The sequence below is a fragment of the Nocardioides sp. genome, assembly GCF_024509035.1.
In the GTDB taxonomy this organism is placed as follows: Bacteria; Actinomycetota; Actinomycetes; order Propionibacteriales; family Nocardioidaceae; genus Nocardioides.
On sequence record NZ_JANINT010000014.1, the window covers coordinates 1 to 57,671 of the forward strand.

General features: G+C 70.9%; 52 protein-coding genes and 1 pseudogene (1 of these 53 running past the window's edge). 3 read left to right on the forward strand and 50 right to left on the reverse strand.

Translation table 11 applies throughout. From position 1 onward, the window contains the following. From carB to Q0L15_RS01575, 38 genes and pseudogenes are all read right to left on the reverse strand, one after another. Positions 1–654 (reverse strand): annotated as a pseudogene (carB, locus tag Q0L15_RS01390) (carbamoyl phosphate synthase large subunit); the annotation flags it as partial. Then, entirely contained in the window at positions 654–1,796 is a 1,143-nt protein-coding gene (carA, locus tag Q0L15_RS01395) for a glutamine-hydrolyzing carbamoyl-phosphate synthase small subunit (RefSeq protein WP_296601710.1), read from the reverse strand. The gene carA and the pseudogene carB, both read right to left, overlap by 1 nt. Next, positions 1,793–3,091 (reverse strand): dihydroorotase, encoded by a 1,299-nt coding sequence (locus Q0L15_RS01400; RefSeq protein WP_296601712.1) that lies wholly within the window; start codon positions 3,089–3,091, stop codon positions 1,793–1,795. Before Q0L15_RS01400 ends, carA begins: the two co-directional genes overlap by 4 nt. Then, complete coding sequence (locus tag Q0L15_RS01405) at positions 3,088–4,047, reverse strand: aspartate carbamoyltransferase catalytic subunit (protein ID WP_296601713.1); 960 nt, start codon at positions 4,045–4,047, stop codon at positions 3,088–3,090. The genes Q0L15_RS01400 and Q0L15_RS01405 overlap by 4 nt, the downstream gene beginning before the upstream one ends. Next, a complete protein-coding gene (pyrR, locus tag Q0L15_RS01410) occupies positions 4,044–4,595 on the reverse strand; it encodes a bifunctional pyr operon transcriptional regulator/uracil phosphoribosyltransferase PyrR (protein WP_366939523.1) in 552 nt (183 codons plus the stop codon). The genes Q0L15_RS01405 and pyrR overlap by 4 nt, the downstream gene beginning before the upstream one ends. Before the next feature lie 619 nt (positions 4,596–5,214). Further along, on the reverse strand, positions 5,215–6,171 hold the full coding sequence (gene arcC / locus Q0L15_RS01415) for a carbamate kinase (protein WP_296601716.1): 957 nt from the start codon (positions 6,169–6,171) through the stop codon (positions 5,215–5,217). 14 nt (positions 6,172–6,185) lie between these two features. Further along, positions 6,186–7,190 carry an ornithine carbamoyltransferase gene (locus Q0L15_RS01420; RefSeq protein WP_296601717.1) on the reverse strand — a complete coding sequence of 335 codons (1,005 nt, stop codon included), beginning with the start codon at positions 7,188–7,190 and terminating at the stop codon, positions 6,186–6,188. A gap of 44 nt (positions 7,191–7,234) precedes the next feature. Further along, positions 7,235–8,530: an arginine deiminase gene (arcA, locus tag Q0L15_RS01425; RefSeq protein ID WP_296601719.1), complete on the reverse strand. Its 1,296-nt coding sequence runs from the start codon at positions 8,528–8,530 to the stop codon at positions 7,235–7,237. Positions 8,531–8,670: 140 nt separating this feature from the next. Next, positions 8,671–10,137 carry an arginine-ornithine antiporter gene (gene arcD, locus Q0L15_RS01430; RefSeq protein ID WP_296601721.1) on the reverse strand — a complete coding sequence of 489 codons (1,467 nt, stop codon included), beginning with the start codon at positions 10,135–10,137 and terminating at the stop codon, positions 8,671–8,673. 345 nt (positions 10,138–10,482) lie between these two features. Continuing rightward, a complete protein-coding gene (locus Q0L15_RS01435; protein ID WP_296601722.1) occupies positions 10,483–11,496 on the reverse strand; it encodes an NADPH:quinone reductase in 1,014 nt (337 codons plus the stop codon). Between the two features lie 37 nt (positions 11,497–11,533). Next, a complete protein-coding gene (locus Q0L15_RS01440) occupies positions 11,534–12,760 on the reverse strand; it encodes a hypothetical protein (RefSeq protein ID WP_296601723.1) in 1,227 nt (408 codons plus the stop codon). An 86-nt stretch (positions 12,761–12,846) separates the two neighbouring features. Next, on the reverse strand, positions 12,847–14,184 hold the full coding sequence (locus Q0L15_RS01445) for an NAD(P)/FAD-dependent oxidoreductase (protein ID WP_296601724.1): 1,338 nt from the start codon (positions 14,182–14,184) through the stop codon (positions 12,847–12,849). Next, positions 14,181–15,017 carry a DUF1206 domain-containing protein gene (locus Q0L15_RS01450; protein ID WP_296601725.1) on the reverse strand — a complete coding sequence of 279 codons (837 nt, stop codon included), beginning with the start codon at positions 15,015–15,017 and terminating at the stop codon, positions 14,181–14,183. Before Q0L15_RS01450 ends, Q0L15_RS01445 begins: the two co-directional genes overlap by 4 nt. After that, entirely contained in the window at positions 15,014–16,390 is a 1,377-nt protein-coding gene (locus tag Q0L15_RS01455) for an NAD(P)/FAD-dependent oxidoreductase (protein WP_296601727.1), read from the reverse strand. Before Q0L15_RS01455 ends, Q0L15_RS01450 begins: the two co-directional genes overlap by 4 nt. A 132-nt stretch (positions 16,391–16,522) precedes the next feature. After that, a complete protein-coding gene (nusB, locus tag Q0L15_RS01460) occupies positions 16,523–16,930 on the reverse strand; it encodes a transcription antitermination factor NusB (RefSeq protein ID WP_296601729.1) in 408 nt (135 codons plus the stop codon). Positions 16,931–16,939: 9 nt separating this feature from the next. Further along, on the reverse strand, positions 16,940–17,503 hold the full coding sequence (gene efp, locus Q0L15_RS01465; RefSeq protein WP_296601731.1) for an elongation factor P: 564 nt from the start codon (positions 17,501–17,503) through the stop codon (positions 16,940–16,942). 118 nt (positions 17,504–17,621) lie between these two features. Further along, on the reverse strand, positions 17,622–18,416 hold the full coding sequence (locus Q0L15_RS01470) for an SIMPL domain-containing protein (protein ID WP_296601732.1): 795 nt from the start codon (positions 18,414–18,416) through the stop codon (positions 17,622–17,624). Positions 18,417–18,726: 310 nt separating this feature from the next. Further along, positions 18,727–19,167, reverse strand: coding sequence for a type II 3-dehydroquinate dehydratase (locus Q0L15_RS01475; protein WP_296601734.1), 441 nt, complete (start codon positions 19,165–19,167; stop codon positions 18,727–18,729). Continuing rightward, positions 19,164–20,261, reverse strand: coding sequence for a 3-dehydroquinate synthase (aroB, locus tag Q0L15_RS01480; RefSeq protein WP_296601735.1), 1,098 nt, complete (start codon positions 20,259–20,261; stop codon positions 19,164–19,166). Before aroB ends, Q0L15_RS01475 begins: the two co-directional genes overlap by 4 nt. Beyond that, positions 20,258–20,794 carry a shikimate kinase gene (locus Q0L15_RS01485; RefSeq protein ID WP_296601736.1) on the reverse strand — a complete coding sequence of 179 codons (537 nt, stop codon included), beginning with the start codon at positions 20,792–20,794 and terminating at the stop codon, positions 20,258–20,260. The genes aroB and Q0L15_RS01485 overlap by 4 nt, the downstream gene beginning before the upstream one ends. Next, complete coding sequence (aroC, locus tag Q0L15_RS01490; protein ID WP_296601738.1) at positions 20,791–21,969, reverse strand: chorismate synthase; 1,179 nt, start codon at positions 21,967–21,969, stop codon at positions 20,791–20,793. The genes Q0L15_RS01485 and aroC overlap by 4 nt, the downstream gene beginning before the upstream one ends. A gap of 40 nt (positions 21,970–22,009) precedes the next feature. After that, on the reverse strand, positions 22,010–22,729 hold the full coding sequence (locus Q0L15_RS01495) for an A24 family peptidase (RefSeq protein ID WP_296601739.1): 720 nt from the start codon (positions 22,727–22,729) through the stop codon (positions 22,010–22,012). Next, positions 22,726–23,547, reverse strand: coding sequence for a shikimate dehydrogenase (locus tag Q0L15_RS01500; protein WP_296601741.1), 822 nt, complete (start codon positions 23,545–23,547; stop codon positions 22,726–22,728). The genes Q0L15_RS01495 and Q0L15_RS01500 overlap by 4 nt, the downstream gene beginning before the upstream one ends. Before the next feature lie 18 nt (positions 23,548–23,565). Continuing rightward, positions 23,566–24,768 carry an endolytic transglycosylase MltG gene (gene mltG / locus Q0L15_RS01505; RefSeq protein WP_296601742.1) on the reverse strand — a complete coding sequence of 401 codons (1,203 nt, stop codon included), beginning with the start codon at positions 24,766–24,768 and terminating at the stop codon, positions 23,566–23,568. Further along, the gene (gene ruvX / locus Q0L15_RS01510) at positions 24,769–25,236 is read right to left on the reverse strand and encodes a Holliday junction resolvase RuvX (protein WP_296601743.1); all 468 of its coding nucleotides are present in this window, start codon (positions 25,234–25,236) and stop codon (positions 24,769–24,771) included. Positions 25,237–25,248: 12 nt separating this feature from the next. Then, on the reverse strand, positions 25,249–27,960 hold the full coding sequence (gene alaS, locus Q0L15_RS01515) for an alanine--tRNA ligase (RefSeq protein ID WP_296601744.1): 2,712 nt from the start codon (positions 27,958–27,960) through the stop codon (positions 25,249–25,251). Further along, positions 27,960–28,268, reverse strand: a complete 309-nt coding sequence (locus tag Q0L15_RS01520) for a DUF6167 family protein (RefSeq protein ID WP_296601745.1) — start codon at positions 28,266–28,268, stop codon at positions 27,960–27,962. Before Q0L15_RS01520 ends, alaS begins: the two co-directional genes overlap by 1 nt. Next, positions 28,265–28,831 carry a hypothetical protein gene (locus Q0L15_RS01525; protein ID WP_296601747.1) on the reverse strand — a complete coding sequence of 189 codons (567 nt, stop codon included), beginning with the start codon at positions 28,829–28,831 and terminating at the stop codon, positions 28,265–28,267. The genes Q0L15_RS01520 and Q0L15_RS01525 overlap by 4 nt, the downstream gene beginning before the upstream one ends. 71 nt (positions 28,832–28,902) lie before the next feature. After that, positions 28,903–30,264 carry a replication-associated recombination protein A gene (locus Q0L15_RS01530; RefSeq protein ID WP_296601748.1) on the reverse strand — a complete coding sequence of 454 codons (1,362 nt, stop codon included), beginning with the start codon at positions 30,262–30,264 and terminating at the stop codon, positions 28,903–28,905. A 99-nt stretch (positions 30,265–30,363) separates the two neighbouring features. After that, a complete protein-coding gene (locus Q0L15_RS01535) occupies positions 30,364–31,644 on the reverse strand; it encodes an ABC transporter ATP-binding protein (protein WP_296601749.1) in 1,281 nt (426 codons plus the stop codon). Next, positions 31,641–32,684 carry an ABC transporter ATP-binding protein gene (locus Q0L15_RS01540; RefSeq protein ID WP_296601750.1) on the reverse strand — a complete coding sequence of 348 codons (1,044 nt, stop codon included), beginning with the start codon at positions 32,682–32,684 and terminating at the stop codon, positions 31,641–31,643. The genes Q0L15_RS01535 and Q0L15_RS01540 overlap by 4 nt, the downstream gene beginning before the upstream one ends. A gap of 15 nt (positions 32,685–32,699) precedes the next feature. Then, on the reverse strand, positions 32,700–33,716 hold the full coding sequence (locus tag Q0L15_RS01545) for an ABC transporter permease (RefSeq protein ID WP_296601751.1): 1,017 nt from the start codon (positions 33,714–33,716) through the stop codon (positions 32,700–32,702). A gap of 176 nt (positions 33,717–33,892) precedes the next feature. Beyond that, positions 33,893–35,650 carry an ABC transporter substrate-binding protein gene (locus tag Q0L15_RS01550; RefSeq protein ID WP_296601753.1) on the reverse strand — a complete coding sequence of 586 codons (1,758 nt, stop codon included), beginning with the start codon at positions 35,648–35,650 and terminating at the stop codon, positions 33,893–33,895. A 90-nt stretch (positions 35,651–35,740) separates the two neighbouring features. Beyond that, on the reverse strand, positions 35,741–36,763 hold the full coding sequence (locus tag Q0L15_RS01555) for an ABC transporter permease (protein WP_296601754.1): 1,023 nt from the start codon (positions 36,761–36,763) through the stop codon (positions 35,741–35,743). A 162-nt stretch (positions 36,764–36,925) separates the two neighbouring features. Continuing rightward, the gene (aspS, locus tag Q0L15_RS01560; RefSeq protein ID WP_296601755.1) at positions 36,926–38,698 is read right to left on the reverse strand and encodes an aspartate--tRNA ligase; all 1,773 of its coding nucleotides are present in this window, start codon (positions 38,696–38,698) and stop codon (positions 36,926–36,928) included. Beyond that, a complete protein-coding gene (gene hisS / locus Q0L15_RS01565) occupies positions 38,695–40,062 on the reverse strand; it encodes a histidine--tRNA ligase (RefSeq protein WP_296601756.1) in 1,368 nt (455 codons plus the stop codon). Before hisS ends, aspS begins: the two co-directional genes overlap by 4 nt. A 14-nt stretch (positions 40,063–40,076) precedes the next feature. Further along, complete coding sequence (locus Q0L15_RS01570; protein ID WP_296601757.1) at positions 40,077–40,748, reverse strand: MBL fold metallo-hydrolase; 672 nt, start codon at positions 40,746–40,748, stop codon at positions 40,077–40,079. Between the two features lie 88 nt (positions 40,749–40,836). Further along, positions 40,837–42,342 carry a trypsin-like peptidase domain-containing protein gene (locus tag Q0L15_RS01575; protein WP_296601759.1) on the reverse strand — a complete coding sequence of 502 codons (1,506 nt, stop codon included), beginning with the start codon at positions 42,340–42,342 and terminating at the stop codon, positions 40,837–40,839. Between the two features lie 177 nt (positions 42,343–42,519). Here Q0L15_RS01575 and Q0L15_RS01580 point away from each other — a divergent pair, with 177 nt between their 5' ends. Then, positions 42,520–43,749 (forward strand): DUF349 domain-containing protein, encoded by a 1,230-nt coding sequence (locus tag Q0L15_RS01580; RefSeq protein WP_296601760.1) that lies wholly within the window; start codon positions 42,520–42,522, stop codon positions 43,747–43,749. A 118-nt stretch (positions 43,750–43,867) separates the two neighbouring features. Here Q0L15_RS01580 and Q0L15_RS01585 read toward each other — a convergent pair whose 3' ends face one another. From Q0L15_RS01585 to ruvC, 8 genes are all read right to left on the reverse strand, one after another. Further along, positions 43,868–46,099 (reverse strand): bifunctional (p)ppGpp synthetase/guanosine-3',5'-bis(diphosphate) 3'-pyrophosphohydrolase, encoded by a 2,232-nt coding sequence (locus Q0L15_RS01585; RefSeq protein WP_296601790.1) that lies wholly within the window; start codon positions 46,097–46,099, stop codon positions 43,868–43,870. Positions 46,100–46,191: 92 nt separating this feature from the next. After that, on the reverse strand, positions 46,192–46,749 hold the full coding sequence (locus Q0L15_RS01590; protein ID WP_296601761.1) for an adenine phosphoribosyltransferase: 558 nt from the start codon (positions 46,747–46,749) through the stop codon (positions 46,192–46,194). After that, complete coding sequence (gene secF, locus Q0L15_RS01595; RefSeq protein WP_296601763.1) at positions 46,746–48,002, reverse strand: protein translocase subunit SecF; 1,257 nt, start codon at positions 48,000–48,002, stop codon at positions 46,746–46,748. The genes Q0L15_RS01590 and secF overlap by 4 nt, the downstream gene beginning before the upstream one ends. Continuing rightward, positions 48,002–49,798, reverse strand: coding sequence for a protein translocase subunit SecD (gene secD / locus Q0L15_RS01600; RefSeq protein WP_296601764.1), 1,797 nt, complete (start codon positions 49,796–49,798; stop codon positions 48,002–48,004). Before secD ends, secF begins: the two co-directional genes overlap by 1 nt. 1 nt (position 49,799) lies before the next feature. Next, on the reverse strand, positions 49,800–50,123 hold the full coding sequence (gene yajC, locus Q0L15_RS01605) for a preprotein translocase subunit YajC (protein ID WP_296601765.1): 324 nt from the start codon (positions 50,121–50,123) through the stop codon (positions 49,800–49,802). 179 nt (positions 50,124–50,302) lie between these two features. Further along, positions 50,303–51,385 (reverse strand): Holliday junction branch migration DNA helicase RuvB, encoded by a 1,083-nt coding sequence (gene ruvB, locus Q0L15_RS01610; RefSeq protein WP_296601767.1) that lies wholly within the window; start codon positions 51,383–51,385, stop codon positions 50,303–50,305. 4 nt (positions 51,386–51,389) lie between these two features. Beyond that, entirely contained in the window at positions 51,390–51,989 is a 600-nt protein-coding gene (gene ruvA / locus Q0L15_RS01615) for a Holliday junction branch migration protein RuvA (RefSeq protein WP_296601769.1), read from the reverse strand. Next, positions 51,986–52,519, reverse strand: coding sequence for a crossover junction endodeoxyribonuclease RuvC (gene ruvC, locus Q0L15_RS01620; protein WP_296601770.1), 534 nt, complete (start codon positions 52,517–52,519; stop codon positions 51,986–51,988). Before ruvC ends, ruvA begins: the two co-directional genes overlap by 4 nt. Before the next feature lie 383 nt (positions 52,520–52,902). On the opposite strand from ruvC, the gene Q0L15_RS01625 reads away from it, so the two are divergent. Beyond that, complete coding sequence (locus tag Q0L15_RS01625) at positions 52,903–53,907, forward strand: type IV toxin-antitoxin system AbiEi family antitoxin domain-containing protein (protein WP_296601771.1); 1,005 nt, start codon at positions 52,903–52,905, stop codon at positions 53,905–53,907. 130 nt (positions 53,908–54,037) lie between these two features. On the opposite strand, the gene Q0L15_RS01630 is transcribed toward Q0L15_RS01625, so the two are convergent. Continuing rightward, positions 54,038–54,817 carry a YebC/PmpR family DNA-binding transcriptional regulator gene (locus Q0L15_RS01630; RefSeq protein ID WP_296601773.1) on the reverse strand — a complete coding sequence of 260 codons (780 nt, stop codon included), beginning with the start codon at positions 54,815–54,817 and terminating at the stop codon, positions 54,038–54,040. 7 nt (positions 54,818–54,824) lie between these two features. Next, positions 54,825–55,445 carry a pyridoxal 5'-phosphate synthase glutaminase subunit PdxT gene (gene pdxT / locus Q0L15_RS01635; protein WP_296601774.1) on the reverse strand — a complete coding sequence of 207 codons (621 nt, stop codon included), beginning with the start codon at positions 55,443–55,445 and terminating at the stop codon, positions 54,825–54,827. Positions 55,446–55,488: 43 nt separating this feature from the next. Between pdxT and Q0L15_RS01640 the strand changes: the two genes are divergently transcribed. Continuing rightward, a complete protein-coding gene (locus Q0L15_RS01640; protein WP_296601776.1) occupies positions 55,489–56,655 on the forward strand; it encodes a serine hydrolase in 1,167 nt (388 codons plus the stop codon). On the opposite strand, the gene pdxS is transcribed toward Q0L15_RS01640, so the two are convergent. Further along, a complete protein-coding gene (gene pdxS, locus Q0L15_RS01645; RefSeq protein WP_296601777.1) occupies positions 56,603–57,523 on the reverse strand; it encodes a pyridoxal 5'-phosphate synthase lyase subunit PdxS in 921 nt (306 codons plus the stop codon). The genes Q0L15_RS01640 and pdxS overlap by 53 nt on opposite strands. A gap of 3 nt (positions 57,524–57,526) precedes the next feature. After that, positions 57,527–57,671, reverse strand: partial view of a phosphatidylinositol phosphate synthase gene (gene pgsA / locus Q0L15_RS01650; RefSeq protein WP_296601778.1) — the final stretch only. Its footprint extends 476 nt past the window's final position; only the last 145 of its 621 coding nucleotides appear in the window; its start codon lies beyond the right edge, outside the window; the stop codon is at positions 57,527–57,529.

The following is a 57,671-nucleotide window of genomic DNA, read 5'->3' on the forward strand; positions in this document are numbered from 1 at the left end:
CAGCTCGTACTCCTTCCACCCGATGATCGACTCCTCGATCAGCACCTCGGTGGTGGGGCTGGCGGCGAGGCCGGCGCCGGCGATACGGGCCAGGTCACCCTCGTCGTAGGCGATGCCCGAGCCGGTGCCGCCCATCGTGAACGACGGCCGGATCACGACCGGGTAACCGAGCTCTCCGACGGCCTTCTCGCAGTCCTCGAGGGTGTGGCAGACGAAGCTCGTGGCGACCTCTCCCCCGACCTTGTCCACGATCGCGTTGAACAGCTCGCGGTTCTCACCGCGGTGGATGGCCTCGAAGCTGGCGCCGATCATCTCGACGCCGTACTTCTCCAGCACACCGCGCTCGTGCAGGGCGGTCGCGGCGTTGAGTGCGGTCTGGCCACCCAACGTCGGGAGCAGCGCGTCGGGCCGCTCCTTGGCGATCACCTTCTCGACGAACTCCGGGGTGATCGGCTCGACGTACGTCGCGTCGGCGAACTCGGGGTCGGTCATGATCGTGGCCGGGTTGGAGTTGACCAGGATGACCCGCAGGCCCTCGGCCTTGAGCACGCGGCAGGCCTGGGTGCCGGAGTAGTCGAACTCGCAGGCCTGCCCGATGATGATCGGCCCGGAGCCGATCACCAGCACGCTCTTGATGTCATCGCGCTTCGGCATCAGGCGTCGCCCTTCCTCTCGGACATCAGGTCCACGAACCGGTCGAAGAGGTACGCCGCGTCGTGCGGGCCGGCGGCGGCCTCGGGGTGGTATTGGACGGAGAAGCCCTTCAGCGTCCCGTCGGCATCGCGCAGCTCGAGGCCCTCGACCACGTCGTCGTTGAGGCAGACGTGGCTCACGCTCGCCTCGCCGTACGGCGTGGACGTGGTGCCCTCCAGCGGCGCGTCGACCGCGAAGCCGTGGTTGTGCGCGGTCACCTCGACCTTGCCCGTGGTGCGGTCCATCACGGGCTGGTTGATGCCGCGGTGGCCGTACTTCAGCTTGTAGGTGCCGAAGCCGAGCGCGCGGCCGAACAGCTGGTTGCCGAAGCAGATGCCGAAGTACGGCACTCCCTCGGCGAGCGCGCCCTGGAGCACCTCGATCTGGTGCGTGGTGGCGGCGGGGTCACCGGGGCCGTTGGAGTAGAAGAGGCCGTCCGCACCGACCGCGCGGATGTCCTCCAGGCTCGCCGTCGCGGGCAGCACGTGCACCTCGACGCCCCGCTCGGCCATCCGGTGCGGCGTCATCGTCTTGATGCCGAGGTCGAGCGCGGCCACGGTGAACCGCTTCTCACCGATGGCGGGGACGACGTACGGCTCCGTGGTCGAGACCTCCGAGGCGAGCTCGGCGCCGGACATCTCGCCCGAGGCACGCACCCGTTCGAGCAGCGCGGCGGCGTCGGTCTCGGTGCTGGAGATCCCGACCCGCATCGCGCCCCGCTCGCGCAGGTGGCGGGTCAGCGCACGGGTGTCGATGCCGGAGATGCCGACGACGCCCTGCTCGCGCAGCTCGTCGTCGAGCGTGCGGCTCGCGCGCCAGCTCGATGACCGGCGGGCGGGGTCGCGCACGACGAAGCCCGCCACCCAGATGCGGCGACTCTCGGGGTCCTCGTCGTTGACGCCGGTGTTGCCGATGTGGGGAGCCGTCATGACGACCACCTGGCGGTGGTACGACGGGTCGGTCAGCGTCTCCTGGTAGCCGGTCATGCCGGTGTTGAAGACCGCCTCGCCGAAGATCTCCCCCTCGGCGCCGAACGACTCGCCGTGGAAGGTCCGGCCGTCCTCGAGCACGAGGATCGCCCCCGTGCTCGTCGGGGCGCTCACTGGATCTTCCCGTCGAGCACGGTCGCCTTGCCCCGCAGGAACGTCGCGACCACCCGGCCCGGCAGCTCCATGCCGCGGTAGGGGGTGTTGCGGCTCAGGCTCTGGCTCTCGGCGGGATCGACCACGCGGGTCGCGCGAGGGTCGTAGAGCACGACGTTGGCCGGCTCGCCGGCCACGATCGGCCGGCCCTGGACGTCGGAGACCCGGCCGATGCGCGCGGGTGCGTACGACATCCGTTCGGCGACGCCAGCCCAGTCGAGGAGACCGGTGTCGACCATCGTCTGCTGCACGATCGACAGCGCGGTCTCGAGCCCGAGCATGCCGAAGGCGGCCGCCGCCCACTCGCAGTCCTTGTCCTCGAGGGGGTGCGGCGCGTGGTCGGTGGCGACGATGTCGATCGTGCCGTCCGCGAGCCCGGCGCGCAGCGCCTCGGCGTCGGCCGTCGAGCGCAGGGGCGGGTTGACCTTGTAGATCGGGTCGTACGTCGCGGCGAGGTCGTCGGTCAGCAGCAGGTGGTGCGGGCAGGCCTCTGCGGTGACCTGGACGCCCTTGCCCTTGGCCCAGCGGATCAGCTCGACCGAACCGGCGGTGGAGACGTGGCAGACGTGCAGGCGCGACCCGACGTGCTCGGCGAGCAGCACGTCGCGGGCGATGATCGCCTCCTCGGCGACCGCCGGCCAGCCGGCCAGCCCGAGCCGGCCGGAGAGCTCGCCCTCGTTCATCTGCGCGCCCTCGGTGAGGCGCGGCTCCTGGGCGTGCTGGGCGACGACGCCGTCGAACGCCTTGACGTACTCCAGGGCCCGGCGCATGAGGACCGCGTCGCTGACGCACTTGCCGTCGTCGGAGAACACCCGCACCCGGGCGGCCGAGTCGGCCATGGCGCCGAGCTCGGCGAGCTGCTGGCCGGCGAGGCCGACCGTGACTGCGCCGACGGGGTAGACGTCGCAGTAGCCGGCCTCGCGGCCCAGCCGCCAGACCTGCTCGACGACGCCGGCCGTGTCGGCGACCGGCTCGGTGTTGGCCATCGCGTGCACGGCGGTGAAGCCGCCCATGGCCGCGGCGCGGGTGCCGGACTCGACGGTCTCGGCGTCCTCGCGGCCCGGCTCGCGCAGGTGGGTGTGCAGGTCGACCAGGCCCGGCAGCGCGATGAGGCCCGTGCCGTCGATCTCCTCGACGCCGTCGTCCGAGGACACGCCACGCAGGTCGCCGATGTGACCGATCCTGCCCTCGTTGAGGACGAGGTTGGTCGGCTGCCCGCCCAGGATGCTGACGTTCTTGATCCAGTACGTGGTCACTCTTCTCCTCCGACGGCGGGCTCGGAGCCGCCCAGCAGCAGGTACAGGACGGCCATCCGCACGGCGACGCCGTTGGTGACCTGCTCGACGATCACGGACCGGTCGCTGTCGGCGACGTCCGCGGTGATCTCCATGCCGCGGACCATCGGCCCGGGGTGCATGACGATCGTGTGGTCCTGCAGGGTCGCCATCCGCCGGCCGTCGAGGCCGTAGCGGCGCGAGTACTCCCGCGCGGTGGGGAAGAACCCGCCGCTCATCCGCTCGCGCTGGACGCGCAGCATCATCACCGCGTCGGCCTTCGGGATCACGGCGTCCAGGTCGTACGACGTCTCGACCGGCCAGCTCTCGACGCCGACCGGCAGCAGGGTCGGCGGCGCGACCAGCGTGACCTCGGCGCCGAGCGTGTTGAGCAGCAGCGCGTTGGACCGGGCCACCCGGCTGTGCAGGACGTCGCCGACGATCACGACGCGGCGCCCGTCGAGGCTGGGCTTGGCGCCCGAGCCGCCGAGGTGGCGCACCATGGTGAACGCGTCGAGCAGCGCCTGGGTGGGGTGCTCGTGGGTGCCGTCGCCGGCGTTGACGACGTTGGAGCGCACCCAGCCGGAGTGGGCGAGCCGGTGCGGCGCGCCGCTGGCGCCGTGACGGACGACGACCGCGTCGGCGCCCATCGCCTCGAGCGTCAGCGCGGTGTCCTTGAGGCTCTCGCCCTTGCTCAGCGAGGAGCCCTTGGCCGCGAAGTTGATGACGTCGGCCGAGAGCCGCTTGGCGGCCGCCTCGAACGAGATGCGGGTGCGGGTGGAGTCCTCGAAGAAGAGGTTGACCACGGTGCGGCCGCGCAGGGCGGGCAGCTTCTTGATCGGCCGGTCCGCGAGCTCGCGCAGCTCCGCGGCGGTCGCGAGGATCAGCTCGGCGTCGTCGCGGCTGAGGTCGGCGGTGCTCAGGAGGTGGCGCTTCATGCCGTCACCTCCCCGGTGGCCGGTCCCTGGATCGTCACGGCGTCGACCTCGTCGATGCCGCCGAGGCTCACCTTGACCCGCTCGAGCAGCGAGGTCGGCAGGTTCTTGCCGACGAAGTCGGCGCGGATCGGCAGCTCGCGGTGTCCGCGGTCGACCAGGACGGCGAGCTGCACCGCCCGCGGGCGGCCGATGTCGTTGAGCGCGTCGAGCGCGGCGCGGATGGTCCGGCCGGAGAACAGGACGTCGTCGACGAGGACGACCGTGCGTCCGTCGATGCCGGATGCCGGGATCTGCGTCGGGAGCAGCGCCCGGGCCGGCTTCATCCGCAGGTCGTCCCGGTACATCGTGACGTCGAGCGAGCCGACGGGCACGTCCTGGCCCTCGACGGCTGCGATCCGGGCCGCGATCCGCTCGGCGAGCGGCACGCCCCGCGTCGGGATGCCGAGGAGGACGAGATCGGCGGCGCCCTTGTTGCGCTCGAGGATCTCGTGGGCGATGCGGGTCAGGGCCCGCGTGATGTCGCTGTCGTCGAGGACGACGCGAGAGATGTCCGCGCTGGCCTGGGGGCCGCTGGTCGGACTGTCAGTCGTAGGACTGGGGGGCACGTGCTGAGGGTGCGCAGGCAAGAGCCTCGGACCTCCTTCTCCGCCTCTCGGGACGGCTCGTTAAAGGATGTCGATCGTGGTGGACCCTACTCCCCCGAGCAGGCCTCGTGCGCGCCGGGGCTGTGCTGTCTCGGATGCCGGAGATCTCCAGCAGCGCCGAACGCGGCCGCGAGAGAACGGTCTGGTCACCGGGACGTCATACGACGTGGGCATCCCGGCGACCAGAACGTATGACGCCCGGCGGGCGGCCCGGGGACGTCATACGACGTGGGCATCCCAGCGACCAGAACGTATGACGCCCCGGGGTGACCACAGGTCGGCGCCCTCCCGATAGGCGCCAACTCGGCTCCCCCACGACCCCGTCGGACGACGTTCCGAGGCCCCGTAGCCAGCGCGCCCACCGCCACCACACCGTCGGAGCACCATCCCAGGAGCGATCTCGCGGCCCGCGCGGCGACGAAGTCGACGCGAGACGCGTGCACGTTGACCCGCCCGAAAGTTTCGGGCGGGTCAACGTGGTGGTGGACCGGGGCCGGATGCGACGACCCCGGTCCGATGGGAGTCAGCCGGAGACGGCGAGCTCCCGGTCCTGGCCCGGCGTCGTGGCCTGGCCGTCGGGAACGATGCGGGTCCCGGCGATCCCGGCCACGATGTCGGCGATGTCGGCCAGCGAGCCGATGGCCGCGGTGCGGCCGGTCTGCTCGACGAACCGGCAGACCGCCTCGACCTTCGGACCCATCGAGCCGGCCGCGAAGTCGAACGCCCGCAGCTCCGACGGCGTCGTCTCGGTCAGGCGCCGCTGGTCGGGGGTGCCCCAGTCGACGTACACGCCGTCGACGTCGGTGGCGATCACCAGCATGTCGGCGTCGATCTCCCGCGCCAGCAGCGAGGACGCGAGGTCCTTGTCGATGACGGCCTCGACCCCGCGCAGGATGCGCCCGGGCTCGAGGACGGTCGGGATGCCGCCGCCACCGGCGCACACCACGACGGTGCCGTTCTCCACGAGGGACCGGATCGAGGGCACCTCGTAGATGTGCTGCGGCTCCGGCGAGGCGACGACCCGGCGGTAGGACGAGCCGTCGGGGCGGATGGCCCAGCCATTCTCGGCCGCGAGGCGCTCGGCCTCCTCCTGCATGTAGATCGGGCCGATGAACTTCGTCGGGTTCTGGAACGCCGGGTCCTCCGGGTCCACCCGCACCATCGTCAGCAACGTGGCGATGTGCTTCTCGAGCGGCAGCACGTTGCCGAGCTCCTGCTCGATGACGTAGCCGATCATCGCCTCGGTCTGGGCGCCGAGGACGTCCAGCGGGTAGGGCCGCACGTCCTCGTACGCCGCCGCCTGGAGGGCGAGCAGGCCGACCTGGGGGCCGTTGCCGTGGGCGATGACGACCTCGTTGTCGGGCACCACCGTGGCGATGCGTTCGGCAGCGATGCGGATGTTCGCGCGCTGGTTGTCCGCGGTCAGCGGTTCACCACGACGCAGGAGGGCGTTGCCGCCCAGGGCGATCACGATTCTCATGATGGCGATTCCTCTCAGGCCAGCGACGCGACGAGCAGCGCCTTGATGGTGTGCATCCGGTTCTCCGCCTGGTCGAAGGAGATGTTGGCCGAGGACTCGAACACGTCCTCGGTGACCTCGATCCCGTTCGCGAGCTGCGGGTACTGCTGGACCACCTGGGCACCGACCTTGGTCTGGGTGTTGTGGAAGGCCGGCAGGCAGTGCAGCACCTTGACCCGCGGGTTGCCGGTGGCGTGCAGCAGGTCGGCGTTGATCTGGAAGGGCAGGCAGGCCTCGACGCGCTCGGCCCACGACTCGACGGGCTCACCCATCGAGACCCACACGTCGGTGTAGATGAAGTCGACGCCCGCGACGGCCTCCTGGGGGTCGTCGGTGACCATGATCCGGGCGCCGGACTCGTCGGCGAGCTCGTGGCAGAGCTTGACCAGCTCGTCCTCGGGCCACAGGTCCTGGGGAGCCCCGATGCGTACGTCCATGCCGAGCTTGGCCGCGACGAGCATGAGCGAGTTGGCCACGTTGTTGCGGCCGTCGCCCACGTAGGCGAACGCGATCTCGTGGATCGGCTTGTCGCTGTGCTCGCGCATGGTGAGCACGTCGGCGAGCATCTGGGTGGGGTGGAACTCGTCGGTGAGGCCGTTGAACACCGGGACCCCGGCGTACTTGGCGAGCTCCTCGACGACGTCCTGGGAGAAGCCGCGGTACTCGATGGCGTCGTACATCCGGCCGAGCACGCGTGCGGTGTCGGCGACCGACTCCTTGTGCCCGAGCTGGGACGACGCGGGGTCGATGTAGGTGACGTGCGCACCCTGGTCGTAGGAGGCGACCTCGAAGGCGCAGCGGGTGCGGGTGGAGGTCTTCTCGAAGATCAGCGCGACGTTGCGGCCCTGCAGGAGCTGGCGCTCGGTCCCGGCGTACTTCGCGCGCTTGAGGTCGCGCGAGAGGTCGAGCAGGTAGCGGATCTCGTCCGCGGTGTGGTGACGCAGGCTCAGCAGGTGACGCCCACGAAGGTTGACCGGCATGGTCGGTAGTCCTCTCTTGTTCCGGCTCAGGGTCCGGTCGTTGGTCAGTAGTCGATGGGGTCGCGCAGGATCGGGCAGGTCATGCAGCGCCCGCCGCCTCGGCCCCGGCCCAGCTCGCTCGCGTCGATCGTGATGACCTCGATGCCGGCCTTGCGGAGCTGGGTGTTGGTGTGGGTGTTGCGGTCGTATCCGATGACGACACCGGGCTCGAGCGCGAGGACGTTGTTGCCGTCGTCCCACTGCTCGCGGGCGGAGCCGTAGCGGTCGCCGCCGGTGGGCACGTTGCGCATCTTCACGCCGAGCGCCTCGGAGACCACGTCGACGAAGTGCTTGTCCTCGTGGCGGACGTCCAGGCCCGAGGGCGAGGACTCGTCGGGTCGCAGCGAGAAGCTGTCGATCGCGTCGACGACCGGGCCGTACGCCGTGACGACGTCGCGGTCGCAGAAGGTGAACACGGTGTCGATGTGCATCGCCGCGCGCGTCCGAGGCAGACCGGCCGCGATGACCCGCTCGGCGGCACCGGCGGCGAACAGCGACCGGGCGACCTGGGTGATGGCCTGCTGCGAGGTCCGCTCGCCCATGCCGATCACGACCACGCCGTTGCCGATCGGCATCACGTCGCCGCCCTCGATCGTGGCGTTGCCACGGTCGCGGGGCTGCTGGTCGGGGTCGCCGAACCACACGCGGAAGTCCTCGCCGGCGAAGGCGGGGTGGAAGCGGTAGATCGCCGTGGTCAGCAGGGTCTCCTGGCGACGAGCGCCCCAGTACATGCTGTTGAGGGTCACGCCCTGGTAGACCCAGGAGGAGTTGTCGCGGGCGAAGACGGTGTTCGGCAGCGGCGGCAGCACGAACTGCTGCACGTCGGCGTCGCGGAAGGACCGCAGGAAGGAGCCGGCCATGTCGTCGGGCACGTCGCTGAACGCGACACCGCCGATGAGGAACTCCGCCAGCTTCTCGGCCGGCAGGCTCTCCAGCCAGGCGCGCACCTCGTGGACGAGGCCGGGGCCGATCTGGTCGTCGGTGATCTTGCGGTCGAGGATCCAGTTGCGGCCCTCGGGGTAGCGCACGACGTCGACGAGCAGCTGCAGCATGTCGAGCACCTCGATGCCGCGGTCGCGCATCTTGGTGACGAAGTCGTAGTGGTCGCGCTTGGCCTGGCTGACCCAGATGACGTCGTCGTACAGGAGCTCGTCGCAGGTGTCGGGGGTGAGCCGCAGGTGGGCGAGTCCGGGGGCGCAGACCATCACGCGTCGGAGACGGCCGGCCTCGGACCACACGCCGACTCGAGGGTCGGTGACGGTTCCTTCGACCGTGGCCCGGGGCAGTTGTTCGATAGCCATGATGAGACTTCCTCGCTCAGGGATGGGACAGGCCGGGGTTCGGGGTCCGGGCAGCGTCAGCCGCCGGTCGGGCGGGGCGGCGGCCCGAGGACCGCCCCGCCCCCCGGTGTTGCGAGAGGTGATGCCGAGGATCGGCAGCGTCAGATGGTGACGAAGCCCTGGATGAGGCCGACGACGCCGGCGACGGCGAGGACACTGACCACGCCGACGACCAGACGCTCGGCCGCGGTGAAGATCTCCGCGCGAACCTGCTTGCGGGCCCAGACGTAGAGCGCGGTGCCGACGAGGTAGAAGATGCCGGCGACCAGCACGTACTTCCAGCCACCCGCGTAGACCAGCCACACCGCGTAGGCGAGGGCGACCAGGCCGATGAGGAGGTCGCGCGTGCGGCTCTCTCCGACGTAGGTCTCACCGGTGAACGCGAGCTTGACCTGGTAGAGCGCCGACCAGAGGTAGGGCAGCAGGATCAGCGAGGTCGCGAGGTAGATCAGGTCGGTGTAGGTGCTGTCGTTGAACAGCGTCCAGATCAGCATCAGCTGCACGCAGCCGTTGGTCAGCCACAGCGCGTTCGACGGGGCGCCGTACCGGTTCTCCGCGCCGAGCTGGCGCGGCAGCACGCCCTCCTGGGCGGGGAGCCGGAGGATCTCGACGCAGAGGAGCACCCACGAGAGGAGCGCGCCCAGCAGCGAGATCGCGAGTCCGGCGGAGATGAACCCGGTGCCCCAGCTGCCGACCTCGTGGCGCATGAGACCGGCCATCGACGGGTCGTCCAGGCCGGCGATCTTGGCCTGGTTCATCAGGCCGTAGGACAGCACGTTGACCGCGAGCAGCAGGCCGAGGACGCCGACGAAGCCGATGACGGTCGCGCGGCCGACGTCGCTGCGCTTGGCGGCGCGCTGGCTGTAGACCGAGGCGCCCTCGATGCCGATGAACACCCAGACGGTGACCAGCATCATGTTCTTGACCTGGTCGAGCGTCGAGCCGAGGCCCTGGTTGTCGCCCCAGAAGTCGGCGGTGAAGATGCCGGCCTTGAAGCCGACGGCCGCGATGGCGATGAAGGTGACGATCGGGACGACCTTGGCGATCGTGACGAGCGTGTTGACGAAGGCCGCGTTGTGCACGCCGCGCGTGGTCAGCCAGTGCAGGACCCACAGCACGACCGAGGCGCACACGATCGCCGAGACCGTGTTGCCGCCCTCGAAGGCGGGGATGAAGTAGCCCAGGGTCGACATGAGCAGCACGAGGTAGCCGACGTTGCCGATCCAGGCGCTGATCCAGTATCCCCACGCCGAGGTGAAGCCGAGGTAGTTGCCGAAGCCGGCGCGGGCGTATCCGTAGACACCGCCGTCCACCTCGGGCTTGCGGCGCGAGAGCGTCTGGAAGACGAACGCCAGCATGAGCATGCCGACGCCGGTGATGAGCCAGCCGATGAGCAGCGGCCCGGGAGCGGCGCTCCCGGCCATCTGGGAGGGCAGGGCGAAGATGCCACTGCCGATCATCGAGCCGACGACGAGTGCGACCAGGGCGGGCAGAGCCAGGGTTCCGGCGCCACGCCCGGGTTGCTCAGGACTGGGGCCCGACGGTGGTCGGACCATCTGCTGAGTCATGTAGTTCGGGCCTCCTTCAGGGGGACAGAAGACCGATCTTCCGTCCTGTGAAGGACGCTAGGGCGCCTCGGAATGCGCACAGCAGGGACCAACGGCACATGCGATCGGGACCCGTCCCAGCCGGCGGAGGGCCACCGAACCGGGCCGTCTCCGCGCTCGTCCGCGCGGTCGTGGATCACTGTACAGCGGCATGCATGACCTTGCATCGCTGGCCGCGGGAGGGCCGGCCCGCACCGACGGAATCACCCACTCGGGTGGCCCGGGCCCAGGCTGGGACACCAGGGACGGACGGTCCTCGACCGGATTGAGGCCTTCGTCACGTCGAGCGCGCGGAGATCACTCGGCTCACGCCTCGAGGTCGATGAGCACCTTGCCGACGGCGCCCGCCTCGACCGCGTCCTGGGCCTCGGCGGTCTGCTCGAGCGTGAAGTGGTGCAGCGGAAGCCCGGCCTCGGGCCCGACGCCGAACGCACCCGCCTCGACGGCGGCGGCGACGTCCTCGACCGCAGCGTGGAGAAGGCCCTCGTCGAGGGTGTAGAGGATGAGGAACTGGAAGCGCAGGTTCTTGCCGAACGCGGCTCGCAGCGGCATCGTCAGCTCGTCGCCCCCGTTGTTGGCGTAGATCGCGACGGTCCCGTGCACGCGGACGACCTCGAGGTCGAGGCCGACGTTCTGAGCCGGCGCGACCTCGACGGCCAGGTCGACGCCCTCGGGGGCGATCTCGAGGATCGCCGCCGCGGCCCCGGGCTCGCGGTAGTTGATGACGTGATGGGCTCCGGCAGCCCGCGCCAGGGCGGCCTTCTCCTCACCGCTCACCGTCGTGACGACGGTCGCGCCCGCCCAGCGGGCAAGCTGGATGGCTGCGTTGCCGACGGCACCCGCTCCCCCGGCCACCAGCACGACGCGGCCCTCCAGCGCGCCGGGTGCGAGCCGGGCCGGACCACCCTCGATCGTGGTGAGCGCGCGGTGGGCCGTGACGGCCGGGACGCCCAGGCTCGCGCCGAGGTCGTACGACGCGGCGTCGGGCAGCGCGACCACCCGGTCGACCGGCTGCACCGTGTACTCGGCCGCGGTGCCGTAGGCGCGTCCGTGCTGGGCGAGCACCAGCCAGACCCTGTCACCGACCGACAGTCCGCCGACGCCCGCGCCGACGGCGTCGACGACGCCCGCGCCGTCCTGGCCGGGCACCACCTCGTCGTACCCCGACATCATCGAGGCGCGGAACTTCCAGTCCGTGGGGTTGACCCCGGCCCGCACGATCCGCACCCGCACCTCTCCCGCCCCGGGCTCCGGGAGCGGGCGCTCGACGACCTCGAGCACCGAGGACGGTCCGGTCTGGCGGTAGACGACTGCGCGCATGGGGTGAACCTAACGCGCCCGTGGGCGACGCCTCCGGTCAGAGCGCGGAGGCCATCCCCGCGCAGGCCTTGAGCCACTGGCGCTTGGTGCTCTCGGACAGCCGGGCGTAGGGCACGACCGATCCCGAGACGAGCGCCGGGTCGTAGGGCACCCGGTAGACCTCGCGGGTCCGCTGCTCGTAGACGCCGACGAGGTCGGCGGCGAGCTTGGCGTCCACGTTGGCCGACGGGTCGGAGAGCACGGTGATCGTCTTGTACTTGAGGTTCTGGTAGCCGGCGTCCTGCAGGGCGTCGAGCATCCACAGGCCGCTGTAGCCGGTGTCCTCGCGGATCGTGCTCGTCACGACCAGCAGGTCCGCGGCGCCGGCCGCCGCGAGCCAGTTCTCGGCGCGCATGTTGTTGCCGGTGTCGATGAGGATCACGCGGTAGAAGCGCTCGAGCAGCTTGTGCACCGCGTCGAAGTCCTGGGCACGGATCGTGCCCGTGACGTCGGGCCGCTCGTCGGAGGCCAGCACGTCGAAGTGGGCGTCGCCCTGCGAGCGGACGAAGGCGCCCAGGTCGCCGATCCGCGACTGGTAGACGTCGGTGAACCGCTCGAGGTCCTCGAGCAGCTCGCGCGTGGTGTTGCGGTGGGTGCTCCGGGTGCCCCGGATGCCGAGCGTGCCGCGGGTCTCGTTGTTGTCCCACGCGACCACGCCGCCGCCGCGCACGGTGCCGAAGGTGTAGCCGGCGGCGAGGACGCCGGTGGTCTTCGCCGCCCCGCCCTTGGGGTTGATGAACGCGATCGTCCGCGGGCCGTCGAAGTCGCGCTGGATCGTGCGGCGGTCGTTCTCGTGGGCTAGCTCGGCGCGACCCATGCCAGGGCTGATCAGCCCGCCGGTCCAGCGCCGCACGGCGCCGCGCCAGCCCCAGCTTGCCGGACCGTGGTCCTGGGTGGCGTCGCGTCGGTCGAGGAAGTCGGTGGCGGTCATGAACCGGCGCACCTCGCCCTGGCTGTCGCTCGTCGCCCCGCGCTCGGGCACCAGCTCGACCGGCGCACCCGCGGCCATCGGCGACGCCGGCTCGAGCGGAGCACCCAGCGGCGGGCTCGACGGTGGGAGCGGGTTGAGCAGCACGCTCGACGGCGGCGCGGAGGGCGGTGGCCCCAGCGGCGCGCGCTGGGGCGGCGGGGACGTCGGCATCTCGGCGAGCGGCCGGGTGAGCGGGTCCGGCCGCTCGTCGTGGTGCTGTGGCGTGGCCTGCGAGCTCCCTGCTTCCTGCGACATCGACGATCCCCCTGAGACGGCAGACGGTGGTGCTGACCGGGGTCATTCCCCGATCTGCCGCGTGTCACACCCGCCGCGGCGGGTGTTCACAGGTCGGCGAGCGCAGCGGCCACCGCTCGGTGGAACGTCGGGTAGGCGTAGTGCATCCCACGCAGCGTCGCGATCGGGATCTCGGCGTGCACGGCGGCGGTGAGGAGCGCGACGACCTCGCCGCCGTACGGCGCCACGACGGTGGCCCCGACCAGCACGTCGCGGTCGGCGTCGGCGACCACCTTGACGATCCCCTCGGCCTCGTTGATCCAGCCCCGGCTCGAGCGCGGGATGTCCGCGTGGCCGACCGCGACGCGCAGGCCTCGGTCGCGGGCCTGCTCCTCGGTCAGCCCCACGGAGCCCACCTCGGGGTCGGTGAACGTCACGTGGCTGACGGCGCGGTAGTCGGCCCAGGGGCCGTCCTCGCCGAGCAGGTCGCGCACCGCCACCTGGGCCTGGTAGATCGAGAGGTGGGTGTAGGCGCCCCGGCCGGTGATGTCACCGACCGCCCAGAGCCCGTCCCCGGCCCGCATCCGCTCGTCGGTCTCGATCTGCTGGGCCTCGGGGTCGAGCCCGACGGTCTCGAGGCCCACGTCGGGGAGGTTCATCCGCCGGCCGGTGGCGACGAGCAGACGCTCCGCGCGCATCCGGTCGCCGTCGACCTCCACCTCGAAGCCGTCGTCGTCGTGCCGGACCCCGGCCACCTGCACGCCGGTGCGGATCTCGACGCCGTCGTCGCGCAGCGCCCGGGACACCACCTCACATGCCTCGGGCTCCTCGGGGCACAGCATCCGGTCCTGGACCTCGAGCATCGTGACGCGGGTGCCGAACCGGGCGAAGGCCTGGGCCAGCTCGGCCCCGATCGGACCCGCACCGATGACAACGAGCGATGCGGGCGGCTCGCTCTGGCGCATCACGTCGCGGTTGGTCCAGTACGGCGTCGCCGCCAGGCCGGGGATGTCCGGCACGGCCGGAGCGGTGCCGGTGTCGAGCAGGACGCCGAGTCGCGCAGCGTACGTCTCGGTGCCCGCCGAGCCCGTGACGCTCACCCGGCGCAGCCCGTCGAGCCGGCCATGTCCGCGCACGACGCGGACCCCGGCCTCGAGGAGCGGGCCGGCGTGGTGGTCGTCGGTCCAGTCGTGGTTGGCCTCGCGGATCCGCTCGGCGGCACGGCTCCACGGCTTGCCCTGGTGAGCGGTGTGGATCAGCAGCTTGGACGGGGTGCAGCCCCAGAACGGGCACTCGCCGCCGACGAGGTCGCGCTCGACGCCGACCACCTCGAGACCGGCCTCGGCCAGCTTGCGAGCGGCGTACTCACCGCCCGCCCCGAGGCCGAGGACGACGACGTCGACCTCCTGGTCCACCTCCGCCTCGGCGTCCTGTCGGGCGGTCACTTCGCGAGGTGGCGGGCTCGCGCGAGCGTGAACACGCCGTAGCAGGCGAGCCCGGCGCCGATGAGGCACAGCAGCACGGGCCCGAAGGGCGTGTCGAGGACCTCGAAGAGCGCCTGGTCGAGGCCGCCGGACTTGGAGGCGTCGTGGGTGATCGCGGCGTAGGCGAACAGGCCGCCGACGACGACGAAGGCGACGCCGCGTGCGGTGTAGCCCGCCTTGCCGAAGGCGATGTAGGCGGTGCCGGTGGTGCCGCTGCGGCCCTCGGTGTCGAGCTTGTCGGCGAACTTCTCGGTCCAGGCCTGGTAGCCCTGGTAGAGGCCGTAGCCGATGATCGCGAGGGCCACCAGGCCGACGAGCAGCTGGCCGCCGGTCACGTTCATCAGCTTGGCCGTCCAGGTCTCCTGGCCCTTGCCGGACGAGCCCGAGCCGGTCGCGACCCGCACCCCGGAGAGCCCGATCGCGGCGTACATGACCGCCTTGCCGGCCGACTCCACCCGCTTGCGGGCGCGCTTGCCGCCGTCTCGCTCCTCGCGGTGACCGAACGCGGCGTCGAGGAGCTTCCAGACCACGAGGAGGAACATCCCGACCGAGACGGCCCAGATCAAGACGCCCCCGAACGGCTGCTCGGCGAGCTGGTGCATGGCGCCCGAGCTCGACGGCTTGCCCTCCCGGTCGCCGAAGGCGAGCTGGACGGCGAGCCAGCCGATCAAGAGGTAGACCGCGGCGTAGGCGACGAGACCGGCGCGGGCAGCCCGCTCGACCCACTCGCTCTGGTGCGCGTCGCGGCCGGCACCCTCGGCGCGCCTCACCGTGCTCCCGCCCGAGACGGTCATGACAGGTCGGCGATCGCGGACTCGATGGCCCGGTGGAAGGTCGGGTAGGCGTACATCATGTTCCTCAAGGTCTCGACGGGGACCGCCGCGTGGACCGCGACGGCCAGGAAGCCGAGGATCTCCCCGCCCGCCGGGCCCACCGCGGTGGCACCGACCAGGACTCCCCGATCCGCGTCCTCGACGACCTTGATCAAGCCGTGCCCACCCGCTCCGTGGGTGAAACCCCGCGACGACTGCTCCAGCGGAGTCGACCCGGTGCGCACCCGCAGGCGGGCGTCGCGTGCCCGCTGCTCGGTCAGACCGACACCGCCCACCTCCGGGTCCGTGAACGTCGTGTGCGGCACCGCGTGGTACGCCGCCGGCGCACCCTCCTGGCCGAGCACGTCGCGCAGCGCGACCGCCGACTGGTACATCGACACATGGGTGAAGGCACCCTTGCCGGTCACGTCCCCGATCGCCCAGAGCCGCTCCCCCGCCCGCAGGTGCTCGTCGACCTCGATCGTGCGGGCGGCGGGGTCGAGGCCGACGGTCTCGAGGCCGAGGTCGTCGAGGTTGGGCGTCCGGCCGGCGGCCACCAGCAGCTTGTCGGGTCCGAGCCGCTCACCGGTGTCGAGGTCGAGGGTGAAGCGGCCGTCGGCGTACGCCGCGCGCGTGAGCTCGACACCGGTGAGGACGCGGATGCCCTCCTCGGCGAACACCTTCTCGATCAGGGCCGAGGCCTCCGGCTCGTCACCCGGCAGCAGCCGGGGGCCGTGCTGCACGACGGTGACGCGCACGCCGAAGCGGGCGAGGACCTGGGCCATCTCGCAGCCGATCGGCCCGCCCCCGAGCACGACGAGCGAGCCCGGGAGCTCGGACAGGCGCACCGCGTCGCGGTTGGTCCAGTACGGCGTCCCCGCGAGGCCCTCGACCGGCGGGACGGCGGGGCGGGTGCCCGGGTTGAGCACGACGCCGCGCGCCGCGACGTACTCCTCGGAGGCGCCGTCCGCGAGCTCGACGCGCACGCGGCCGGGCCCGTCGAGGCGCGCCACGCCGTGGTGCACGGTCGCGCCGGCGTCGCGCAACCGGTCGACGGCGATCGTGTCGTCCCAGCCGGTCGTCGCCTCCTGGTCGACGCGGCGCGCGACGACCGACCACGCCGGCGCGATGGTGGCCTCACCGGCGACAGCGGCGGCCCGGCGTACCTCCGCGACGACGTCGCTGCCGCGCACCATCATCTTGGTCGGGATGCACCCGTAGTAGGGGCACTCGCCGCCGACCAGGTGCTTGTCGACCGCGACGACCCGCAGGCCGGCCTTGGCGGCGCCAGTGGCGAGCGCCTCGCCGCCGGGTCCGGTGCCGATGACGACCAGGTCCACCTCGTGAGCGTTCATGCGGGGTCCCCGCCGAATCGTGGGCTGGAGGAGCGAAGCGGGGGAAGCGCGCGATTCGGTGGGGTGGGCATGCCGCCCACTATGACGGAGAGCCAGGAAGACCCAGGGTCAGGCGCAGGGTCAGGCGCAGGGTCAGGCGCTGGTCTGCCGGTTGCGGACGATGCTGCCGAGGATGCCGTTGACGAACTGGGGCGACTCGTCTGTCGACAGGTCGCTGACCAGCGCCATCGCCTCGCTCACCGCGACGGCGTCGGGAACGTCGTCGGCGTAGAGCAGCTCCCAGACCCCCAGCCTCAGCACGTTGCGGTCGACCGCAGGCATCCGGGCCAGCGTCCAGCCCTCGGAGTAGGACGAGAGCAGCTCGTCGATGTGCTCCTGGTGCTCGACCACGCCGCGCACGATCGTGGCGGTGTAGTCGTTGGTCGGCCCCTCACCGTCGGCGATCGCCCGCTCGAGGGCCTCGACCGGGCTCTCGGACCGCATGTCCGAGGCGTAGAGGATGTCCAGCGCGCGCTTGCGGGCCTTGGACCGGGCTGACATCGAGCGTTCTCAGCCCTTCACACGGCCGAGGTAGGAGGAGTCGCGCGTGTCGACCTTGACCTTCTCGCCCTGGTTGATGAACAGCGGGACCTGGATCTCGTGACCGGTCTCGAGCGTCGCCGGCTTGGTGCGGCCGGTGGCGCTGTCACCGGCCAGGCCGGGCTCGGTGAAGGTGATCTGCAGCTCGACCGAGGCGGGGAGCTCGATGAACAGCACCCGGCCCTCGTTGGTGGCGATGATGACGTCCTGGTTCTCGAGCAGGAAGTTCTTGGCGTCGCCGACGATCTCCGGCGCCACCTCGAGCTGCTCGTAGCTCTGGACGTCCATGAAGACGTAGGAGCTGCCGTCGTTGTAGAGGTACTGCATGGTGCGACGGTCGACCGTGGCGGTCTCGACCTTGGTGCCGGCGTTGAACGTCTTGTCGACGGTCTTGTTCGACTCGACGTTCTTGAGCTTGGTCCGCACGAAGGCCGGGCCCTTGCCGGGCTTGACGTGCTGGAACTCCACCACGGCCCAGAGCTGGCCGTCGATGTTGAGAACCATGCCGTTCTTGAGGTCGTTCGTCGTTGCCATGCGCGCGTGTCAGCCTTCTGCGTACGTCGGGGGGTCGGGGCGTCGCCCGGACCCGCCGGGCAACAGCGCACGAGTCTATCGGCTGGGCGCCGCTGCGCCGAAAAGGCCGGCCCAGGACCTACGAGAGCTCCCAGACGATCTGCACGGTGACCGACCCGTGGTCGCGACCCGCGCGGATCGGCATCGCCTTGAGCGCATTGGTGTCCAGGTAGCCGCGCGCCAGGGCGGCGGACCTCAGCTCGACGCTCGGCAGTGGCCGGGCGTGCATCTCCCGCAGGGTGACGACGTCGCCCAGTTGCTGACCCGAGGCCTCGGCGTACTGCTCGGCCTTGGCGGTGGCCTCGGCGACCGCGGCGTCGCGGGCCTTCTCCATGACGGCGTCGTCGTCGCCGACCAGCAGTCGGATGTTGCTCACGCGCACGCTGTTGCCCCCGGCGGCCACCGCCGCGCTGACGGCCCTGCCACCCTGCTTCAGCTCCTTGACGAGCACCGATGCGCGCTCGGAGACGCGGTAGCCGGTGATCGTCGGCGGGCTGTAGTCGTGGTACTGGTACACCGGCGCCATCGACAGCCCGGTCGTCTGCACGTCGGCCTTCTCCACGCCGTACTCCCCGAGCGCCCCGAGCACCCGGCCCATCGAGCCGTTGGCGGCGTCGAGGGCGTCGTCGAGGTCGGGCCGCGTGACGTTCACCCCGAGGCTGAAGGCCAGCTGGTCGGGCACGGCCCCGGCCTCCCCCGTGCCGCTCATCGTCAGCACCCGCTCCTGGGCGGGGGCCGCGTCCCCGTCGTCGGCCGCCTGCGCGGCCGGAGTCGCGCCGTCGGAGCCCCCGAGGAGGTAGGCCACCACCAGCGCCATCGCCACCAACGCGGCCACCAGCAGCCCGCGCACACTCACCGTCACGTTGCTGTTCATGCCTGCTCGGACGGTCCCCGGCCTGCCCCGGTTCCCCACGTCGAGTCGTCACCCCGACCGGTGGTCACCCGGGGACGTCATACCTTCCGGCGGCTGGGACGCCCTGTTCGGATGACCTCCCGGGGTCGGCCCACCGGAGGTCATCCGACGTGGCTACCCGGACGACCAGCTCGTATGACGTCTCCGTGACCAGAGCCCGACGGCATCCCGACAGGTGCGGGCGCGGATCATCCAGCGATGATCCAGCACCGGGGGGCCGCCGACCTCACGGCCACCCATCCCCACCGACCGGCGGGCCGGACGTCCCGTCTCAGCGTCGGGCGATGACCTCGAGCGCCATCCGGTAGCCGTCGATGCCGTGGCCGGCGATCACCTCGACGGCGTACGGCGTCACCACGGAGTGGTGCCGGAACTCCTCGGGGCGCTGGTGCGGGTCAGAGATGTGCACCTCCACCAGCGGTGCCTCGAGCTGGGCGCACGCGTCGAAGATCGCGTAGGAGTAGTGGGTCCACGCGGCGGCGTTGAGCACGACCGGAAGGGCGCCGTCGGCGGCAGCGTTCAGCCAGTCGAGCATCTCGCCCTCGTGGTTGGTCTGGCGGACGTCGACGTCGAGCCCCAGGTCGCGGCCCCAGCCGCGACACAACCGGGCCAGCTCGTCGTGCGTGGTGGTGCCGTAGATCTCCGGCTGCCGACGTCCGAGTCGACCCAGGTTGGGCCCGTTGAGCACCAGCACCGGACGCGCGCCGGTCACGCCGGCCCGCCGATCGCGGCGTACGCGTCGCGGAGATCCACCACCGAGGGACCCGCGAGGACGGTGGGGACGGCGATGTCCGAGAGCACCACGAACCTCAGCTGGGAGCCGCGGGCCTTCTTGTCCACGCGCATCGCGCGGTGCAGCTCGTCGAACGACGCCTGGGAGTACGACGTGGGCAGGCCGACCCGCGCGAAGGCCTGCCGGTGCCGGTCGACGACGTCCGCGGCCAGCGTGCCGGCGCGGCTGGCCAGCTCGGCCACGTAGACACAGCCGATCGCGACCGCCTCGCCGTGGCGGATCCGGTAGTTCTCGGTGCGCTCGATGGCGTGGGCCATCGTGTGCCCGTAGTTGAGGACCTCGCGGCCGGGGTGGCCGTCGGCGCCGCCGGTCTCCTTGAGGTCGGTCGAGACGACCTCCGCCTTGACGCGCACCGCGCGCTCCACGAGCTCGCGCAGCACCGGCGAGTCCGCCTCGAGCTGGGAGGGGTCGGTGCCCTCGACGAGGCTGAGGATCACCGGGTCGGCGATGAAGCCGCACTTGATGATCTCGCCGAGGCCGGCGACGAGCTCGGGCCGCGGGAGCGTGCGCAGGGTCGCCAGGTCGCAGATCACCCCGGCAGGCTCGTGGAACGACCCCACGAGGTTCTTGCCGCTGCGCGTGTTGATGCCGGTCTTGCCGCCGACCGCCGCGTCGACCATGCCGAGCAGCGTGGTCGGCACGTGCACGACCGTGACACCCCGCAGCCAGGTGGCGGCGACGAAGCCGCCGAGATCGGTCGTGGCCCCGCCGCCGAACGTCACCACGGCGTCCGACCGGGTGAAGCCGGCCTCGCCAAGCGCCTCCCAGCACGACACCGCGACCGCCGCCTTCTTCGCGCGCTCGCCGTCGGGGATGGGCAGGACCATGACGTCGTAGGCGGCCGCCAGGGAGTCGAGGACGGGCCGCACCAGCTCGGCCAGCGCGTCGGAGAACACGACCGCCACCCGCTGGACGGCCACGCCGAGCATCTGCGGGAGCCGATCGGCGAGGTCGTGGCCGACCACGACGTCGTACGGCGACGGGCCGGTGACCCGCACGACGGTGTCCCTCATCCGTCCCCCTCCTGCCCGGGCTCGCCGAACGCGGCCAAGATCTCCTCGGCGACATCGTCGGGGCTGCGGCCGTCGGTGTCCACGACCAGGGTCGCGACCGACTCATAGATCGGGGTGCGCTCGTCGAGGAGCGCCTTGATGCGGCCCCGGACGTTGCCGAGCAGCAGCGGGCGCGCGGTGCCGAGTCCGACCCGCTTGACGGCGTCGGAGAGCCCCACGCGCAGGAAGACCACGCGGTGCTCGGCGAGCCGCTCGCGGGTCTCGGGGTCGAGCACCGCTCCGCCGCCCAGCGAGAGCACGCCGTCGTGCGTGGCGAGGGCCTCGGCGACCGCAGCGCGCTCGAGGCGGCGGAAGGTCTCCTCACCGGAGTCGACGAAGATGTCGGAGATCGAGCGGCCCTCGGTCTGCTCCACGTCGTGGTCGGTGTCGCGCGCCGTGGTCCCCCACGCGGCCGCCAGGACGCCGGCCACCGTCGTCTTGCCGGCACCCATCGGGCCGACGAGCACGACCCGAGGACGGGTCGGGCCGCTCACCGGAACCTCAACGTGTCCAGGTAGCTCTCGACGTTGCGGCGGGTCTCGCGGACCGAGTCACCGCCGAACTTCTCCACGACGGCGTCGGCCAGCACGAGCGCGACCATCGCCTCGGCGACGATGCCGGCCGCCGGCACGGCACACACGTCGGAGCGCTGGTGGTGGGCGACGGCCTCCTCGCCGGTGGCGACGTCGACCGTGCGTAGCGCACGCGGCACGGTGGCGATCGGCTTCATCGCCGCGCGGACCCGCAGCACCTCGCCGGTCGACATGCCGCCCTCGGTGCCGCCGGAGCGGCCGCTGACGCGCTGGATGCCGTCGGCGCCGGGCACGATCTCGTCGTGCGCGCGCGACCCGGGGGTCGCGGCGAGCTCGAAGCCGTCGCCGACCTCGACGCCCTTGATCGCCTGGATGCCCATGAGGGCCCCCGCGAGGCGTGCGTCGAGGCGCCGGTCCCAGTGCACGTGCGAGCCGAGCCCGGGCGGGAGGCCGTGGACGACGACCTCGACGACCCCACCGAGGGTGTCGCCGTCCTTGTGGGCCTGGTCGATCGCCTCCACCATGAGCTTGCTCGTGTCGGCGTCGAGGCAGCGCACCGGGTCGTCGTCGAGGCGGGCCACGTCGTCGGGATCGGGAAGTACGCCGGCGGGCGCGCGGACGCCGCCGAGCTCGATCACGTGGGACACGATGCGCGCACCGGTCGCCTGCTCGAGGAACTGCGAGGCCACCCGGCCCAGCGCCACCCGGGCGGCGGTCTCGCGGGCGGAGGCTCGCTCGAGGATCGGGCGCGCCTCGGGGAAGTCGTACTTCTGCATGCCGACGAGGTCGGCGTGGCCGGGCCGGGGGCGGGTGAGCGGCGCGTTGCGAGCGAGCGCCTCGAGCTCGACCGGGTCGACCGGGTCGGCCGACATGACCTTCTCCCACTTGGGCCACTCGGTGTTGCCGATCTCGATCGCGACCGGTCCACCCATCGTCTCGCCGTGGCGGATGCCGCCGACCAGCGTGACCTCGTCCTGCTCGAACTTCATCCGGGCGCCGCGGCCATAGCCCAGCCGTCGGCGGGCCAGGGCGTCACCGATGTCGCTCGAGGTCACCTGCACGTGCGCGGGCAGGCCCTCGAGGATCGCGACCAGGGAAGGGCCGTGGGACTCACCCGCGGTCAGCCAACGAAGCATGGCGGCAGTCTTTCATGTCACGACGGCACGTCGTCCGGGGTCACCCGGAGACGAGACCGTTCCACACCGGTCCGAGCACGACCCCGAGCAGCGCACCGCCGAGCAGGAACGGCCCGAAGGGGTAGGAGGCTTTCAGCACCCTCCGGTCGCGGCGCACCAACGCCACGAGCAGGCCGGGCACCGAGAACGCAAGGAACCCCCCGTAGACGCCCAGCACGACCTCGATCCAGCCGAGGTAGCCGAGCGCCAGGCCGAGGACGGCGGAGAGCCGCACGTCGCCGAACCCCATGCCGGCGGGATGGATCCACCACAGCGCGAAGAAGAGGCCGAACACGACGACCGCACCCAGGCCGGCACGCACCAGCGCGTCGCGGTCGTCCTCGAGGAGACCACACAGCAGGGCCAGCAGCGCGGTCACGCCGAACGTCGGCCAGATCACCACCGTGGGCAGCAGGTGGGTGCGCAGGTCGACGGCGGCCAGTGCGACGCCGACCGGCACCAGGGGCAGCAGGAACAGCAGTGGCCAGGCGAGCCCGACCGATGCGCCGACGAGGGCGCCCGCGACCAGGCAGGCCACCACCGAGGCGGCCGGGAGGAGCGGGGCCGCCGCGACCTCGGCGTACAGCGGCTTGGGGTGCTCGGCGTCCCGTTCCGGGTCGGCCGCCGGCTCGGGGATCCGCGCGACGAGCGGTGCCACGAGCAGGCCGGCGGCGCTGCAGGTCACAGCGGCCAGGCCGACCGCGACCGGGTCGAGGCTCACCCGTCGACCCGACGCGTCTCGAGGACGCGCTCCCCCGCCGACCGCATGGCGGCGAGCGGGCCGGCGATCCCGGTGAACAGCTCGAACTGCAGTACGGCCTGGTGCACGAGCAGGTCGAGCCCGCCCACGAGCACCCGGTCCGGGCCGATCGACGCGGCCAGCGGCGTGGGCCACGGGTCGTAGAGCACCTCGAAGACCACCGGGGCCTCGCTGCAGCGGGCGACCAGGTCATCGCTCTGTGCGTCGGCGGGCACGGTCGACACCACGACCTCGCCGATGACGTCGGACTCCCCCAGGGTCAGCACCTCGACCCGGGGGCCGCTCGGGTGCTCGGCGATCGCCATCGCCGTGAGCCGGGCGCGCTCCGGTGTCCGGGCCAGCAGGCGTACCTCCCGGGCGCCGAGCTCGCACAACGCCAGCCCGGTCGACGCCGCCGTCGCGCCACCGCCGATGACCGTGCCGGCCGTGACCGGGCCGTGGTAGCGCTCCCGCACGGCGGCCACCGCCCCCGGCAGGTCGGTGTTGTCGGCCAGCACGATCGAGCCGTCCTCGAGCACCAGCGTGTTGACCCCTGCGGCGAGCCGGGCCCGCGCCGTGACCTCGACGCCGGCCAGCGAGAAACCGGCGCGCTTGTGCGGCATCGTCAGCGACAGCCCCCGCCACTCCGATCCCAACCCCAGCACGAACGGGGCGAACCCCTCGGCCGTGACCCGGATCGCGTCGTACTCCCAGTCGAGCCCGACGGCTGCGTAGCCGGCCCGGTGCAGAGCAGGCGAGAGCGAATGGGCGACCGGATCCCCCAGGACGGCGCAGCGCATCACGCGACCATCACGGGCTCAGCACCGGTCGGACTGGGTGTCGCAGTACTCCTGGAGCTCCTGCTTGAAGGACAGGAACTCCTGGTAGTCGTCGGTGAACTTGGTCTCGCCCGTCTTGAGGTTGACCGTCACGTAGAACAACCAGTCACCGTCGGCCGGGTGGGCTGCCGCTGCGATCGCCTCGTCGCCCGGTGCCTCGATGGGCGTGGGCGGGAGCCCGGTCTGCTTGTAGGTGTTGTACGGCGAGTCCGCGACCGAGTCGATCTCGGCCTGTGTCAGTCGCGCGATCGTGGAGCGGTCGAGGGCGTAGTTGACCGAGGCGTCGACCTGCAGGAGCCCGTTGGTGATGCCGTTGTCGGGGTTCTCGACGCGGTTGTAGATCACGCGCGCGATCTTGGGCATGTCACTGCCCCGGCCCTCGGCCTGCACGAGGCTCGCGACCGTCATCAGCTCCGCGGGCGTGTAGCCGAGCTCAGCAGCTGCGGCCTCGAGGTCGGCGTCCTCGGCCGCCTGCCGCCACCGGGTGACCATCGCGGTGAGCATGGTCTCCGGCGTCGCGTCCGGGCCGAAGTCGTAGGTCGCCGGGAACAGGTAGCCCTCCGGGTTGCCCTCGGCGTAGTCGGGCAGGCCCAGCGAGTCCGGCTTGGCCAGGACCTTCTCGAAGTCGGACTTCTTGTACTTCGTCTTCTTGGCGAGGATGTCGACGATCTCGACGACCCGGAGGCCCTCGGGGATCGTGACGCGGTCGGTGACCATGTTGGCCGGGTCGACCAGGATCTCGACCACGTCGTCGGCGGCCATCTCCTTCTTCAGTGCGAAGTAGCCGGCCTGGAGGTTCGACCAGTCGGGGCTCGCGTTGGCGGCCTCGACGAACGCGTCGACCGACGCGACGACGCCGGCCGCCTTGAGGTCACGGCCGATGCTGCCGGCCGTGGCACCGCTGACGACCTGGTAGGTCACGTTGCCGCGTCCCGGTCCGGCATAGTCCTCGGCGGAGCCGAACTGGTCGCGGACCTTGCCGATGCCCCACGTGACCACGAAGTAGAAGCCGCCCACGACGATGGCCAGCGCGATCAGCACCGCGAGGCAGCTGCGCAGGCTGCGGCGCTTGCGCCGCCGCCGGTGGCCGCTCTCGTACGCCGCCGCGCCGGTGCCCAGGATCCCGCCGTCGTCCTCGGCGGTGTGCGGTGCGTCCTCCACCGGCTCGTACTCGTCGGTCATCTACGTCTCCTCGACGATCTCGCCCGGCGCGGCCCCCGTCGCGCGTTCGGTGTCCAGTGCGTGCTGCAGGATCAGGACGGCTGCCGCCTGGTCGACCACGGCTCGCCGCTTGCCCCCCTTGCGGCCCTGGTCGCGCAGCATAGCCTCCGCCGACACGGTGGTCATGCGCTCGTCGACCAGGCGCACGGGCACCGGCGCGACCCGGGCGGCGAGCCCGGCGGCGAACACGCGGACCTTGGCCGCCGCCGGCCCCTCGCCTCCGGCGAGCGACCTCGGCAGACCGACGACCACCTCGAGCACCGTCGACTCCTCGGCCTCGTCGCGCAGGATCCGCGCGATCCGCGCCAGGTCGCCCTTGCCCCGGCGGACGGTCTCCACCGGCGTCGCCAGGAACCCCGACGGGTCGCTGCGGGCGACGCCGATGCGGGCGTCGCCCGGGTCGATGCCGATCCGGATGCCGTGTCTCATAGCGTGCCGGCCTCAGCCGGCTGCCACCCGACCGACCTCGGTCGTCACCAGAGCGAGGGCCTCGTCGATGCGGGAGGCGTCGGTGCCGCCGCCCTGCGCGACGTCCGCCTTGCCACCACCCTTGCCGCCGACCAGCGGGCCCACGGCGCGCACCAGGTCGTTCGCGCTCAGCCCGCGGGCCTGCGCCTCGTCGTTGATGGCCGCGACGACCGCGACCTTGCCGTCGGCCGCGCCGATGACGACGACCACGCCGGGCTCACCCTGCGGCAGGCGGCCGCGGACGTCGAGGGCCAGCGTGCGCACGTCGCCGCCGCCCGCGCCGTCGGCGCGGTGCGCGACCAGGTTGACCGGGCCGACCTTCGCCGCACCCGCCGCGAGCTCGCCGCCCGCGGCGAGCAGCTGCGCCACCCGGACCTTCTCGATCTCCTTCTCGGCGGTGCGGAGCTTCTCGACCAGGTCGTTGACGCGCTCGGGCAGCTGCTCGGGGCGGACCTTCAAGGTGTCGGAGAGCTGGGCGACCAGCACGTGCTCGCGCGCGAGGAACCGGTAGGCATCGCTGCCGACCAGCGCCTCGACACGGCGTACGCCGGAGCCGATGGACGACTCGCCGAGCAGCTTGATCACGCCGAGCTTGCCGGAGCTGCCGGCGTGGGTGCCACCGCACAGCTCGCGCGCCCAGTCACCGACCGAGACCACGCGCACCCGGTCGCCGTACTTCTCGCCGAACAGCGCCATCGCGCCGGACTTGACCGCCTCGGCCTGGCTCATCACCTCGGCGTGGACGGCCAGGTCGTCGAGCACGACCTCGTTGACGCGCGCCTCGACGTCGGACATCACCGACGCCGGCACGGCGCCGACGGCGGAGAAGTCGAAGCGGAAGCGGCCGGGCGCGTTCTCCGAGCCCGCCTGGGTCGCGGTCTCACCGAGCGCCTCGCGGAAGGCCTTGTGCACCATATGGGTCGCGGTGTGGGCGCGCGAGATCGCGCGACGCCGCTCGACGTCGACGACGGCGTGGGCGCCGAGACCGGCGGTGACCTCGCCCGAGAGCACGGTCGCGTGGTGCACGATCAGGCCGGTCACCGGCGACTGGACGTCGCGCACCTCGAGGCGGGCGCCGTTCTCGAGCTCGATCACGCCCTGGTCGGCGAGCTGACCGCCGCCCTCGGCGTAGAACGGCGTGCGGTCGAGCACGATCTCGACGTCGTCGCCGGGGCCGGCCGAGGAGACGACCCCGCCCGCGGCGACCAGTCCCCGCACCGAGCCCTCGTCGGTGACGACGTCGTAGCCGGTGAACTCCACGGCCCGACCCATCGAGTCCGCGACCTGACGGTAGGCCGAGGCGTCGCGGTGCTGGCCCTTCTTGGCCTTCGCGTCGTCCTTGGCGCGCTGCCGCTGCTCGTTCATCAGCCGGCGGAATCCGGCCTCGTCGACGGCCAGTCCCTGCTCGGCGGCCATCTCGAGGGTCAGGTCGATCGGGAAGCCGTAGGTGTCGTGCAGCGCGAACGCCTTGTCGCCGGTCAGCTGGGTGCCGCCGCTCTTCTTGAGCTCGGCGGTGGCCTGGTCGAAGATCGTGGTGCCGGCGCGCAGCGTCTGACGGAACGCGTGCTCCTCGGCGTACGCCACCGTGGAGATCCGCTCCCAGTCCTGGTGCAGCGAGGTGTAGGTCTCCCCCATCTTGTCGCGGCTGACCGGGAACAGCTCGGGCAGCGCCGGGTCCTCGTAGCCGAGCAGGCGCATGGAGCGCACCGCGCGACGCAGGAGGCGCCGCAGGACGTAGCCGCGCGCCTCGTTGCCGGGCGTGACGCCGTCGCCGATGAGCATCAGCGAGCTGCGGACGTGGTCGGCGACCACCCGGAACCGGACGTCGTCCTCGTGGCTGGCGCCGTAGCGGCGCCCGGTCAGCTCCTCGGCCTTCTCGATGACCGGGAACATCACGTCGATCTCGTACATGTTGGCCTTGTCCTGGAGCAGGAAGGCGACCCGCTCCAGGCCCATGCCGGTGTCGATGTTGCGCTTGGGCAGCGAGCCCGCGATGTCGAAGTCCTCCTTGGACCGCACCGCGCTGAGCTCGTCCTGCATGAAGACGAGGTTCCAGATCTCCAGCAGCCGGTCCTCGAGCGCGACCGGCATGTCGGGGCCGAGCGTCGCCGGGTCGAAGTCGGGGCCGTAGGCCGCACCCCGGTCGTAGAGGATCTCCGAGCACGGACCCCCGGGACCGGGGATGCCCATCGACCAGTAGTTCTCCTTGCGGCCCAGCCGCAGGATCCGCTCCTCGGGAAGCCCGGTGACCTTGCGCCACAGCGCCAGCGCCTCGTCGTCGCCGTCGAGGATCGAGGGGTAGAGGTGCGCCTCGTCGAGGCCCCACCCGCCCTCGGCGAGCGGCTTGGTGACCAGATCCCAGGCGAGCTCGATGGCGCCCTCCTTGAAGTAGTCACCGAAGGAGAAGTTGCCGCACATCTCGAAGAACGTCCCGTGCCGGGTCGTCTTGCCGACGTCCTCGATGTCGGGGGTGCGCACGCACTTCTGCACGCTGGTGGCGCGCGGGAAGGGCGGGGTCTCCTGGCCGAGGAAGTACGGCTTGAACGGCACCATCCCGGCGTTGACGAACAGCAGGTTGGGGTCGTCGAGCAGCAGGGAGGCCGACGGCACCGGCGTGTGTGCCCCGACGGTCGTGTTCTGCTCGAAGTGAGCGACGAACCGTCGGCGAATCTCCGCGGTGTCCATCAGGTGGTGCCTTCCTCTTGTGCGTGCGATGTCGTGGCGGGTGCGGCGGGCGGCGCCACGGCCTTGTGTCGTCCGCCCTCGAGCTCGGGCCTCCCATGAGGCACGAGACCGAGTCTCTCGCGCAACTCCGATTCCCTCTCCACCCGCCCCTGCGCCACCTCGTCGCGGAACATCCGCGCGCCGAGCTCGAGCGCGCCCAGCCGGTCCTTGAGGCCGTCGGCGCTGAGGGCTTCGGCGGCGCGGCGACCTCGGACCATCGCGTAGACACCGGCGCCGGCCCCGGCCACGAACCAGAGGCCCCGCCTCACGCCGGGGTCCCCGCGGCGTCGTGCGCGGACGGAGCGGAGCGACGGGAGCGTGCGACGTCGTGGGGTGTACCGGCTGAACCCTCGTCGGGGAGCTGCGCTCGCTGGCGGGCCTGCCAGTCGCGGCGGGCCTCGCGGGTGTCGGCCTTGCGCTGCTTGCGCGCGCGCTTGACCTCGCGTCGCATCTCGAACCGGATGCGGTTGCGGGTCTCGGGGTCCAGCGCCCGGCGTACGCCGTGGGCCAGCGAGGCGGCCTTGACGACGGTCTCGCGCAGGACCAGGTCGGCGAAGAGCGCCCGCTCGATGCGGACCGGCTCGACGGGCTCCTGCTCGCCGAGGTGGGTGATGACGTACTCCTGCGGCTCCGGGGTCGATCCCGTCGCGGCAGCCGGACGCGTGATGCGGCGCTCAAGCTCCTCCACCTGCACCCGCAGTGCCGCGGTCTCGGCCCGCGACTGCGCGACGGCGCGAGCCGTGCGGGAGCGGGCGCGCAGCAGCGCGACGCCGAGGCCCAGCGCGATCAGCGCGAGCCCTGCGGCGACGACGACCGCGATCCAGTCCTGCATGGTCACCGACCCTATCGCGGCGGTCCCCGCGCCCCTCGCCCACGTTGACCCGCCCGAAAGTTTCGGGCGGGTCAACCTCTCTTGCCGCGGATCAAGCGTCGAACCCGCTCCCAGCGGTCCTTGACGGCCGCCTCCGCGCCCAACGACGTCGGCTTGTAGTACTCCGCGTCGGCGACGACGTCGGGCGCGTACTGCTGCTCGGCGATGCCGAAGGGCTCGTCATGGCTGTACTTGTATCGAGCGCCGTGGCCGAGCTTCTTGGCACCCGAGTAGTGCGCGTCGCGCAGATGGGCGGGGACGGGACCGATCTTCCCGGCCCGGACGTCGGCGATCGCAGCGCCGATCGCGGTCGTGACCGCATTGGACTTCGGAGCCACCGCCAGAGCGATCGTGGCGTGGGCGAGCGTCAGCTGCGCCTCGGGCATCCCGATCAGCTGGACCGTCTGCGCCGCGGCCACGGCGGTCTGCAACGCGGTGGGGTCGGCCAGGCCGACGTCCTCGGAGGCCAGGATCATCAGCCGCCGAGCGATGAAGCGCGGGTCCTCCCCCGCCTCGATCATCCGGGCGAGGTAGTGCAGAGCGGCGTCGGCGTCGGAGCCGCGCACCGACTTGATGAACGCGCTGGTGACGTCGTAGTGCTGGTCGCCCTGGCGGTCGTAGCGCACGGCGGCCTGGTCGACCGCGGTCTCCGCGGTCGCCAGGTCGACGACGTCGCTGCCCTGGGACGTCGCCGCTCCCGCTGCGGCCTCGAGGTAGGTCAGCGATCGCCGGGCGTCTCCCCCGGCCAGCCGGACCAGGTGCTCCAGCGCCTCGTCGTCGACGCGCACCCGGCCACCGAGACCGCGGTCGTCGGCCACCGCCTGCGCGAGCACGGTGCGGATGTCGTCGTCGGTCAGGGACTCCAGCCGCAGCAGGAGGCTGCGGGAGAGCAACGGGGAGATCACGCTGAAGAACGGGTTCTCCGTCGTGGCCGCGATCAGCGTCACCCACCGGTTCTCCACACCCGGCAGCAGCGCGTCCTGCTGGGCCTTGCTGAACCGGTGCACCTCGTCGACGAACAGCACGGTCTCCCTGCCGCCGCCGGCGAGCTCGGCACGAGCCGCGTCGATCGCGGCCCGCACCTCCTTGACGCCCGCCGAGACCGCCGAGACCTCGACGAACCGCCGGTCTGTCTGTTGGCTGACGATCGCCGCGATCGTGGTCTTGCCCGTCCCAGGAGGCCCCCACAACAGCAGCGACATCGACTGGTCGCCCTCGACCAGCCGCCGCAGCGGCGAACCCGGCGCCCGGAGCTGGCCCTGACCGACGAGCTCATCGAGCGTGCGCGGCCGCATCCGCACGGCCAGCGGGGCGGAGGCGTGGGTGTTCGCATTCAGGGAGCCGCCTCCGGTGCGGGCAGCGACCCCTGGAGTCTCGAACAGTCCGTCGTCCATTCCCACCTCACTCGAGCTCCGGACCCCGCGAGCGTACCCACGCCCACAGACGCCTCGACCACCGCCACGGTGTGGCGGTGGTCGAGGGAGGTCGATGCGTCAGGCGCTCGCCATCGTCTTGCGCTCGAGGTCGAACCAGGTGTCGGAGTAGCCCGGGTCGTTGCCGATCCCCACGCTGGGGCTCGCTCCCGGGTCCGGCGTGCCGGTGTCGTCGACGCCGAGCAACGAGGCCGTGACCGGACGCTCCGGGTGGTGGCCCAGCTCGCCCGCGAAGTGACAGGCGACCTTGTGCCGCTTGCCGATCTGGAGCAGCGGCGGCTCGACCCGGGCGCAGATCTCCTGCGCGATCGCACACCGGGTGCGGAACCGGCAGCCCGACGGCGGATTGATCGGGCTCGGCACGTCGCCCTCGAGCCGGATCCGCTCGCGCCGCCCGCCGATGGCCGCCTGCTTCACGTCGGGCACGGCCGAGAGCAGCGCCTGGGTGTAGGGGTGGTTGGGGCGGTTGTAGAGCGAGTCGCGATCAGCGATCTCGACGACCTTGCCGAGGTACATCACCGCCACCTCGGGGCAGAAGTGACGCACCACCGCCAGGTCGTGGGCGATGAAGAGGAACGCGATGTCGAACTCGCGCTGGACCTCCTGGAGCAGGTTGATCACCTGCGCCTGGATGGAGACGTCGAGGGCCGACACCGGCTCGTCGGCCACGAGCAGCTTCGGCTGGAGCGTCAACGCGCGGGCGATGCCGATGCGCTGGCGCTGACCGCCGGAGAACTCGTGCGGGTAACGGTTGTAGTGCTCGGGGTTGAGACCCACGATCTCGAGGAGCTCCTGCACCCGCGGCAGGATCTTGTCCTTGGGCAGGATGTTGTGGATCAGGAGCGGAGCGCCCACGATCGCACCCACGGTGTGACGCGGGTTGAGCGAGGTGTAGGGGTCCTGGAAGATCATCTGGATCTCGCGACGCAGGGGCTTGAGGCCGTGCGAGGACGTCTTCGCGATGTCGCGGCCGTCGAACTCGATGGCGCCGCCGGTCGGCTCGTAGAGCCGGGTGATCAGCCGACCGGTCGTCGACTTGCCACAGCCCGACTCGCCCACGAGACCCAGGGAGCCGCCCTTCGGTACCTGGAACGAGACGCCGTCGACCGCCTGGACGTGTCCGACGGTGCGTCGCACGATCCCGGCCGAGCGGACCGGGAAGTACATCCGCAGGTCCTTGACGGTCAGGATCGGGTCCGCGTCGAAGTGGCCGGCCACCGCCGGGTTCGCTCGCTCCTTCTCGACGAACCCGCTGGCCGCCGCGTCGACGGGGTCCTCCGCCCGACTGCGCGGGTCGTCGGCCGGCATGCCGCCCGCCATCGGAAGCTGATGGTCGCTCATCGTCCCTCCACCAGGTCCGGCGCGATCTCCGGCAGGACCTCTCGTTCGTACACCACGTCCGGGTTGGCAAGGTGGCACCTCTTGAGGTGGCCCTCGCCGCGCGTCCCCGGCGTGAGCTCCGGCGACACCGTGCGGCACAGGTCACCGGGCACCTTGTCACGGTGGGTGCACCGCGGGTGGAAGTGGCATCCGCTGGGCGGGTTCAGCAGGCTCGGAGGGTTGCCGGGGATCGGCACGAGCTTGGCCTCGGGATCCGCATCGACCTCCGGGATGCTCGAGAGCAGGCCCCACGTGTAGGGCATCTCGGGGTGGGTCAGGATCTCCTTGGTCGCGCCGTACTCGACCGCCCGGCCGCCGTACATGACGAGCACGTCGTGGGCCATCTCGGCCACGACACCGAGGTCGTGGGTGATGATCATGACGGCCGCGTCGAAGTCGCGCTGCAGGTCCTGGAGCAGGTCGAGGATCTGCGCCTGCACCGTCACGTCCAACGCGGTGGTCGGCTCGTCGGCGATCAGCAGGCTCGGGTTGTTGATCAGCGCCATCGCGATCATCGCGCGCTGCCGCATGCCGCCCGAGAACTGGTGCGGGTAGTCGTCGACCCGACGGTCGGGCTGCGGGATGCCGACGCGGTCGAGCATCTCGATCGCCCGGGCGCGGGCGGCCTTCTTGCTCACGTCGTGGTGGACCCGGTAGGCCTCGGCGATCTGGTTGCCGACACGGTAGTAGGGGTGCATCGCGGACAGCGGGTCCTGGAAGATCATCGCGACCTCGCGGCCCCGGCGGCGACGCATGTCCTCGTCGCTCACCTTGAGCAGGTCGACCCCGTCGAGCAGGATCTCGCCGCTCACGATGGCGTTCGTGCGCCGGTGGAGGCCGAGGATCGCCGAGGTCGAGACCGACTTGCCCGACCCGGACTCGCCGACGATGCCCAGCGTCTTGCCGCGCTCGAGGTCGAAGGAGAGGCCGTCGGTGGCCTTGACGACGCCGTCGATCGTCGGGAAGTGGACCCGGAGGTCCCGGACGGAAAGAAAACTCACGGTTGCTGCTCTCCCTCAGCCGACGCGGACGCGCGGGTCGATGACCGCGTACAGGACGTCGACGATGATGTTGGCCACGATGACGAACGATCCGAGGAGCACCACGAGACCGATCAACGTCGGCAGGTCGTAGGAGACGTTGGCGTCCACGGCCAGCTTGCCCAGGCCGTTGAAGTTGAAGACGGACTCGGTGATGATCGCGCCGCCGAGGAGACCGGCGAAGTCGAGACCCGCCATGGTGACCAACGGTGTCAGCGCCGCACGCATCGTGTGCTTGAAGAGTACGGGCCCGCGCTTGAGTCCCTTGGCCCGGGCCGTGCGGATGTAGTCCTCGGTCATCGACTCGAGGACGAACGCGCGGGTCATCCGGACATAGCCCGCCATGAAGAACAGCGCGAGGGTCAAGGCAGGTAGGAAGAGGTTGCTCAGCCAGCCACCGACGCCGCCCTCGGCGATCGTGGTGTAGCTGGGCACGTCGACCCAGCCCCACTTGATCGCGATGAACTTCAGGAGGAACAGGCCGATGAAGAAGGTGGGGAACGCATAGAACACCAGCGAGATGGCGACGATGCCCCGGTCGACGACCGTCCCCTTGGTGACCGCGGCTATCACCCCGAAGAGGATGCCGCCGACGATCCACATGATGAAGGCCAGCACGGCGAGCGAGGCGGAGACGGGGAAGGCCTCCTTGATCTCCTCCGAGACCGTCACCTGGTTGACGCGGGAGTAGCCGAGACAGGGAGCGGCACAGTCGGAGATGAGCTCGGGGGCCTTCTCGCGCAGCGACTTGTCCTCGGGGTACTCACGCCCCACGACGACGCCCTGGAGGAAGTCCGTCCACTGGGTGAGCGCGGGCTTGTCGTAGCCGAGCGCCTTCTCGGTCTGCTTGATCTGGGCGATGCTGCAGTTCTTGCCACACGCGACCCGGGCCGGGTCTTGCGGCATCAAGAAGAACAGCAGGAACGTCACGAGGCTCATCACGATCAGCAGGATCACGCCGATGAAGAGCCGGCGAACGACGTACGCGAACACGGAGGGACCACCTCGGGTCATGTCAGTGGGCGGAGGTGCTGGGTCACAGCATCTCACCCTGGACGGAGGTGAGGGTGAGGACCCCTCGACGAGGCCCTCACCCCCGGTCGTCGGGCGGCCGCTCTCGCGGCCGCCCGACTCAGGTGTATCGAGTGTCTACCGGTTGACGGAGTCCGTCACTGCTCCACGCCGATGGGACCGAGGTCCGGGTACATCGACGAGGCCGGGGTGTTGACGTAGCCGGTCACCTTCGAGCCGTGGAGGAAGAAGAACTGCGCGATCTCCAGCGGGATGTAGGCGACGTCCTTGCCGAGGACCTCGTCGGCCTTCTGCAGGGCGGCGGTCTGCGCGTCGACGTCGGCGGCGTTCGCAGCCTCGTCGACGAGCGCGTTGAACTCGTCGCTCTTGTAGGCGCCGTAGTCCTGGCCGTCGCTGTTCGCGGTCAGGTTCGGGCGGCTGTCGAAGAGCGGCGGGGTCACGGTGATGGCCGACGGCCAGTCGGAGCCCCAACCGGCCCACATGACGTCGCTGGTCTTGTCGGGCTGCTGCACGACGTCGTAGTAGGTGTCACCCAGCGGGTCGAGGGTCACGTCGAAGCCGGCCTGGTCCCAGGTCTCCTTCAGCGCCGCGGCCTGCTTGTCGGCGGTGTCCGACTGCGGGTAGGTGAACTTGATCGGGTAGGGCATCTGGACGCCAGCGTCCTCGAGCAGCTTCTTGGCAGCCTCGGGGTCACCGGCCTGCGGGCCGGAGAACGCCGGGTTGTCCTGGTAGCCGATCACGGCCGGGTTCACGATGGACTCGGCAGGCGCGTAGGCCTTCTCGCCACCACCGGCGGTGATCCAGCCCTCGGCGTTGGTCGCGACCTTGAGCGCCTCGCGGACCGCGGGCTCGGTGAGCCGGCGGAAGTTCGGCACCAGGTAGTCGACGTACGGCGACGGGACGAGGACCGAACGGGCCTCGGCGTCACCGACGATCTGCGAGTAGTAGGCCGGGGGCACGCGCTGGCTGGTCACGGCGTACTGAGCGTCACCGGAGTCCTGGATCAGCTGGTCGTAGATCGTCTCGGTGGTCTGACCCACGTTGAACTCGATCTTGTCGGGGAGCGCCATCCGGATGTCGGTGGAGTCCGTCGAGGCGTCGTAGTTCTCGTTGCGGACGAACGTCGCGCCCTTGTTCTTGTTCCACATGCTGCCCTCGATCCGGTAAGGACCGTTGGAGAACATCTGGTAGTTGGACTTGGCGCCCTTGTCCTTGTCCTTGCGGTACGGGTCCATCATCGACAGGCTCGCGACGGCCAGGCCGAAGTCCGGCCACGGCTTGTTGAACTTGTAGGTGATGGTGTTGCCGTCGCAGGTGATCGCCTTGTCGAAGGCGGCCTGACCCTCCGGAGTGGAGTTGTAGGGGCCGGTGTAGATCGGCAGGCCCGTCGACTTGTCGGTGGGGACGTCGAGGTAGCTCAGGATGTAGTTGGGGCCACCGGTGATGACGTCGGTCGCGAACACGCGGGACGCGCCGTACTTGAAGTCCTCACACGTGATCGGCTGGCCGTCCTCCCACTTGACACCGTCCTTGATCGTGAACGACCACTGCGTGGCGTCCTCGTTCTTGGTGCCGGTGTCCGTCGCGAGGTCGGGGACCGGGGTGTTCGCGACCTCGGGGTCCTCGGAGATCGGGAACGCGACCAGGCTGCGGTAGATCGTGCGGCGGAAGTTCGTGAGCTCGACACCGACGTAGGTGCGCTGCGGGTCGACGTGCTCGTAGGGCGCGTAGATGTAGTAGTAGAGCGTCCCGCCGGCCTTGCTGTCGGCGCCCGGGTCGCTGCTGCCCGGGTTCGACGAACCGTCGCTGTCCGATCCACCCCCGCACGCGGCGAGCGTGGTCGCCAGGGCGATCGCAGCGGTGGCTGCGAACAACCGCTTTCGATACTTGACCATTACTTCTCCTTGAGTGTGTGTCGCGCCTGGAGCGGCGGCACATTCAGCGGCTCTGTGCCGCCGAAGTCTGGGGGGTCCCCAGGCAGGGCCTCAACGGGCTGCCTTGGGGTCGAGCGCGTCGCGGATACCGTCACCGAGCAGGTTGAAGCTGACGACGATGACCATGATGAGGAAGGCCGGCGTGAAGAAGAACATGAAGTCGCCGATGGAGTAGTTGATCGAGCTGCGCAGGATGTTGCCCAGCGTCGGCGTCGGCGGGTTGATGCCCACCCCGAGGAAGCTCAGCGCGGCCTCCGCGGAGATATAGGCCGGCATGGTGAGCGTGAAGGTGACCAGCAGCGGCGCCCACAGGTTGGGCAGGATCTCCTTGAAGTAGATCCGGCGCCGCGAGGCCCCGATCAGCACGGCGGCGTCGACGAACTCGCGCTCGCGCACCGAGAGCACCTGGCCGCGGATGATGCGGGCGATGCCGGGCCAGCCGAACAGTCCGAGCACCAAGACGACGTAGAACCCGTTCGGGATGTCGTCGGACTCACCACCCGGCAGGAACTCCGCGACGGTCGCCACGCCCATGCTCGAGAGCGCGAGCAGCATCAGCGTCTGCGGGAAGGACAGCGTCAGGTCGATCGCGCGACCGATGATCGCGTCGACCCAGCCACCGGAGAAGCCGGAGATGATGCCCATCACCGTGCCGATGGTGATCGCGAGGATCGTCGCCGAGAGCGCGATGCTCAGCGAGAACGTGATGCCGAAGATCACCCGCGAGAGCACGTCGCGTCCGGTGCCCGGCTCGACGCCGAGCGGGTGGTCCCAGCTGATGCCGCCCCACGCGCCCTTGGGCAGCGTGTTGGCGTCGAGCAGGCTGTCCTTGCCCTGGTTGTGCAGCGTCGTGGGGTCCAGGACCCCGAAGTGGACGAGGAACGGTGCGGCGATGCCGACCAAGAGGTACACCACGACCACGGTGAACGAGATCATCGACAGCTTGTCGCGACGGAACCGGTCCATCGCGAGCTTGGTCGGGGACTTGCCGGCGATCTTGCTCGGCTCCCCCTCGGGGGCACCGGCCGGATCGGGCAGGTGTTCGCTCTCCAGGTTGGAGGCCTGAACAGTCATGTCACCTCTGTCTTGTCGGGTGTGCTGTCCGTCGGTTCTGGGGCCCGGATCACGAGCACCGGAGGGCCGGCGACGCGTCGGACTCTATGTGACGCCAGCGCATCAAAGGGTCTACTGCGTGTAACGATCTGGTCTCGACGGGTTCGCTTCCCGTCCTTTCGATCAGGCGTCGGACGGGATGGTTTTCGGTGCCACCGCGTCCACGCCCGCCTCCTTCCGTTGCTCCGGCGTGATCGGCGCAGGAGCTGCGGTGAGGGGGTCGAAACCGCCTCCGGACTTCGGGAACGCGATCACGTCGCGGATCGACTCGGTCCCGGCCAGCAGGGCCACGATCCGGTCCCACCCGAACGCGATGCCGCCGTGCGGGGGCGCGCCGTACTTGAAGGCCTCGAGCAGGAAGCCGAACTTCTCCTGCGCCTCCTCCTCGTCGATCCCCATGATCGCGAAGACGCGCTTCTGGATGTCCTCGCGGTGGATACGGATCGAGCCGCCACCGATCTCGTTGCCGTTGCAGACGATGTCGTAGGCCCACGCCAGCGCGCTGCCGGGGTCGGCGTCGAAGGTGTCGAGGTCCTGCGGCGAGGTGAAGGCGTGGTGCACCGCGGTCCAGGCGCTGTAGCCCAGCGCCACGTCGCCCGAGGCGGTCGCGTCGGCCGTGGGCTCGAACAGCGGGGCGTCGACGACCCACAGGAAGGACCAGGCGCTCTCGTCGATCAGGCCGCCGCGGCGACCGATCTCCAGGCGCGCGGCCCCGAGCAGGGCCCGGCTCGCCTTGGGGGCGCCGGCGGCGAAGAAGATGCAGTCCCCGGGCTGAGCGCCCACGTGGGCGGCCAGTCCGGCCTTCTCCTCGTCGGTGATGTTCTTGGCCACCGGACCGCCGAGCTCGCCGTCCTCGCCCACCAGCACGTAGGCCAGGCCGCGGGCGCCCCGCTGCTTGGCCCACTCCTGCCAGGCGTCGAGCTGCTTACGCGGCTGGCTCGCGCCGCCGGGCATCACCACGGCGCCGACGTACGGCGCCTGGAAGACGCGGAAGGTCGTGTTCGCGAAGTACTCGGTGCACTCGACGAGCTCGAGACCCATGCGCAGGTCGGGCTTGTCCGTGCCGTAGCGCGCCATCGCCTCGGCGTAGGTCATCCGCGGCAGCGGGACGGGTACGTCGTGGTCGACGAGCTTCCAGAGCGCGACGAGGATCTCCTCGGCCACGGCGAGGACGTCGTCCTGCTCGACGAAGCTCATCTCGATGTCGAGCTGGGTGAACTCCGGCTGCCGGTCGGCGCGGAAGTCCTCGTCGCGGTAGCAGCGCGCGATCTGGTAGTAGCGCTCCATGCCGGCGACCATGAGCAGCTGCTTGAACAGCTGCGGGCTCTGCGGCAGGGCGTACCAGCTGCCGGGCTGGAGCCGGGCCGGCACCAAGAAGTCACGCGCACCCTCGGGCGTCGAGCGGGTCAGCGTCGGCGTCTCGATCTCGACGAAGTCGTGGCGGTCGAGCACGTCGCGCGCGGCCTTGTTGACCTTGCTGCGCAGGCGCAGCGCCTGGTTGGGCGCCGGGCGCCGCAGGTCGAGGTAGCGGTGCTTGAGGCGCGCCTCCTCCCCCACCTCGACGTGCTCGCTGATCGGGAACGGCAGCGGCGCGGCGGCGCTCAGGACCTCGACGTCGGCCGCGACGACCTCGATCTCGCCCGTGGCGAGGTTGGGGTTCTCGTTGCCCTCCTTGCGGCGGGTCACCTCACCGGTGACCTTGAGGCAGTACTCGGCGCGCAGGTGGTGGGCGACCTCCTCGTCGCGGATCACCACCTGGACGACGCCGCTGGCCTCGCGCAGGTCGATGAAGGCCACGCCACCGTGGTCGCGCCGGTTGGCGACCCATCCGGTGAGGGTGACGGTCTGTCCGACGTGCTCGGCGCGCAGTAGGCCGGCGTCGTGGGTGCGGATCACTGATTCGTCTCCTGTGCTTCGTTGGTCGAGCTCGTCGAGACCACCTGCGGGCGCAGGTCGACCTCGGGCGGGGCCCACGCGGCGGGATCGGCCGCCACCTGGTCCCCCGACCGGATGTCCTTGACCTCGTGGTCACCGTCGGCGGACGGGAACCACACGTACGGGATGCCGCGACGCTCTGCGTAGCGGATCTGCTTGCCGAACTTCTGGGCGCTGGCGGCGACCTCGCACGGGATGCCGCGGGCGCGCAGCGCGCTGGCGACCGACTCGCTGACTGGCCGCGACTCCTCGGTCACGACGGCGACCACGACTGCGCTGGGCACCTTGCGGGTGGCGGCGAGGCCCGTGCGGGCCATGAGGGGCACGACGACGCGGCTGACGCCCAGGGAGATGCCGACCCCCGGGTAGGTCGTTCGCCCGTCGGTCGCGAGCGCGTCGTAGCGTCCGCCGGAGCAGATCGACCCCATCGACTCGTAGCCGTCGAGCCGGGTCTCGAAGACCGTCCCCGTGTAGTAGTCGAGCCCGCGGGCGATCGAGAGGTCCGCCTCGACGCGCACCCGGTCGCTGACCAGGTCGGTGACCGAGCGCACCAGCTGGGCGAGCTCGTCGAGGCCCTCCTCGAGCAGCGGGTGCTCGACGCCGAGGGCGCGGACGGCCTCGACGAAGGAGTCGTCGGCGGAGCGGATGGTCGCGAGGGCCAGCACCCGGTCGGCCGTCGGCTCGTCGACCCCGGCCTCGGTCAGGAGCATCGTGCGCACCTTCTCGACCGGCAGCTTGTCGAGCTTGTCGACGACCCGCATCACCTCATCGGTGTCGGTGACGCCCAGCCCGGCGTAGAAGCCCTGGATCAGCTTGCGGTTGTTGACCTGCAGCCGGAAGCCGGGCAGGAAGGAGAGTCGGCCCAGGGCGTCGACCATGACGCGAGTGACCTCCACGTCGTGGTGGAAGGGCAGGTCGTCGCGGCCGATGATGTCGATGTCGGCCTGGGTGAACTCGCGGTAGCGGCCCTCCTGCGGCCGCTCACCTCGCCATGCCTTCTGGATCTGGTAGCGGCGGAACGGGAACTCCAGCTTGCCGGCGTTCTCCAGCACGTAGCGCGCGAAGGGCACGGTGAGGTCGAAGTGCAGGCCGATGCCGGCGTGGCCCTCCGCCGACTCCTCGTGGAGGCGACGTAGGAGGTAGACCTCCTTGGAGGTGTCGCCCTTGCGCAGCAGCTGGTCGAGGGGCTCGACCGCGCGGGTCTCGATGCCGGCGAAGCCATAGAGCTCGAAGGTGGCGCGCAGCGTGTCGACGACCTGCTGCTCGACGTACCGCTGCTCGGGCAGCAGCTCGGGGAACCCGCTCAGCGGGGTGGGCTTGGTCATGCTCTGCGATGTCCTCAGAGGTCCTGGAGATAGGGGTTGGTCGCGCGCTCGCGCCCGATGGAGGTCTGCTCGCCGTGCCCCGGCAGCACGACCACGTCGTCGGCGAGGGGCAGCACCTTGGTCTTGAGGCTCTGGAGCATCGTCGCGTGGTCGCCGCCCGGCAGGTCGGTCCGCCCGATCGAGCCGGCGAAGAGCAGGTCGCCGGAGAACATGACCTCCGAGACGTCCTCGCGGTCGTACGGCGAGCGGAACGTCACCGAGCCGCGGGTGTGGCCCGGAGCGTGGTCGACCACGAAGCGCAGGCCCGCGAGCTCCAGCTCCTGCAGGTCGGCGAGCTCGCGGACGTCGTCGGGCTCGGCGAACTCGTAGCCGCCACCGAGCAGCATCTGTGCGGTGTCGGGCGACATGCCGGCCGTCGGGTCGGAGAGCAGATGCCGGTCCGCGGGGTGCACCCACGCCGTGGCGTCGTAGGAGCCGGCCACCGGGGCCACAGACCACATGTGGTCGACGTGACCGTGGGTCACCAGCACGGCCACCGGCTTGAGCCGGTGCTCGCGGATCACCTGCGCCACGCCCTCCGTGGCGTCCATGCCGGGGTCGATGACGACGCACTCGCTGCCCGGCCCGGTGGCGGCCACGTAGCAGTTCGTGCCCCACGGGCCCGCGGGGAATCCGGCGATCAACACCCCGGCAGACTATCGAGCGCGCCGCGCAGGCGCCGCACCGGTGCGACGCCTGCGACTCCGGCGCGGCCTGCGCGCGAGCGGCGGGCCCTCAGGCCAGAGGGTGGCCACAGTTCGTGCAGAACCGCGTGCCGGGCTCGGCTGGCTCCCCGCAGCTGCCGCAGAAGTGCGGCTCGTGGACCGGGGCGCTGGGAGGCATCTGGGCCACTGGCGGACCCGAGAATCCGAGGGGCACAGCCGGAGGCCCGGCGGGAGGTCCGGCGGGAGGTCCGGCAGGAGGTCCTCCTGCCGGGATGAGCGGCGGCGGGAACGCCGTCAGCGGGCTGGGGGCGCCGGGGGCCGTGGTCGCCGGTGACACCGGCGCTGGGGTGCCGCTCGGGGCGGTCCGGCCGCGGCGCCGCAGCAGGACCACCAGCACCACGACGCCCACGCCGACCGCGACGGCTGCCACGCTGCCGAGGACGATGGGGACCAGTGGCAGGTCCGAGTCGCCCTCCTTCACCGGCGGCTCGGGGAGCGCCTCGGCCTTGTCGAGGTACTCGGCCGCGAGCTCGTTGCTCGGCTGGTCGTCCACCACGGCCGCGAGCTTCGCCACCGCGGTCTCCTTGTCGCCGTTCCAGTACGCCGCGAGCCCGTCGCGATAGGCGATGGTGGTGTCGCTCATCAGGTTCTCGACACCGGCACCGGCCAACAGCTCGGCCAGCTGCGAGGACGGACGCACGAAGTTGAACGGCTGGCTCTCACCGACGATGCCGAAGCTGTTGACACCGACGACATTGCCGTCGAGGTCCACGGTGGGTCCCCCGCTCATGCCGCCCGAGACCGCCGCCGAGATCTCGTAGACCGGCAGGATGCCACCCTGCACGGTCTTGACCGAGCTGATCGAGCCGTCCTTGAAGCTCGGGGTCAGGTCCGGATCGGTCACGCTGTCGACCGAGGCCGGGTAGCCGATCGAGACCACCTCCGTGCCCACGTCGACGTCCGCATCCGACAGGGGCAGGGCGTTGAGCCCGGTGGCCTCCACCTTGAGCAGGGCGACGTCGCCGGCGTCGGCCGCGCGGAAGCCGACGACCCGCGCTCGGCGTACCTCCGCGGTCTGGATGCCGGAGGCAGCTGCACCCCACCCGACCTGGATGACGAGGTCGGCTCGGTTGACCTCGTCCATCGTCTCGACGCGGTAGTCCTGGAACCCGACGATGTCCTCCACGGTCAGCGTCGAGCTGAGGTAGTAGCCGTTGTCGACCGCCCACTGCGCGGCTGTCTCGAAGAACGCAGGCTTCACCTCGTCGAGGTCGACGCAGTGCCCGGCGGTGGCGATGTAGCCGTCGGGGTGGACGACGAAGCCGGTGCACTGGAACGAGAGCTCGAACTGCTGACCTCCGTTGAGGTAGGTCTTGTTGGCCTTGTCGAAGATGTAGGCGGCCCAGTCCTGCTGCAGGTAGACGATGCTGGGCTGCACCAAGGCGTCGACGCGCTCGAGGGGCGACTCCTCCTCCGGTGGAGCGCCCGCGTGGGCGGGCCCGACTCCCAGGGCCGCAAGTCCCACGAGAGCGGCCAGACCACTCGAGACGAGGATGCTGTGAAGACGGCTGAACATGTCGACCCCTCCCTGCCCTCGGGATGAGACTCTCCTGTTCGACGCTAGGCGGCGGCGCCTCCGGAGGGCAGAGTCGGTGGTCCCGTGGCGCCCAGGCACACCGTCCTGACACCCGGACACGGCGTGCGTCGGTAGCATGGCTGCCTGCGTCCGTCCGTCGAGCGAAGAGGATTACCAGTGACGAGCCATGAATGGGGTCGTGTCGCGGACGACGGGACGGTCTTCGTCAAGACCGCCGACGGCGAGCGGTCGGTCGGTCAGTACCCCGAGGGCACGCCTGACGAGGCGCTGAAGTTCTTCACCGAGCGCTACGCCGCGCTCGCGTTCGAGGTGGAGCTCCTGGAGAAGCGGATCCAGTCCGGCGTGATGTCGCCCGACGAGGCCGCCGGCTCTGTGAAGACCGTGCGCACGCAGGTCGACGAGGCCAAGGCCGTCGGCGACCTGGCCGCCCTCACCGCGCGGCTCGACGCCCTCGCGCCGATCCTCGAGCAGCAGCGCGAGGCCCGCAAGGCGGAGCGCGCTCAGCGGGCTGCCGAGTCGCGTGCCGGCAAGGAGCGGATCGTCGGCGAGGCCGAGAAGCTCGCCGAGGGCAGCGACTGGCGCCACGGTGCCAACCGGATGCGCGAGCTGCTCGACGAGTGGAAGGCGCTCCCCCGCATCGACCGCGCCTCCGACGACGCGCTCTGGCGGCGCTTCTCGACCGCGCGGACGGCGTACACGCGCCGGCGCAAGGCGCACTTCGCCGAGCAGCACGAGAAGCGGGACGCCGCCCGCGCCGTCAAGGAGCGGCTCGCCGCCGAGGCCGAGGAGCTGGCGACCTCCACCGAGTGGGGGCCGACCGCCGGTCGCTACCGCGACCTCATGCGGCAGTGGAAGGCCGCCGGACCCGCGCCCCGCGACGTCGACGACGCCCTCTGGAAGCGCTTCCGCGGCGCCCAGGACGCCTTCTTCGGTGCCCGTGACGCGGCCGCGGCCGAGCAGGACCAGGAGTTCGCGGCCAACGCCGAGGTCAAGGAGCGGCTGCTCGTCGAGGCCGAGGCGCTGGTGCCGGTCACCGACATCGATGCCGCCAAGCGCGCCTTCCGCGACATCGCCGAGCGGTGGGACGCCGCCGGCAAGGTCCCGCGGGACCGGATGAAGGAGCTCGAGGGCCGCATCCGCAAGGTCGAGCAGGAGATCCGTGGCGTCGAGGAGGAGCAGTGGCGCCGCTCCGACCCGGAGAAGTCCGCTCGCGCCGACGACATGGTCTCCAAGCTCGAGGCCGCCATCGCCCAGGTCGAGGCCGACCTGGAGAAGGCACGCGCCGCAGGCAACGAGAAGAAGATCAAGGAGCTCGAGGACAACCTCGCCTCCCGCCAGATGTTCCTCGAGACCGCCAAGCGAGCCAGCGCCGACTTCGGCGGTTGAGGGCGGCGGGGCGAGGTACGAGCCCGGCAGACCTCACGGAGGAGGGCGAGCAAGCCCCGCGACCGAGGAACGAGGTCGCGACGGGCGGGTCGAGGCCCGGTGAGCGAAGAAACGGCCCCTACTGCGTCACTCTGTAGGCGTCGAACACTCCCGGCACCGACCGCACCGCCTTGAGGACGTTGTCGAGGTGCTTGGCCTCGGCCATCTCGAAGGTGAAGCGACTCTTGGCGACCCGGTCGCGGGTCGTGGACAGGTTGGCGCTGAGGATGTCGACGTGGGCGTCGGAGAGCGCCATCGTGATGTCCGAGAGCAGCCGGGCCCGGTCGAGGGCCTCGACCTGGATGTTGACCAGGAAGCTGGACTGGCCGGTCGGCGCCCACTCGACGTCGAGGAGTCGCTCGGGCTGGGCCTGCAGGCTCGCGGCGTTGGTGCAGTTCTGGCGGTGCACGGAGACTCCTCCCCCCTTCGTCACGAACCCGAGGATCGGGTCGGGCGGGACCGGCGTGCAGCACTTGGCGAGCTTGACCCAGATGTCCGGCGCGCCCTTGACGATCACGCCGGAGTCGCCACCCGGCTGGACGTTGGACCGAGCCCGGCGCCCGGTGATCGTCACGCCCTCGGCGAGGTCCTCCGCAGCGCCCTCGTCGCCGCCGTGGACGTCGATGACGCGACGGACGACCGACTGGGCCGAGAGGTTGCCCTCACCGACCGCGGCGTAGAGCGCAGAGACGTCGGCGAGCTTGAAGTGGCTGGCGGCCAGCATCAGCGACTCGTGCGACATCAGGCGCTTGAGGGGCAGGCCCTCCTTGCGCATCAGCTTGGCGATCTGCTCCTTGCCGCGGTCGATCGCCTCCTCACGGCGCTCCTTGGTGAACCACTGGCGGATCTTGGACTTCGCGCGCGGCGACTTCACGAAGCCCAGCCAGTCGCGCGACGGTCCGGCGGTGGGTGCCTTGGAGGTGAAGACCTCGACGACGTCGCCGTTCTCGAGCGCCGACTCCAACGGCACGAGGCGGCCGTTGACCCGGGCACCGATCGTGTGGTGTCCGACCTCGGTGTGGACGGCGTACGCGAAGTCGACCGGGGTCGCACCCGTCGGGAGCGCGATCACGTCACCGCGGGGCGTGAAGACGTAGACCTCGGCACGGTTGATCTCGAAGCGCAGCGACTCGAGGAACTCCCCCGGGTCCTCGACCTCGTTCTGCCAGTCGAGCAGCTGGCGCACCCACGTCATGTCGTCGAGGTCGCCCGCCCGGTCGGTGTCGACCCCGGCGCGGCCGTCCTCCTTGTACTTCCAGTGGGCGGCGACGCCGTACTCGGCGCGGCGGTGCATCGCGAACGTCCGGATCTGCAGCTCCACCGGCTTGCCCTGGGGCCCGATCACCGTGGTGTGCAGCGACTGGTACATGTTGAACTTCGGCATCGCGACGTAGTCCTTGAACCGGCCCAGGACCGGGTTCCAGCGGGCGTGGAGGATGCCCAGGACCGTGTAGCAGTCGCGGTCGTTCTCGACCAGCACGCGGATGCCGACCAGGTCGTAGATGTCGGAGAACTCGCGGCCCCCGACGATCATCTTCTGGTAGATCGAGTAGTAGTGCTTCGGTCGCCCGGTCACCGACGCCTTGACCTTCGCCTCACGAAGGTCGGCCTCGACCTGGGCGATCACCTCGGCCAGGAACTGGTCGCGCGACGGCGCCCGCTCCGCAACCATCCGGACGATCTCGTCGTAGATCTTGGGGTGCAGGGTCGCGAACGCGAGGTCCTCGAGCTCCCACTTGATCGTGTTCATGCCGAGCCGGTGCGCGAGCGGCGCGTAGATGTCGAGGGTCTCGCGGGCGACCCGCTCCTGGGTCTCCTGCTTGACGTAGCGCAGCGTGCGCATGTTGTGGAGCCGGTCGGCGAGCTTGATGACCAGGACCCGGATGTCGCGCGACATCGCGACGATCATCTTGCGGATGGTCTCGGCCTGCGCGGAGTCGCCGTACTTGACCTTGTCGAGCTTGGTCACCCCGTCGACGAGCAGCGCGATCTCGTCACCGAAGTCGTGGCGCACCTGCTCGAGGGTGTACGGCGTGTCCTCGACCGTGTCGTGCAGCAGGGCCGCGGCCAGCGTCGGCTCGGTCATGCCGATGTCGGCGAGGATCGTGGTGACCGCGAGCGGGTGGGTGATGTAGGGGTCGCCGCTCTTGCGCGTCTGGGTGCCGTGCATCCGCTCCGCGGTCACGTAGGCCCGCTCGAGCAGCGCCAGGTCGGCCTTGGGGTGGTTGGCCCGCACCGAGCGGAACAGCGGCTCGAGGACCGGGTTGGCTCCCTGGTTGCGGGTCCCCATCCGGGCGAACCTCGCACGCATGCTGCGGGTGGACGGAGCCGGGTCCGAGGCGCGCCGCTCCTGCTCGGGAAGGGCGGTGCGTTCCTCGGTCACTCGACCAGTCTACGTACGACTCAGATCGTCAACAGCGTGGTGAGTGGCACCGTGCCGATCGCGGCCCGCCCGGAGAGGAATCCGAGCTCCATCAGCATCGCCACCGCGTGCACGTCGGCGCCGCACTGCTCGACCAGGTCGATCGTGGCCCGGGCCGTGCCGCCGGTGGCGAGCACGTCGTCGACGAGCAGCACGCGGTCACCCGGCTCGAGCGCGTCCTGGTGCACCTCGAGGGTGGCCTCGCCGTACTCCAGGGCGTAGGAGACGGCGTACGTCGCGCGCGGCAGCTTGCCGGCCTTGCGCACGGGCACGAAGCCGACGCCGAGCGCCAGGGCGACCGGAGCGCCCAGGATGAAGCCGCGGGACTCCATGCCGAGCACCTTGTCGACCACCACGGCGCCGCTGTCGTCACGACCGGGCGCCGCGAGCGCAGCCACGACCGCGGCGAGCGCCGCGTGGTCGGCGAGCATCGGGGTGATGTCCTTGAACAGGATCCCGGGCTCGGGGAAGTCCGGGACGTCGGCGATGAGCGCCAACGCCTCGTCCAGACCGGCCGCCGCGGAGGCGGGCAGGGTCACTTCTTGCCCCGCTTGGAGCGCGGCTGGCGTGTCGGCTGCTGCCGTCCACCGGCAGCGCTGGACGGGCGGACCGGACCGTGCGCCGGAGGCGCGACCCGTCCGCGGCCCGGCGCACCCGAGGCCCGGTCCTGGGTGGGCGCCGCAGGCCGGGACGTCGGCACGTCGTCGATCTCGTCCAGCTCGTCGGGCCCATCGCCGGCACCGGGCTCGGCCGCGATCGGCATGTCCTCGCTGAACGTCGGGACGGAGGCGTAGCGGTCGGCCTCGACCTTCTTCTGCCGGGCCTTCTCGCGCTTCTCGGCCTGGAGCACGTCGGTCTCCCCCGCCTTGAGCTGCACGACCAGCGGGGTCGCGATGAAGATCGAGGAGTAGGCGCCGGCCGCCATGCCGACGAACAGCGCGAGCGCGAGGTCCTTCAGCGTGCTGGCGCCGAGCTGGACCGCACCGACGTAGAGGATCGCGCCGACCGGGATGAGCGCCACGATCGAGGTGTTGATCGAGCGCACCAGGGTCTGGTTGACCGCGAGGTTGGCGGCCTTGGCGTAGGTCGTCCGGCTCTCGCGGAGGTTCCTGGTGTTCTCGCGCACCTTGTCGAACACCACGACGGTGTCGTAGAGCGAGAAGCCGAGGATCGTGAGCAGACCTGTCACGGTCGCGGGCGTCACCTCGAAGCCCGACAGGGCGTAGACGCCGATCGTGATCACGACGTCGTGAGCGAGGGCCACGATCGCGGCGACCGACATCTTCCACTCGCGGAAGTACGCCCAGATGAACAGGACCACGAGGACGAGGAACACCACGAGGCCGGTCCCGGCCCGCTTGGCGATCTCCCGACCCCAGCTCGGTCCGATCTCGGTGGGGCTGATGTCGTCGTTCCCGACGCCGGTCGTCTGCTGGATGACGTCGGCGATCTCCGCGCTCTCCGCGGGGGACACCGGCTTGACCTGGACGAGGATGCCCGCGCTGCCGTTGCTGTTGACGACCGGCTGCTGCGCTGCGTCGATGCCCGTGTCAGCGACCGCCGCCCGCACGTCGTCGACCAGGCCCTGGTCGAGGTTCTCGACGTTGCTGACCTTGTACTCGGCGCCACCGACGAACTCGATGCCCATGTCCAGGCCCTTGACCGACAGGCCGAGGACGGCGAGGAGCACGATCACCGCCGAGATGGCGTACCACAGCCACTTCCGGCCGACGAAGTCGATCGACTTCTCGCCGGAGTAGAGGTCGTTGCCCAATCGCGAGAACTTGCCCATCAGGCCCTCCCTCCCACGGTGTTGATCCGGTGGACACCGAGCGCCTCGGCGTCGAGCCCGGAGAGCTTGTGCCCCCGGTTGAAGAACGAGTACTTGCCCAGCACGCTGACGAGCGGGTGGGTGAACCAGAAGAAGATCGCGAGGTCGATGAGCGTGGAGACGCCCAGCGTGAACGCGAAGCCCTTCACGACTCCCGTCGCGAAGATGTAGAGCACGACCGCGGCCAGCAGCGAGACCGCGTCGGCTGCGACACAGGTGCCCCGGGCGCGCTTCCAGCCGGCCTGGACCGCCACCCGCATCGACTTCCCGTCGCGCATCTCGTCACGGATGCGCTCGAAGTAGACGATGAACGAGTCGGCGGTGATGCCGACGGCGACGATCAGCCCGGCGATGCCGGGCAGGGTGAGCGTGAAGCCGGCCGACTTGCTCAGCAGCAGGACCGTCGAGTAGGTCACGATGCCGGCGACCACGAGCGAGGCGATCACCACCAGGCCGAGGCCGCGGTAGTAGATCAGGCAGTAGAGCATCACCAGGACGAGGCCGACGATGCCGGCGAGGATGCCCGCGGAGAGCTGGTCGCCCGCCAGCGAGGCGCCGATCTGCTCGACCGAGGTCGCCTCCTTGTCGAAGGCGATCGGGAGTGCGCCGTACTTCAGGCTGGTGGCCAGCGACTGGGCCGACGACTTGGTGAAGTTGCCGCTGATCTGCGCCTGGCCGTTGGGGATCGGGCCGTCGAAGCCAGGGCTGGAGATGACCTGGCCGTCGAGGACGATCGCGAAGCGCTGCCCGGTGCTCACCATGACCCGCGAGAGATCGGCGAACACCTGCTTGCCCTCGCCGCCGATCTCCAGCTGGACGATCCAGTTCACCTGCTGCTGCGGCACGACCGCGTCGGCACTCTTGAGGTCGGTGCCCTCGACCGCGGCCGGCGAGAGCAGGTACTTGACGTTCGCGTCCCCCTCCGCCTCGGTGCCACAGGTGACCAGGAAGGTGTCGGGCTTGTCCTCGACCGTGCCCTTGGCCGGGCAGGTGTAGGCGTTGTAGGCCTCGATCGCCGCCTTGCCCGGGTCGTCCATGAAGTCCAGCGCCATCTGCGCCTTGTCGTCGGTCGCGGGGGCCGGCGCCTCGGACCCGGCGGGCGAATCACTGGGCGACTCGCTGGGCGACTCGCTGGGCGACTCGCTGGGCGACGCGGAGCCCGACTCGGAGGGCGTGGCCGAGGGGCTCGTGCTCGCCTTCGTGCCGGGCTGCTTGCTGGGCTTGGCGCCCGGCTTGGCCAACACGCCCGGCCGGTTCTTGGGGCTGCCGGTGGTCTTGTCCGACGGCTGGGCCGACGGCTTGTCGGAGGACTGGGCCGAGGGCTGCTCGGAGGGCAGGATCGACGCACCGTCGCTCGGCGCCGTCGGGCCACTGGTCGTGCCACACGGTCCTGGGTCGAGGCTGGAGCACGCGACGGTGCGGAACCGCAGCTGCGCGGTGCGGGTGGCCAGGCCGACCAGCGAGTTCGAGGTGGGGCCGGGGATCTCGACGACGATGTTCCGCCCGCCCTGCGTGGTCACCTCGGCCTCAGCCACACCCGACCCGTTCACGCGCTGGTCGATGATGCCGGCGGCCTCCTTGAGGTTCGCAGAGGTCGGGTTGCCGGTGGCGGTCATCGTGATGCGGGTGCCGCCCTTGAGGTCCAGGCCCAGGGCCGGCTTCCAGGTGCCTCCGAGGGCAACGAGGCCATAGGAGATCGCCACCACCAGGGAGAACACCACCAGGGTGCGTCCGGGGCGGAACGCCTTGCGTGCCATGTCAGCTCTCCTCCGGGCCGGAGGCGCTCCCCGGCTGGTCATCGATCGCGTCCGACCCGTCCGCCGGCCCGTCGATCTTGTTCGCGATCGTCCCGACCGCGCCGCGCGCGACCTTGATGCTCACCCCGGGCGCCACCTCGACGAGCAGGTGACCGTCGTGGAGCTCGCGCACCGTTCCGTAGACCCCGGAGGTGAGGACGATCTCGTCTCCCACCGTCAACGAGGACTGCATGCGTCCGAGTTCCTTCTGTCGCCGACTGGCTGGCCGGATGATGAACAGCCAGAAGAGCAGGGCGATGCCGACGAGCGGCAACAACTCCAGCACAGAACAACCTCTCGGACGAGCTCGAACGACCTTGGCCGCCCTGGGGCCACCCCCGGGACGACCGTGGCACCAGCGGGCTCGCGAGCGGGCTCGCCGGTGCGCAGCCCAGAGCGGGCCGGTCGACGGGCAAGCATAACCGTGCGGGCACTCGGCCCGGCCATTCCGGGGTGCCCCGCGCGTCAGTCGTCGAAGAGGGGCGCGTCGCCGTCCGGGAGGTTCAGCGCCGGAGGCGGGGTCAGACCGAGGTGCTGCCACGCGGCCGGTGTCGCGATCCTGCCGCGGGGCGTCCGGGCGAGGAATCCGTTGCGCACCAGGAACGGCTCGGCCACCTCCTCCACGGTCTCGCGCTCCTCTCCCACGGCGACGGCCAGGGTCGCGACACCGACCGGACCGCCGCCGAAGCGGCGGCACAGCACGTCCAGCACCGCACGGTCGAGGCGGTCGAGGCCGAGCTGGTCGACCTCGTAGAGGTCGAGCGCGTCATGGGCGACCTCGAGGGTGACGAGGCCGTCGGCACGCACCTGGGCGTAGTCGCGGACCCGGCGCAGCAGGCGGTTGGCGATACGCGGCGTACCGCGCGAGCGCGACGCGATCTCCGCGGTCCCCTCGGGGAGCGCGTGCACGTCGAGCAGGCGGGCCGACCGCTGGATGATCGTGTCGAGCTCGTCGGGCTCGTAGAACTCCAGGTGGGCGGTGAAGCCGAACCGGTCGCGCAGTGGACCGGGCAACAGGCCGGCACGCGTGGTGGCGCCGACCAGGGTGAACGGCGGGATCTCCAGCGGGATCGCAGTGGCGCCGGGGCCCTTGCCGATGACCACGTCGACCCGGAAGTCCTCCATCGCCATGTAGAGCATCTCCTCGGCCGGCCGCGACATCCGGTGGATCTCGTCGACGAAGAGGACGTCACCCTCGTTCATGCCGGACAGGATCGCCGCGAGGTCGCCTGCGTGGGTGATCGCCGGCCCGCTCGTGAGCCGCAGCGGGGCGCTCATCTCGCTGGCGATGATCATCGCCAGCGTGGTCTTGCCGAGCCCCGGAGGACCTGAGAGCAGCACGTGGTCGGGCGCGCGGCCGCGGCGACGAGCCGCCTCGAGCACCAGCCCGAGCTGGTCGCGGACCCGGACCTGCCCGACGACCTCGTCGAGCGTCCGCGGGCGCAGCGCGGCCTCGACCGCCCGCTCGTCGCCGTCGGCCTCGACCGCGGTCAAGGAGCGGTAGTGCGCGGCCTCGGCCGCCTCGAGGTCCTCCTCGCGGAAGGTCATCGCCTCAGGCCTTGCTCAACGTGCGTAGGGCCGCGCGCAGGAGCGCAGCGACATCGGGCATCTCGCCGGCCTCGGGCGCCACGGCGTCGATCGCCTTCTCGGCGTCCCGCGCCGGCCAGCCGAGACCCACCAGGCCCTGGTGGACCTGGTCGCGCCACGCGGCGGCCGGGACTGCGGCCGCGGTGGACCGACCGGCCCCGGTCGGCGCGCCGATGCGGTCGCGCAGCTCGAGGATGATGCGCTGCGCGCCCTTCTGACCGATGCCGGGCACCCGGGTGAGGGTCTTGACGTCGTCGCCGGAGATCGCGAGGCGCAGGTCGTCGGGCGAGAGCACCGCGAGCATCGCCTGGGCGAGCTTGGGCCCGACACCGGAGGCGGTCTGCAGCAGCTCGAAGGTCTGCTTCTCGTCCTCGTCGGCGAACCCGAAGAGCGTCAGCGAGTCCTCGCGGACGACCATGCTGGTGGGCAGGATCGCCTGCTGGCCGATGCGCAGGCCCGCGAGCGTCCCGGGCGTGCACATGACGTCGAGCCCGACTCCCCCGACCTCCACCACCGCGCTCGAGAGGGTCACCGCGGCCACCTGGCCGCGCACGAAGGCGATCACGATCTGCTCCTCACGTGCTGTCGGGCGGCGGCGACCGCCGCGTCGATGCGTGCTTGGGCGCCTCCGCGCCAGATGTGGGTGATGGCGAGAGCCAGGGCGTCCGCAGCGTCGGCGGGCTTGGGCATGGCGTCCAGCCGGAGGATGCGGGTCACCATGGCTCCGACCTGCGCCTTGTCGGCGCGGCCGTTGCCGGACACCGCGGCCTTGACCTCACTGGGCGTGTGCAGCGCGATCGGGAGCCCACGGCGCGCGGCCACCACCATCGCGACACCGCTCGCCTGGGCGGTGCCCATCACGGTGCTGACGTCGGAGCGGGCGAAGACACGCTCGATCGCCACGGCATCAGGGGCGTGCTCCTCGATCCACGCCTCGACCCCGCGCTCGATCGTGACCAGGCGCTGCGGCACCGGCAGGTCGGCCGAGGTGCGCAGGACGTTGACGTCCACCAGGCTCAGCGGTCGGCCCATCGAGCCCTCGACCACGCCCATGCCGCAGCGGGTCAGGCCGGGGTCGATCCCGAGCACACGCATATTGAGGCCTTCCGTCCGAACAGGTGTTCGGAGCTAACGCTAGCCGCCGTCGGCCCGCGAGCTCGTAGGACACGCCCGGCTGCTGTCGCCCGACTGCTGTCGCCCGGCGATGATCCCCCGGCGATGATCCCCGAGCGATGATCCCCCGGCGGTGCACCCGGCGATGCACCCGGGTCTCGGGGCGGAGCGACCATTCGCTGTAACGCCGTGTCACCCCGCCTCCTCAGGATGCTGCATCAGGGTCGCAAGGTGGGGCAACAGGGCGTGACACCCATCCGTCGGCCTGCCCCCCAGATGCTCACAGCCAGGGCGACGATCGCGTCGTCCACAGGGCGGGGAATCGATCGGTGCGCCAGTGTCGAGCCCAGGTGAGCCTTCCGTTGATGTTCGCACGCCACCCTCTCCTCACGCCCGATCCTCACGGCCTCATCACCCGCCGCCGGGCTACCGCTGCCGGCCTCGACGACGCCGATCTCCGCCACTTGGTGAAGCACGGCGAGCTCGTGCGGCTTCGCCGAGGCGTCTTCGTCCCGAGCGACCACTGGGCCTCTCTCGGCGAGTTCTACGGACGTCCCCTGCTCCGGATCCGCGCGGCACAGGCGTGCCTGCGCTCTGACCACGTGCTCAGCCATGACTCGGCGGCCATGCTGCTGGATCTCGGTTGTCCGGACCCTCGCACGGCGTCGGTCCACGTCACGCGGCCGAAGGTCCACGGCGACGCCGACCGGGCCGGCATCAAGCATCACCTGGCTCCGTATGCCGACCATCAGGTGGTCACCCTGGACGGTCTCCGGATGCTCGACCGCGCGCGCACGGCGCTCGACATGGCTCGGGAGCACGGGCTGGTCGCAGGTGTCGCCTGCTGCGATGCCGCTCTCCGCCTTGGCGTGACGCAGGAGGACCTGGCAGCGGCTCGATCCGCGATGCGGTGCTGGCCAGGGAGCCGGGTGATGGACGCGGCGATGCGGCTCGCCGACCCCGGGTCGGAGTCGTGGCTGGAGTCCGAGGCGCGCCTGCTGGTGACGTCTCTGGACATCGGACGACCCGAGACCCAGTTCGGGCTGACCGACGGCACACGCACCGTCTGGTGCGACATGAGAGTCGGCCGACATCTGTTCGAGGCCGACGGCTACCTGAAGTACACCGCAGCCCATGCGCTCGGTCTCGACCCCGGACGGGTCCTGCGTGAGGAGAAGCAACGACAGGACTTCATCAGCGGGTTCAAGCTCGGCGTCTCGCGCATCACCGCGACCGACTGCCACTCCGGCCGCGACAACGCTCGGGCCAGGCTCGCGCGGGAGTACGCCGACACCTGCGCCCGGTTCGGCACCGACATCTCAGACCTGGCGCCGTACGTCGTCCGACGGCGGCGGCCGCTCGCCGCCTGATGGCGCTGACATCGCCCAGCGCTCTGCCGATCGGCAGTTGTAACGCCGTGTTACCCATCCTTCGCACCATGATGCAACCCGGTGGGAGGGGTGGGTAAACGGGCGTTACAGCGGCGGTCGACCGCCCCGATCACGCGTCCAGCGACTCCAGCACGTCGTCGGGGATGTCGGCGTTGGTGAAGACGTTCTGCACGTCGTCGAGGTCGTCGAGCACGTCGACGAGACGGAAGACCTTGCCGGCGACGTCGGGCTCGGCGACCGGGATGTCGAGGGTCGCGACGAACTGGACCTCGGCGGAGTCGTAGTCGATGCCCGCCGCCTGGAGGGCCGTGCGGACCGCGACGACGTCGGAGGCCTCCGACTGGATCTCGAAGGTGTCGCCGAGGTCGTCGACCTCCTCCGCGCCCGCGTCGAGCGTCGTCTCGAGGATGTCGTCCTCGGTGATCTCCCAGGGCTTGCCGCCGCGCTCCTGGGCCTTCTCGACCACCACGACGCCCTTGCGCGTGAACAGGCGCGACACCGAACCCGGGTCGGCCATCGTGCCGCCGTTGCGGGTGACCGCGGTGCGGACCTCCATGGCCGCGCGGTTGCGGTTGTCGGTGAGGCACTCGACCAGCAGCGCGACACCCTGCGGGCCGTACACCTCGTACATGATCGTCTCGTAGTCGACGCCGCCGCTCTCGAGACCGCCGCCGCGCTTGACCGCGGAGTCGATGTTCTTGTTCGGGACCGACTGCTTCTTCGCCTTCTGGATGGCGTCGTAGAGCGTCGGGTTGCCCGCAGGGTCGGGGCCGCCCATCTTCGCCGCGATCTCGATGTTCTTGATCAGCTTGGCGAACAGCTTGCCGCGCTTGGCGTCGATCGCGGCCTTCTTGTGCTTCGTGGTCGCCCACTTGGAGTGGCCAGACATGACGTTCCTATCTCTCCTCGGTGACCAGGTCGACGAACAGGCGGTGGACCCGGGAGTCGCCACCCACCTCGGGGTGGAACGACGTCGCCATCAGCGAACCCTGACGGACCGCGACGATCCTACCCGCGGCGGGGCCCTGCTCCACACGTGCCAGCACCTCGACGGACTCCCCCGCGGCCTCGACCCACGGCGCCCGGATGAAGATCGCGTGCACAGGCGCATCGAGGCCGGCGACGTCGATGTCGCCCTCGAAGGAGTCGACCTGGCGGCCGAAGGCGTTGCGCCGCACGGTGATGTCGAGCCCGCCGAGGGTCTCTTGGTCGTGGGCGCCGTCCTCGATCCGGTCGGCGAGCAGGATCATGCCGGCGCAGGTGCCGAACGCCGGCATGCCCTCCTTGATCCGCTGGCGGATCGGTTCGAACAGGTCGAACGTGCGCGCCAGCTTGGCCATCGTGGTCGACTCCCCACCGGGGATCACCAGTCCGTGGCACGCCTCGAGCTCGGAGGTACGCCGCACGGTGGTGGCCCGCACGCCCAGCTCCTCGAGCGTCCGTACGTGCTCGCGGACGTCGCCCTGGACGGCGAGGACGCCGATCGTGGGAGCGGCCGCTGGTGAGAACGAGGTCACGACCGTCCATCCTAGGGACTGCGATGGCCCTACCCTCATCGACGTGAGGACCGTCCTGGCCGCCGTCGTCGCGAGCTCCCTCCTGGTCGCGGTCGCGAGCGCGCCCTCAGGTGCCACCGACACACCGGGCGCCGCGAAGCCGAGGACCGTTGACGGCTGGTCGACGACCACGCCGGCGCAGGCCGGGTTCCTCCCCCGCCGCCTGTCCCGCGTCGCGGCGGACGCGAAGGCGGAGCAGAGCAGCTGCCTGGCGGTGGTCCGCGACGGGAAGCTCGTCGCGGACTGGAACTGGGGCACCCCGCGCACGGCGGCACGCCAGGTCTTCTCGGTCACCAAGTCGATCGCCAGCGCGCTGGTCGGCATCGCGGTGCGCGACGGCGACCTCGATGTCGACGACCCGGTCGCCGACTACGTGCCGTCCTGGCGCGGCACCGACTCGGCTGACGTCACGGTCCGCGACCTGTTGAGCAACACCAGCGGCCGCTTCTGGTCGGTCGACAGCGACTACACCCAGCTCACGCACGCGCCCGACCGCACGGCGTACGCCGTCGGTCTGGAGCAGCAGTTCCCGCGCGGCACCGTGTGGGCCTACAACAACGCGGCGATCCAGGTGCTCGACCGGGTCATCCGTCGGGCGACCGGGCGGGCCACCTACCGCTTCGCGACCGACCGCCTCTTCGAGCCACTCGGCATGACGCACACGTTCATGACGCGCGACCAGAGCGGGCACTCGACCAACGTCTACTTCGGCGCGTTCACGACCTGCCTCGACCTGGCCCGCTTCGCGCAGCTGTATCTCCGGCGCGGAGTCGTCGGCGGCGAGCGGATCGTGTCGAAGGCGTGGGTGCGCCAGTCGACGGGCCGGTCCTCCTCGGAGCTCAACGCGGCGTACGGCTACCTGTGGTGGGTGAACCGGTACGGCGCGCTGCGCGGCTCGCTGGACCCCGTCGACGAGGACGGGCAGCCCCTCGAGACGCACGTCGGTCGGCTGGTCCCGGAGGCCGCGGGGTCGCTGTACTCCGCGATCGGGCTCGGGGGCCAGATCGCCATGGTCGACCCAGGCAGCCGCACGATCGTCGTGCGCCTCGGCCCGTCGAACGGCGACGGCTTCGGTCTCCGTGACGCCGCCCGGGTCGTGACCTGGGCGGACGCGGCGGCTACCAGCCCCGCTCGGCGAGCCGGTGCGGCTGGGGGATCTCCTCGACGTTGATGCCGACCATGGCCTCACCGAGGCCACGGGAGACCTTGGCGACCACGTCGGGGTCGTCGTGGAAGGTCGTGGCCTTCACGATCGCCTCGGCCCGCTGGGCGGGGTTGCCGGACTTGAAGATGCCCGAGCCCACGAACACGCCCTCGGCGCCGAGCTGCATCATCATCGCCGCATCGGCCGGGGTGGCGATGCCGCCGGCGGTGAACAGCACGACCGGGAGCTTGCCGGACTCGGCGACCTCCTTGACCAGGTCGTAGGGTGCCTGGAGCTCCTTGGCCGCCACGAACAGCTCGTCGCCCTCGAGAGCACCGAGCCGGCGGATCTCGCGGCGGGTCGTGCGCATGTGGGTCACGGCGTTGGACACGTCACCCGTGCCCGCCTCACCCTTCGAGCGGATCATCGCCGCACCCTCGGTGATGCGCCGCAGCGCCTCGCCCAGGTTGGTCGCGCCGCACACGAACGGCACGGTGAAGGCCCACTTGTCGATGTGGTTCTCGTAGTCGGCCGGCGTGAGCACCTCGGACTCGTCGATGTAGTCGACACCGAGCGCCTGCAGCACCTGCGCCTCGGCGAAGTGGCCGATGCGAGCCTTCGCCATCACCGGGATCGAGACCGCCTCGATGATCCCGTCGATCATGTCGGGGTCGCTCATCCGCGAGACGCCACCCTGCGCCCGGATGTCGGCGGGCACGCGCTCGAGCGCCATGACCGCGACGGCGCCGGCGTCCTCGGCGATCTTCGCCTGCTCGGGGGTGACCACGTCCATGATCACGCCTCCCTTGAGCATCTCGGCCATGCCGCGCTTGACGCGGGTGGTGCCGGTGGTGGGAGTGCTGGCGCTGCTGTCAGGAGTGGGGCTGTCGACCATGCGTCAGATCGTAGTGCTGGCCTCGGCCAGTGCTTGCTTCCGTACCACCCACACGCGCTGCCCCACCGTGATCGTGGAGGCGATCGCCAGCGCCCACAGCGCGATGTAGAGCAGTACCGGCAGGTCGAAGATCGCACTCAGGCCGGTC

Bases quoted from the DNA above. Each gene is read 5' to 3' on its own strand.
- Q0L15_RS01550 (WP_296601753.1), bottom strand. From the start codon at position 35,650: ATGGTCAAGTATCGAAAGCGGTTGTTCGCAGCCACCGCTGCGATCGCC.
- Q0L15_RS01435 (WP_296601722.1), bottom strand. From the start codon at position 11,496: ATGCGCGCAGTCGTCTACCGCCAGACCGGACCGTCCTCGGTGCTCGAG.
- ruvB (WP_296601767.1), bottom strand. From the start codon at position 51,385: ATGACCTTCCGCGAGGAGGACCTCGAGGCGGCCGAGGCCGCGCACTAC.
- nusB (WP_296601729.1), bottom strand. From the start codon at position 16,930: ATGTCAGCCCGGTCCAAGGCCCGCAAGCGCGCGCTGGACATCCTCTAC.
- Q0L15_RS01585 (WP_296601790.1), bottom strand. From the start codon at position 46,099: ATGCGTGCGAGGTTCGCCCGGATGGGGACCCGCAACCAGGGAGCCAAC.
- arcA (WP_296601719.1), bottom strand. From the start codon at position 8,530: ATGGCTATCGAACAACTGCCCCGGGCCACGGTCGAAGGAACCGTCACC.
- Q0L15_RS01555 (WP_296601754.1), bottom strand. From the start codon at position 36,763: ATGACTGTTCAGGCCTCCAACCTGGAGAGCGAACACCTGCCCGATCCG.
- ruvX (WP_296601743.1), bottom strand. From the start codon at position 25,236: ATGAGACACGGCATCCGGATCGGCATCGACCCGGGCGACGCCCGCATC.
- Q0L15_RS01450 (WP_296601725.1), bottom strand. From the start codon at position 15,017: ATGACCGTCTCGGGCGGGAGCACGGTGAGGCGCGCCGAGGGTGCCGGC.
- Q0L15_RS01500 (WP_296601741.1), bottom strand. From the start codon at position 23,547: ATGCGCTGCGCCGTCCTGGGGGATCCGGTCGCCCATTCGCTCTCGCCT.
- Q0L15_RS01405 (WP_296601713.1), bottom strand. From the start codon at position 4,047: ATGAAGCGCCACCTCCTGAGCACCGCCGACCTCAGCCGCGACGACGCC.
- secD (WP_296601764.1), bottom strand. From the start codon at position 49,798: ATGGCACGCAAGGCGTTCCGCCCCGGACGCACCCTGGTGGTGTTCTCC.
- pdxS (WP_296601777.1), bottom strand. From the start codon at position 57,523: ATGGTCGACAGCCCCACTCCTGACAGCAGCGCCAGCACTCCCACCACC.
- aroB (WP_296601735.1), bottom strand. From the start codon at position 20,261: ATGAGGGACACCGTCGTGCGGGTCACCGGCCCGTCGCCGTACGACGTC.
- Q0L15_RS01420 (WP_296601717.1), bottom strand. From the start codon at position 7,190: ATGCCGGTCAACCTTCGTGGGCGTCACCTGCTGAGCCTGCGTCACCAC.
- Q0L15_RS01535 (WP_296601749.1), bottom strand. From the start codon at position 31,644: ATGAGCGACCATCAGCTTCCGATGGCGGGCGGCATGCCGGCCGACGAC.
- Q0L15_RS01575 (WP_296601759.1), bottom strand. From the start codon at position 42,342: ATGTTCAGCCGTCTTCACAGCATCCTCGTCTCGAGTGGTCTGGCCGCT.
- Q0L15_RS01440 (WP_296601723.1), bottom strand. From the start codon at position 12,760: ATGTCGCAGGAAGCAGGGAGCTCGCAGGCCACGCCACAGCACCACGAC.
- Q0L15_RS01625 (WP_296601771.1), top strand. From the start codon at position 52,903: ATGTTCGCACGCCACCCTCTCCTCACGCCCGATCCTCACGGCCTCATC.
- Q0L15_RS01530 (WP_296601748.1), bottom strand. From the start codon at position 30,264: ATGGACGACGGACTGTTCGAGACTCCAGGGGTCGCTGCCCGCACCGGA.
- Q0L15_RS01525 (WP_296601747.1), bottom strand. From the start codon at position 28,831: ATGCAGGACTGGATCGCGGTCGTCGTCGCCGCAGGGCTCGCGCTGATC.
- secF (WP_296601763.1), bottom strand. From the start codon at position 48,002: ATGGGCAAGTTCTCGCGATTGGGCAACGACCTCTACTCCGGCGAGAAG.
- mltG (WP_296601742.1), bottom strand. From the start codon at position 24,768: ATGACCGACGAGTACGAGCCGGTGGAGGACGCACCGCACACCGCCGAG.
- Q0L15_RS01455 (WP_296601727.1), bottom strand. From the start codon at position 16,390: ATGAACGCTCACGAGGTGGACCTGGTCGTCATCGGCACCGGACCCGGC.
- ruvC (WP_296601770.1), bottom strand. From the start codon at position 52,519: ATGCGTGTGCTCGGGATCGACCCCGGCCTGACCCGCTGCGGCATGGGC.
- Q0L15_RS01630 (WP_296601773.1), bottom strand. From the start codon at position 54,817: ATGTCTGGCCACTCCAAGTGGGCGACCACGAAGCACAAGAAGGCCGCG.
- hisS (WP_296601756.1), bottom strand. From the start codon at position 40,062: ATGACCAAGCCCACCCCGCTGAGCGGGTTCCCCGAGCTGCTGCCCGAG.
- aroC (WP_296601738.1), bottom strand. From the start codon at position 21,969: ATGCTTCGTTGGCTGACCGCGGGTGAGTCCCACGGCCCTTCCCTGGTC.
- Q0L15_RS01470 (WP_296601732.1), bottom strand. From the start codon at position 18,416: ATGAACAGCAACGTGACGGTGAGTGTGCGCGGGCTGCTGGTGGCCGCG.
- arcD (WP_296601721.1), bottom strand. From the start codon at position 10,137: ATGACTCAGCAGATGGTCCGACCACCGTCGGGCCCCAGTCCTGAGCAA.
- alaS (WP_296601744.1), bottom strand. From the start codon at position 27,960: ATGGACACCGCGGAGATTCGCCGACGGTTCGTCGCTCACTTCGAGCAG.
- arcC (WP_296601716.1), bottom strand. From the start codon at position 6,171: ATGAGAATCGTGATCGCCCTGGGCGGCAACGCCCTCCTGCGTCGTGGT.
- efp (WP_296601731.1), bottom strand. From the start codon at position 17,503: ATGGCAACGACGAACGACCTCAAGAACGGCATGGTTCTCAACATCGAC.